The sequence below is a fragment of the Parvibaculum sp. genome, assembly GCF_039973015.1.
Lineage (GTDB): Bacteria > Pseudomonadota > Alphaproteobacteria > Parvibaculales > Parvibaculaceae > Parvibaculum.
This window is the reverse complement of sequence record NZ_JBDWLT010000012.1, coordinates 1-53,882: the sequence shown is the minus strand read 5'-3', so window position 1 is coordinate 53,882 and position 53,882 is coordinate 1. Positions and strand designations below refer to the sequence as shown.

60 protein-coding genes (1 of these 60 running past the window's edge) are annotated in these 53,882 nt (G+C 62.9%); 40 read left to right on the top strand and 20 right to left on the bottom strand.

Annotated features, from left to right (window positions below):
- A protein-coding gene (locus ABJO61_RS14750) for a branched-chain amino acid aminotransferase (protein WP_348326640.1) crosses the window boundary here: on the bottom strand, positions 1 to 478 show its 5' portion. 425 nt of this gene lie to the left of the window's left edge; only the first 478 of its 903 coding nucleotides appear in the window; it begins with the start codon at positions 476 to 478; the stop codon falls past the left edge of the window.
- Positions 479 to 705: 227 nt separating this feature from the next.
- On the opposite strand from ABJO61_RS14750, the gene ABJO61_RS14745 reads away from it, so the two are divergent.
- The 4 genes from ABJO61_RS14745 to ABJO61_RS14730 all read left to right on the top strand — a co-directional run bounded on the left by ABJO61_RS14745 (position 706) and on the right by ABJO61_RS14730 (position 3,841).
- On the top strand, positions 706 to 1,230 hold the full coding sequence (locus ABJO61_RS14745) for a MarR family transcriptional regulator (protein ID WP_348326638.1): 525 nt from the start codon (positions 706 to 708) through the stop codon (positions 1,228 to 1,230).
- 19 nt (positions 1,231 to 1,249) lie between these two features.
- Positions 1,250 to 1,984, top strand: coding sequence for a response regulator (locus ABJO61_RS14740; RefSeq protein ID WP_348326636.1), 735 nt, complete (start codon positions 1,250 to 1,252; stop codon positions 1,982 to 1,984).
- Positions 1,985 to 1,991: 7 nt separating this feature from the next.
- Positions 1,992 to 3,395, top strand: a complete 1,404-nt coding sequence (locus tag ABJO61_RS14735) for an ATP-binding protein (protein WP_348326634.1) — start codon at positions 1,992 to 1,994, stop codon at positions 3,393 to 3,395.
- A gap of 74 nt (positions 3,396 to 3,469) precedes the next feature.
- Positions 3,470 to 3,841 carry a nuclear transport factor 2 family protein gene (locus ABJO61_RS14730; protein WP_348326632.1) on the top strand — a complete coding sequence of 124 codons (372 nt, stop codon included), beginning with the start codon at positions 3,470 to 3,472 and terminating at the stop codon, positions 3,839 to 3,841.
- A 6-nt stretch (positions 3,842 to 3,847) separates the two neighbouring features.
- Here ABJO61_RS14730 and ABJO61_RS14725 read toward each other — a convergent pair whose 3' ends face one another.
- The 4 genes from ABJO61_RS14725 to ABJO61_RS14710 form a co-directional block, all read right to left on the bottom strand.
- Complete coding sequence (locus ABJO61_RS14725) at positions 3,848 to 4,462, bottom strand: helix-turn-helix domain-containing protein (RefSeq protein WP_348326630.1); 615 nt, start codon at positions 4,460 to 4,462, stop codon at positions 3,848 to 3,850.
- A 54-nt stretch (positions 4,463 to 4,516) separates the two neighbouring features.
- On the bottom strand, positions 4,517 to 5,341 hold the full coding sequence (gene proC, locus ABJO61_RS14720; protein WP_348326628.1) for a pyrroline-5-carboxylate reductase: 825 nt from the start codon (positions 5,339 to 5,341) through the stop codon (positions 4,517 to 4,519).
- A 46-nt stretch (positions 5,342 to 5,387) separates the two neighbouring features.
- Positions 5,388 to 5,891, bottom strand: a complete 504-nt coding sequence (locus tag ABJO61_RS14715; protein WP_293333378.1) for a YbjN domain-containing protein — start codon at positions 5,889 to 5,891, stop codon at positions 5,388 to 5,390.
- Between the two features lie 183 nt (positions 5,892 to 6,074).
- Complete coding sequence (locus ABJO61_RS14710; protein WP_348326625.1) at positions 6,075 to 6,422, bottom strand: accessory factor UbiK family protein; 348 nt, start codon at positions 6,420 to 6,422, stop codon at positions 6,075 to 6,077.
- A 168-nt stretch (positions 6,423 to 6,590) separates the two neighbouring features.
- Here ABJO61_RS14710 and lgt point away from each other — a divergent pair, with 168 nt between their 5' ends.
- From lgt to ABJO61_RS14635, 15 genes are all read left to right on the top strand, one after another.
- A complete protein-coding gene (lgt, locus tag ABJO61_RS14705; protein WP_348326623.1) occupies positions 6,591 to 7,421 on the top strand; it encodes a prolipoprotein diacylglyceryl transferase in 831 nt (276 codons plus the stop codon).
- Positions 7,418 to 8,494, top strand: a complete 1,077-nt coding sequence (locus tag ABJO61_RS14700) for a class I SAM-dependent methyltransferase (protein WP_348326621.1) — start codon at positions 7,418 to 7,420, stop codon at positions 8,492 to 8,494. The genes lgt and ABJO61_RS14700 overlap by 4 nt, the downstream gene beginning before the upstream one ends.
- A gap of 11 nt (positions 8,495 to 8,505) precedes the next feature.
- A complete protein-coding gene (pgeF, locus tag ABJO61_RS14695; protein WP_348326619.1) occupies positions 8,506 to 9,273 on the top strand; it encodes a peptidoglycan editing factor PgeF in 768 nt (255 codons plus the stop codon).
- Positions 9,274 to 9,358: 85 nt separating this feature from the next.
- Positions 9,359 to 10,360, top strand: a complete 1,002-nt coding sequence (locus ABJO61_RS14690; protein WP_348326617.1) for a hypothetical protein — start codon at positions 9,359 to 9,361, stop codon at positions 10,358 to 10,360.
- Between the two features lie 183 nt (positions 10,361 to 10,543).
- Complete coding sequence (locus ABJO61_RS14685) at positions 10,544 to 11,479, top strand: ribose-phosphate pyrophosphokinase (protein WP_348326615.1); 936 nt, start codon at positions 10,544 to 10,546, stop codon at positions 11,477 to 11,479.
- A 151-nt stretch (positions 11,480 to 11,630) separates the two neighbouring features.
- On the top strand, positions 11,631 to 12,293 hold the full coding sequence (locus ABJO61_RS14680) for a 50S ribosomal protein L25/general stress protein Ctc (protein ID WP_348326613.1): 663 nt from the start codon (positions 11,631 to 11,633) through the stop codon (positions 12,291 to 12,293).
- Positions 12,294 to 12,319: 26 nt separating this feature from the next.
- Positions 12,320 to 12,922: an aminoacyl-tRNA hydrolase gene (gene pth / locus ABJO61_RS14675; protein WP_348326611.1), complete on the top strand. Its 603-nt coding sequence runs from the start codon at positions 12,320 to 12,322 to the stop codon at positions 12,920 to 12,922.
- A 21-nt stretch (positions 12,923 to 12,943) separates the two neighbouring features.
- Positions 12,944 to 14,053 carry a redox-regulated ATPase YchF gene (ychF, locus tag ABJO61_RS14670; RefSeq protein ID WP_348326609.1) on the top strand — a complete coding sequence of 370 codons (1,110 nt, stop codon included), beginning with the start codon at positions 12,944 to 12,946 and terminating at the stop codon, positions 14,051 to 14,053.
- A gap of 236 nt (positions 14,054 to 14,289) precedes the next feature.
- Positions 14,290 to 14,772 carry a MaoC family dehydratase gene (locus tag ABJO61_RS14665; protein WP_348326607.1) on the top strand — a complete coding sequence of 161 codons (483 nt, stop codon included), beginning with the start codon at positions 14,290 to 14,292 and terminating at the stop codon, positions 14,770 to 14,772.
- A gap of 3 nt (positions 14,773 to 14,775) precedes the next feature.
- Positions 14,776 to 15,261 carry a MaoC family dehydratase gene (locus tag ABJO61_RS14660; protein WP_348326605.1) on the top strand — a complete coding sequence of 162 codons (486 nt, stop codon included), beginning with the start codon at positions 14,776 to 14,778 and terminating at the stop codon, positions 15,259 to 15,261.
- A 20-nt stretch (positions 15,262 to 15,281) separates the two neighbouring features.
- Complete coding sequence (locus ABJO61_RS14655) at positions 15,282 to 15,959, top strand: dienelactone hydrolase family protein (protein ID WP_348326603.1); 678 nt, start codon at positions 15,282 to 15,284, stop codon at positions 15,957 to 15,959.
- Positions 15,960 to 15,974: 15 nt separating this feature from the next.
- A complete protein-coding gene (locus tag ABJO61_RS14650) occupies positions 15,975 to 16,757 on the top strand; it encodes a phytanoyl-CoA dioxygenase family protein (RefSeq protein ID WP_348326601.1) in 783 nt (260 codons plus the stop codon).
- 360 nt (positions 16,758 to 17,117) lie between these two features.
- Entirely contained in the window at positions 17,118 to 17,564 is a 447-nt protein-coding gene (locus ABJO61_RS14645) for a MarR family transcriptional regulator (RefSeq protein ID WP_348326599.1), read from the top strand.
- 196 nt (positions 17,565 to 17,760) lie between these two features.
- Positions 17,761 to 18,183: an organic hydroperoxide resistance protein gene (locus tag ABJO61_RS14640; protein WP_348326597.1), complete on the top strand. Its 423-nt coding sequence runs from the start codon at positions 17,761 to 17,763 to the stop codon at positions 18,181 to 18,183.
- Positions 18,184 to 18,232: 49 nt separating this feature from the next.
- Positions 18,233 to 18,727 carry a glutathione peroxidase gene (locus ABJO61_RS14635; RefSeq protein WP_348326595.1) on the top strand — a complete coding sequence of 165 codons (495 nt, stop codon included), beginning with the start codon at positions 18,233 to 18,235 and terminating at the stop codon, positions 18,725 to 18,727.
- 72 nt (positions 18,728 to 18,799) lie between these two features.
- Here ABJO61_RS14635 and mtnA read toward each other — a convergent pair whose 3' ends face one another.
- The 6 genes from mtnA to petA all read right to left on the bottom strand — a co-directional run bounded on the left by mtnA (position 18,800) and on the right by petA (position 24,102).
- Positions 18,800 to 19,894 (bottom strand): S-methyl-5-thioribose-1-phosphate isomerase, encoded by a 1,095-nt coding sequence (gene mtnA / locus ABJO61_RS14630; RefSeq protein WP_348326593.1) that lies wholly within the window; start codon positions 19,892 to 19,894, stop codon positions 18,800 to 18,802.
- Between the two features lie 24 nt (positions 19,895 to 19,918).
- Positions 19,919 to 20,446, bottom strand: a complete 528-nt coding sequence (locus ABJO61_RS14625) for an adenine phosphoribosyltransferase (RefSeq protein WP_348326592.1) — start codon at positions 20,444 to 20,446, stop codon at positions 19,919 to 19,921.
- Positions 20,447 to 20,459: 13 nt separating this feature from the next.
- Entirely contained in the window at positions 20,460 to 21,353 is an 894-nt protein-coding gene (locus ABJO61_RS14620; RefSeq protein WP_348326590.1) for an S-methyl-5'-thioadenosine phosphorylase, read from the bottom strand.
- Between the two features lie 108 nt (positions 21,354 to 21,461).
- The gene (locus ABJO61_RS14615) at positions 21,462 to 22,244 is read right to left on the bottom strand and encodes a cytochrome c1 (RefSeq protein ID WP_348326589.1); all 783 of its coding nucleotides are present in this window, start codon (positions 22,242 to 22,244) and stop codon (positions 21,462 to 21,464) included.
- A gap of 26 nt (positions 22,245 to 22,270) precedes the next feature.
- Positions 22,271 to 23,548 (bottom strand): cytochrome b/b6, encoded by a 1,278-nt coding sequence (locus ABJO61_RS14610; protein WP_348326587.1) that lies wholly within the window; start codon positions 23,546 to 23,548, stop codon positions 22,271 to 22,273.
- 14 nt (positions 23,549 to 23,562) lie between these two features.
- Positions 23,563 to 24,102, bottom strand: coding sequence for a ubiquinol-cytochrome c reductase iron-sulfur subunit (petA, locus tag ABJO61_RS14605; protein ID WP_348326586.1), 540 nt, complete (start codon positions 24,100 to 24,102; stop codon positions 23,563 to 23,565).
- Positions 24,103 to 24,405: 303 nt separating this feature from the next.
- Here petA and ABJO61_RS14600 point away from each other — a divergent pair, with 303 nt between their 5' ends.
- The 3 genes from ABJO61_RS14600 (at position 24,406) to ABJO61_RS14590 (ending at position 26,534) form a co-directional block, all read left to right on the top strand.
- Positions 24,406 to 24,876 carry a tRNA (cytidine(34)-2'-O)-methyltransferase gene (locus ABJO61_RS14600; protein ID WP_348326584.1) on the top strand — a complete coding sequence of 157 codons (471 nt, stop codon included), beginning with the start codon at positions 24,406 to 24,408 and terminating at the stop codon, positions 24,874 to 24,876.
- 56 nt (positions 24,877 to 24,932) lie between these two features.
- A complete protein-coding gene (hemF, locus tag ABJO61_RS14595; protein WP_348326582.1) occupies positions 24,933 to 25,829 on the top strand; it encodes an oxygen-dependent coproporphyrinogen oxidase in 897 nt (298 codons plus the stop codon).
- A gap of 228 nt (positions 25,830 to 26,057) precedes the next feature.
- Positions 26,058 to 26,534, top strand: a complete 477-nt coding sequence (locus tag ABJO61_RS14590) for a YbaK/EbsC family protein (protein ID WP_348326580.1) — start codon at positions 26,058 to 26,060, stop codon at positions 26,532 to 26,534.
- Positions 26,535 to 26,696: 162 nt separating this feature from the next.
- Here the strand turns inward: ABJO61_RS14590 and hemN are convergent, their stop codons facing one another.
- The 4 genes from hemN to ABJO61_RS14570 all read right to left on the bottom strand — a co-directional run bounded on the left by hemN (position 26,697) and on the right by ABJO61_RS14570 (position 30,945).
- The gene (gene hemN, locus ABJO61_RS14585) at positions 26,697 to 28,046 is read right to left on the bottom strand and encodes an oxygen-independent coproporphyrinogen III oxidase (protein ID WP_348326578.1); all 1,350 of its coding nucleotides are present in this window, start codon (positions 28,044 to 28,046) and stop codon (positions 26,697 to 26,699) included.
- A 228-nt stretch (positions 28,047 to 28,274) separates the two neighbouring features.
- Positions 28,275 to 29,525 carry a CCA tRNA nucleotidyltransferase gene (locus tag ABJO61_RS14580; protein WP_348326576.1) on the bottom strand — a complete coding sequence of 417 codons (1,251 nt, stop codon included), beginning with the start codon at positions 29,523 to 29,525 and terminating at the stop codon, positions 28,275 to 28,277.
- 99 nt (positions 29,526 to 29,624) lie between these two features.
- Positions 29,625 to 30,326, bottom strand: coding sequence for a CoA pyrophosphatase (locus ABJO61_RS14575; protein WP_348326574.1), 702 nt, complete (start codon positions 30,324 to 30,326; stop codon positions 29,625 to 29,627).
- On the bottom strand, positions 30,310 to 30,945 hold the full coding sequence (locus ABJO61_RS14570; protein ID WP_348326572.1) for a DUF1285 domain-containing protein: 636 nt from the start codon (positions 30,943 to 30,945) through the stop codon (positions 30,310 to 30,312). The genes ABJO61_RS14575 and ABJO61_RS14570 overlap by 17 nt, the downstream gene beginning before the upstream one ends.
- A 164-nt stretch (positions 30,946 to 31,109) precedes the next feature.
- Between ABJO61_RS14570 and ABJO61_RS14565 the strand changes: the two genes are divergently transcribed.
- The 8 genes from ABJO61_RS14565 to ABJO61_RS14530 all read left to right on the top strand — a co-directional run bounded on the left by ABJO61_RS14565 (position 31,110) and on the right by ABJO61_RS14530 (position 40,815).
- Positions 31,110 to 32,108: a MoxR family ATPase gene (locus tag ABJO61_RS14565; protein WP_348326570.1), complete on the top strand. Its 999-nt coding sequence runs from the start codon at positions 31,110 to 31,112 to the stop codon at positions 32,106 to 32,108.
- Positions 32,109 to 32,138: 30 nt separating this feature from the next.
- On the top strand, positions 32,139 to 33,080 hold the full coding sequence (locus ABJO61_RS14560) for a DUF58 domain-containing protein (RefSeq protein WP_348326568.1): 942 nt from the start codon (positions 32,139 to 32,141) through the stop codon (positions 33,078 to 33,080).
- A gap of 8 nt (positions 33,081 to 33,088) precedes the next feature.
- Positions 33,089 to 35,902 carry a DUF4159 domain-containing protein gene (locus tag ABJO61_RS14555; RefSeq protein WP_348326566.1) on the top strand — a complete coding sequence of 938 codons (2,814 nt, stop codon included), beginning with the start codon at positions 33,089 to 33,091 and terminating at the stop codon, positions 35,900 to 35,902.
- A gap of 9 nt (positions 35,903 to 35,911) precedes the next feature.
- Positions 35,912 to 37,987 carry a hypothetical protein gene (locus ABJO61_RS14550; protein ID WP_348330744.1) on the top strand — a complete coding sequence of 692 codons (2,076 nt, stop codon included), beginning with the start codon at positions 35,912 to 35,914 and terminating at the stop codon, positions 37,985 to 37,987.
- Positions 37,988 to 38,075: 88 nt separating this feature from the next.
- Positions 38,076 to 38,225 (top strand): hypothetical protein, encoded by a 150-nt coding sequence (locus ABJO61_RS14545; protein WP_348327600.1) that lies wholly within the window; start codon positions 38,076 to 38,078, stop codon positions 38,223 to 38,225.
- Positions 38,222 to 38,938 (top strand): ABC transporter ATP-binding protein, encoded by a 717-nt coding sequence (locus tag ABJO61_RS14540; protein ID WP_348327603.1) that lies wholly within the window; start codon positions 38,222 to 38,224, stop codon positions 38,936 to 38,938. The genes ABJO61_RS14545 and ABJO61_RS14540 overlap by 4 nt, the downstream gene beginning before the upstream one ends.
- Positions 38,935 to 39,804 carry a metal ABC transporter permease gene (locus tag ABJO61_RS14535; protein WP_348327606.1) on the top strand — a complete coding sequence of 290 codons (870 nt, stop codon included), beginning with the start codon at positions 38,935 to 38,937 and terminating at the stop codon, positions 39,802 to 39,804. The genes ABJO61_RS14540 and ABJO61_RS14535 overlap by 4 nt, the downstream gene beginning before the upstream one ends.
- Before the next feature lie 12 nt (positions 39,805 to 39,816).
- The gene (locus ABJO61_RS14530) at positions 39,817 to 40,815 is read left to right on the top strand and encodes a zinc ABC transporter substrate-binding protein (protein ID WP_348327608.1); all 999 of its coding nucleotides are present in this window, start codon (positions 39,817 to 39,819) and stop codon (positions 40,813 to 40,815) included.
- 32 nt (positions 40,816 to 40,847) lie between these two features.
- Here the strand turns inward: ABJO61_RS14530 and ABJO61_RS14525 are convergent, their stop codons facing one another.
- Positions 40,848 to 41,375: an N-acetyltransferase gene (locus ABJO61_RS14525; RefSeq protein ID WP_348327611.1), complete on the bottom strand. Its 528-nt coding sequence runs from the start codon at positions 41,373 to 41,375 to the stop codon at positions 40,848 to 40,850.
- A gap of 352 nt (positions 41,376 to 41,727) precedes the next feature.
- On the opposite strand from ABJO61_RS14525, the gene ABJO61_RS14520 reads away from it, so the two are divergent.
- Entirely contained in the window at positions 41,728 to 42,642 is a 915-nt protein-coding gene (locus ABJO61_RS14520) for an SDR family NAD(P)-dependent oxidoreductase (protein ID WP_348327614.1), read from the top strand.
- A gap of 264 nt (positions 42,643 to 42,906) precedes the next feature.
- On the opposite strand, the gene ABJO61_RS14515 is transcribed toward ABJO61_RS14520, so the two are convergent.
- Entirely contained in the window at positions 42,907 to 43,818 is a 912-nt protein-coding gene (locus tag ABJO61_RS14515) for a LysR family transcriptional regulator (RefSeq protein WP_348327617.1), read from the bottom strand.
- A 123-nt stretch (positions 43,819 to 43,941) separates the two neighbouring features.
- Here ABJO61_RS14515 and wrbA point away from each other — a divergent pair, with 123 nt between their 5' ends.
- The 3 genes from wrbA to ABJO61_RS14500 all read left to right on the top strand — a co-directional run bounded on the left by wrbA (position 43,942) and on the right by ABJO61_RS14500 (position 46,456).
- The gene (wrbA, locus tag ABJO61_RS14510) at positions 43,942 to 44,553 is read left to right on the top strand and encodes an NAD(P)H:quinone oxidoreductase (RefSeq protein ID WP_348327620.1); all 612 of its coding nucleotides are present in this window, start codon (positions 43,942 to 43,944) and stop codon (positions 44,551 to 44,553) included.
- A 165-nt stretch (positions 44,554 to 44,718) separates the two neighbouring features.
- Complete coding sequence (locus ABJO61_RS14505; protein ID WP_348327623.1) at positions 44,719 to 45,429, top strand: pirin family protein; 711 nt, start codon at positions 44,719 to 44,721, stop codon at positions 45,427 to 45,429.
- A gap of 37 nt (positions 45,430 to 45,466) precedes the next feature.
- Positions 45,467 to 46,456, top strand: a complete 990-nt coding sequence (locus tag ABJO61_RS14500; protein ID WP_348327626.1) for a glutathione S-transferase family protein — start codon at positions 45,467 to 45,469, stop codon at positions 46,454 to 46,456.
- A gap of 2 nt (positions 46,457 to 46,458) precedes the next feature.
- Here ABJO61_RS14500 and ABJO61_RS14495 read toward each other — a convergent pair whose 3' ends face one another.
- Positions 46,459 to 46,827 (bottom strand): hypothetical protein, encoded by a 369-nt coding sequence (locus ABJO61_RS14495; RefSeq protein ID WP_348327629.1) that lies wholly within the window; start codon positions 46,825 to 46,827, stop codon positions 46,459 to 46,461.
- Positions 46,828 to 46,909: 82 nt separating this feature from the next.
- A complete protein-coding gene (locus tag ABJO61_RS14490) occupies positions 46,910 to 47,386 on the bottom strand; it encodes an NUDIX domain-containing protein (protein WP_348327633.1) in 477 nt (158 codons plus the stop codon).
- A gap of 113 nt (positions 47,387 to 47,499) precedes the next feature.
- Between ABJO61_RS14490 and ABJO61_RS14485 the strand changes: the two genes are divergently transcribed.
- The 5 genes from ABJO61_RS14485 (at position 47,500) to ABJO61_RS14465 (ending at position 50,992) form a co-directional block, all read left to right on the top strand.
- Entirely contained in the window at positions 47,500 to 48,324 is an 825-nt protein-coding gene (locus ABJO61_RS14485; RefSeq protein WP_348327636.1) for a hypothetical protein, read from the top strand.
- Between the two features lie 52 nt (positions 48,325 to 48,376).
- Positions 48,377 to 49,264 carry a class I SAM-dependent methyltransferase gene (locus ABJO61_RS14480; RefSeq protein ID WP_348327639.1) on the top strand — a complete coding sequence of 296 codons (888 nt, stop codon included), beginning with the start codon at positions 48,377 to 48,379 and terminating at the stop codon, positions 49,262 to 49,264.
- A gap of 170 nt (positions 49,265 to 49,434) precedes the next feature.
- Positions 49,435 to 49,932: a response regulator gene (locus tag ABJO61_RS14475; protein ID WP_348327642.1), complete on the top strand. Its 498-nt coding sequence runs from the start codon at positions 49,435 to 49,437 to the stop codon at positions 49,930 to 49,932.
- Between the two features lie 11 nt (positions 49,933 to 49,943).
- Entirely contained in the window at positions 49,944 to 50,501 is a 558-nt protein-coding gene (locus ABJO61_RS14470) for a hypothetical protein (protein ID WP_348327645.1), read from the top strand.
- Positions 50,498 to 50,992 (top strand): response regulator, encoded by a 495-nt coding sequence (locus ABJO61_RS14465; RefSeq protein WP_348327648.1) that lies wholly within the window; start codon positions 50,498 to 50,500, stop codon positions 50,990 to 50,992. The genes ABJO61_RS14470 and ABJO61_RS14465 overlap by 4 nt, the downstream gene beginning before the upstream one ends.
- A 231-nt stretch (positions 50,993 to 51,223) precedes the next feature.
- Here the strand turns inward: ABJO61_RS14465 and ABJO61_RS14460 are convergent, their stop codons facing one another.
- The gene (locus ABJO61_RS14460) at positions 51,224 to 52,051 is read right to left on the bottom strand and encodes an alpha/beta hydrolase (protein WP_348330741.1); all 828 of its coding nucleotides are present in this window, start codon (positions 52,049 to 52,051) and stop codon (positions 51,224 to 51,226) included.
- A 287-nt stretch (positions 52,052 to 52,338) separates the two neighbouring features.
- On the opposite strand from ABJO61_RS14460, the gene ABJO61_RS14455 reads away from it, so the two are divergent.
- Entirely contained in the window at positions 52,339 to 53,475 is a 1,137-nt protein-coding gene (locus ABJO61_RS14455) for a ferritin-like domain-containing protein (RefSeq protein WP_348325391.1), read from the top strand.
- Positions 53,476 to 53,882: the final 407 nt, after the last annotated feature.

Sequence of the window (53,882 nt, the reverse complement as noted above, 5' to 3'; positions counted from 1 at the left end):
CCTTTGCCATCGATGGCGCGGTTTCAGGCGACGGACGCTTGTACTGCGCGATGTCGAGACGAATACCGGTCTTGCGCTGCTCGGGATCGAAGTAGGAAGGCCATTCCCACGCAGCAACAGCGAAGTTGATCTTGTTCTTCTGCGCACTGACACCCATCATCTCGCTGCCGCGCCACGCCACCGGACGAAGATAACCGTCGGTCAGCTTCTGCGCCCGCACGGCTGCGATGCACGCTTCGTCGATCTCTTCGACGCTATAGGGAATCTTGAAGCCGAGAATGTCGGCTGACTTGATCAGGCGTTCCGAATGCTCGCGCAGCTTGAAAATTTCGCCGCCATACATCCGGCACCCTTCGAATACGCAGCTTGCATAATGCAGCCCGTGCGTGAGCACATGCACCTTGGCATCCGCCCAGGGAAGAAGCTCTCCATTGAACCAGATGAAGCCGTCGCGTTTGTCGAAGGGAATGTCTGCCATGACCCTGATTTCCTGGTGTATTTCCGAAGCTTCCGGACAAGGCCATGCGGCACGCCGGAGTTCACGGGCCCCTTTCACGGGAGAATTTGCCGGAGACAGCTTTCTCGGGCGAACATCCTTATATTGGTTGGCAGATTCGACCTGCCCGTCTTGGACGCCCATTCTGTCTCATGCAGTCTGCAAGAGGTAGCATTTAGCGGAAAATATGTCAACATGGCTGACATAAAATGGTAGCACCTGTGAAACCGCTCGGAAAAGCGGCACTTTCCCGCCCCTTAACAGGGGCGGACCGCCTGACAGAGGCGATAGAATTGTTGTTCTTCGCCTATCGGGACTTCATTAGCGACCCCGACGAAATTCTCGCTCAGTACGATTTTGGCCGCGCTCATCATCGCGTGGTCCATTTCGTGGGACGCAATCCCGGCATCACAGTGGCGGAACTCCTTAACATCTTGAGGATCACAAAGCAGAGCCTCGCCCGCGTATTGAAGCAATTGATTGAGCGTGGCTTTGTCGAGCAGGAAACGGGAAAACAGGACCGGCGGCAACGGCTTCTATATCTCACGGCATCCGGCCGCGAGCTTGAGGAACGCTTGGCGGCACCGCAGCGTGACCGCGTTGCAGCCGCGCTCGCAAAGGCCGGACCCGGCGCAGAAGACGTATGGCGAACGATTATGCTCCAGCTTGTAAACGATGAAGACCGGGCCGAAGTGGAACACCGTATCGCCAGGGCCGCGGCTGGGCAGCGCTGACATGGGCGGCGGAGAACGCATGGCACACGCCGATGACGCGACAGGGATAAACCGCCAGGAGGGCGCGAGGATCGCGCCCGCCGATGACGCGCCACATATCCTGATCGTCGACGATGACAGGCGTATCCGTGAGCTTCTGAAGCGCTATCTCTCCGACAGCGGCTATCGCATAACCACTGCTGAACATGCAGCAGAAGCACGGGCGCGGCTTCAAGGCATGTCTTTCGACCTTCTCGTCCTCGACGTAATGATGCCCGGCGAGAGCGGTCTCGATCTCACGCGCGATCTTCGCCGCACGTCCAATGTTCCCATCCTCATGCTGACAGCGCGCGGCGAAGCGAGCGACCGCATTGACGGCCTGGAACGTGGCGTGGACGACTACCTCGCAAAACCCTTCGAGCCGCGCGAACTTCTGCTTCGGATCGGCACCATCCTTCGCCGCACACAGGCGCCGGGTATGCGCAAACATGACGAACTTTCACTAGGCCCCTGCCGTTTCAACGTCACACGCGGCGAACTCTGGGACGGCGACCGCCAGATCCGGCTAACCACACGCGAAGTGCAGCTGATGCGCATCTTCGCAGCAAACCCCGGAAAGCCTCTTTCACGTCTGGATCTTTGCGATAATGAAGCGGCCGAGCGCTCTATCGACGTCCAGATCAACCGTCTGCGCCGAAAACTGGAAGCAGACCCGAAGAATCCGCTCTATCTGCAAACTGTGCGCGGTGAAGGCTACGCACTCATGCCGGATTGACCCCGCAATGACCGAAGCAAGTACCGGCGAACACGCAGGCGCTCCACCTCCGCGCGAGGAAAGCCATTTGCGCGTACATCCGTTCCTGCTGCTCAAAAGAGCAATGCCGCGCGGACTTTACTGGCGCTCACTGATCATCATCGTCGCACCGATGGTGCTGCTCCAGTTCGTTGTCACCTACGTCTTTCTGGAACGGCACTGGCAACTCGTCACCGAACGGCTTTCCGCAAAAACAGTAGCCGAAATTGCCCTGCTACTGAGCGACTATCAGGAAAACCCCACACCGGAACGTGCAACACGCATTTCAGCCCGAGCCGGGCATGATCTTGGTCTGCCTGTCGCATTCCTCGATGACGAGCAACTTCCTGAAACGCCTTCCTCGACTTCAGGCTTGCTCGCGGATTCGCTGAACGACGAACTGCGCAGACGTGTCACCCGCCCCTACTGGATCAACACTGCGAACTACACCGAATATGTCGACATCCGTATCGCCTATGACGGAGGGGTAATGCGTGTGCTGACCCCCGCGTCGCATGTCTATGCGTCCAACTCGCATATCTTCCTTGTCTGGATGTTCAGCACTTCGGTTGTGCTGCTCATCGTTGCGCTTCTTTTCCTGAGAAACCAGATACGCCCCATCGAAAGACTGGCAGAGGCAGCCGAATCCTTCGGTATGGGCCGCGATGTCGCGAACTACAGGCCTCAAGGCGCATCGGAAGTGAGACGCGCCGCCCAGGCCTTCATGGAAATGCGCGCGCGAATTGAACGCCAGATCGAGCAGCGCACCGCCATGCTGGCAGGTGTCAGCCATGATCTGCGCACCCCGCTGACGCGCTTCAAGCTGCAGCTTGCCATGCTCGGCGACAGCCCGGAACTCATTGAGCTTCGCGAAGACGTCGCCGAGATGGAACGTATGCTCGACGACTATCTCGAATTCGCACGCGGCCATCAGGGCGAAGCATCGGAGGAGACGGATCTCGGCGAATTGATCGAGGAAGTACGCGACGATAGTCATCGCAAGGGGCACGATGTCCGTCTTGAATTCCATGGCGACCTGACCTTGCCGCTCCGCCGTAACGCCTTCAAACGCTGCCTGACGAACATCATCGACAACGCCGGAAAGTATGCAGAACATGTCTGGGTCACAGCCATCCGGGATGCGGAAACGGACGGTGGCGGCGGCAGCATCGATATCCTCGTGGACGACGACGGCGAAGGCATCGCAGAGGAGCAACTCGAGGAGGTTTTCCGGCCTTTCTACCGGCTCGACGCTGCCCGCAACCTCGACAAGGGCGGCACTGGCCTCGGCCTCGCCATTGCGCGCGATATTGCGCGCGGGCATGGCGGCGACATCACCCTTTCTCGGAGTCCTATGGGCGGCCTTAGGGCCATCATCCATCTGCCCGTTTAATTTAGGTCAGCAATATTGACCTTTATGGCTGCGCTGCATTAGGCTCCTCTCCAAATCGGCAGGGAGGAACGGCGATGGATCTACCCTCAATGGTCGCGGCCTGGCAGGCTGCATGGCAGAGCCTCGATCCCGATCGGGTAGCTGTGCTCTATGCCTCCGGCGCAACACATATGAGCGGTGCCGTCGTGAAGCGCATGAACCGCCCTGACGGGATGTTGACTGGCCCGGCGGAAATTCGCGCTTACGCAACAGCGGTTGCAAAACAGATTGGAAGCTTCCGGGCGGACATAACCAACGTCATTGCAAACGAGGAGACCGCGGGCGGATCCGCTGCAGTCGAATACTGGCGCGTCCTAGATGGCAACGAGAGAGAACAAACGCGGGTCGTGGAGATACTCGAATGGCAGGGCGACAAAATCACTGCTTGCCGGGTCTTCCATTTCTGAAAGCAGTCACGCCGCTTCTTTCGGACGAGCTTGACGGCCGCCCGGGCGGAGGCGGGAGAGACGGTCCAGCAACGCCGAACCATCGCGCAACCTCCGGTCGAGTTCGGCCATCGTCTTTGATTGATCCGCGTCATCCTCAAGCCAGACACGGAACGCCGCACCCCATATGAAGGCCAGACCGCGAACACGCATGGCGCCCGCGATGCCCGAAGAATCGATCCCTGCTGCCTCCAGCATCCAGCCCATCGACTGAAGGAGAGGCCGGGCGAGCGGCACGGCCGCCAGAGGGTCGCGCCTGATATCGGCGGAGATACGCTTGAGCGCCTCTCTGTCGTCCGACAAAGCATCGAACCGCATCATCAGCACATCGAAGAGCCGGTCCTGCGCGGTCTCGCCAGAAACGTCTTCCGCCGACACCTCTTGCAGCACCCGTTCATCGATCCGTCGCCCATAGGCGTTGAGAATGCCAGCCTTGGAAGAAAAGCTCTTTGAAAGATCTGACAGGCTCACCTTCGCCGTTTTCGCGATATCGGCGAGCGAAAGTACCGTCCAGCCGCGTGACGCGGCAAGTCTGAGCGCGGCTTTGACGATTTTCTCTTCGGGGTCGAGCTTCTTTGCCATTTTGCGCCTCCTCCCCACACAGCATAGGCAGTCATGCCGTTTCTGGCGAGGCTCCTACTTGCCGAGCTCGCGCGCCCGGTCCCGCGCGGCAAGCGCGGTCCTGCGCATCAGTGGCGAAAGGCCCCCCTCACCCATAAGAACATCGAGCGCAGCCGCCGTTGTCCCCCCCGGAGAGGTGACATTGATCCGGAGTTCGGAAGCAGATTCTTCCATCCGGTGCAGCATCTCTCCCGAACCGCTCACCGTCTCCCGCGCAAGCTTCATGGCAAGATCGGCATCAAGGCCCAACGCCTCGCCCGCAGCAGCCAGACATTCCACCATGTAGAAAACATAGGCCGGGCCGCTACCCGATATGGCTGTGACCGCATCGATCAGCGCCTCGTTTTCAACCCAGCCGACTTCACCCACGGCAGCAAGAAGATTGTCGGCGAGCACCTTCTGTTCCGGCGTCACACGCGTATTGGCGCAGGCGACTGTGATCCCGCGCCCGATGGCCGCGGGCGTATTCGGCATCGAGCGAACGGCATGCACCTCGGCACCCAGCAGTTCCTGAAGGCGGTGCAGCCCCATACCCGCTGCTATTGAAAGAAAAACAGTCTCGGGTGAGACAAGCGGCGCAAGCTCCGGCAGCACAGAAGTCATGGTCTGCGGCTTCACGGCAAGCAGAACCAGTGCCGGGCGCTTCGCGGCGATCTCCGCCATAGGTGGGTTGAGTGACAAGCCTTTTGAAGCGAGCCTCTCGATGTCGGTTGAGGGGACCGGATCGCGTACCGCAACCAACGAAGGCAAAAGACCTTTCGCCAACCAGCCGTCGAGCAGCGCACCGCCCATCTTGCCCGCACCTACCAGAACGAGCGGACGTTCGAATGAAAATGTCATGTCTGAAACCGTCGCTTGCAGAAACCGTGTGGAATAGCGCGCCTGTTCAGGCGCGCCCCTGCGTCTCGAACATGGCGGCGGTAATTGCCTCTTCGGCCGACTTGCCCGCCCACATGACGAATTGCAGCGCGGGATAATACCGCTCGCAAGCCTCCACGGCGAGCCGCAGCAGCGCCTCGCATTGCTCGGGTGTTGCTGCCGCTCCGCCGCAAAGCAACAGGCTGTTGCGATAGAGCACGACGCCATCGTCGGACCAGATATCGAAATGGCCGGACCAGAGCTGTTCGTTGATGAGCGTCAGGAGATGGCGGACCACTGGACGCTTCTCCGGCGGCACCCGCAGATCGAGCGTGCAGGCAACATGAAGCCCGGAAATATCATTCCGCCAGTTGAGTGAAAGCTGGTAGTCGCGCCATTCCCCGACGACACAGATATTCAGTTCGTCCTCATGGCTCCGTTCAAAGAACCAGTCACGAACCTGCGCGACTTGTTCGAGCAGATCGAGGGGATTGCCGTCGAATTCTTCGGCCTCGGCGACAGAGCCTGACATTCGTTACCCCGCTCGGGCTACCCTTCCCGGTGACCAGCCCCGGACACGTCCGCCGGTCTATATATGGTGGGCAGCCCATCCCTGAAACACTAGGCAACGGTGCCCGATGCATTGAGTCGGCGCAACCCTCCCTGATGAAACGGTCGTGGATAACGGCACGGAATCTGTGGAAAGCCTGCGTACTCAGCCGAGTGGCGAGGTATCGCCTTCGGGGCCGGGAGCCGTCGGATCTTCGCCAGAATCGTCAACCTTCTTGGCGTTCTTCCGTGCCTTCGGTGCAGGCTTGGAAACCGCAGCCTCCAACACCTCGATCCGCGCCTTGAGTGTCTCGTTTTCCTCGCGCGCCAGCTGTGCCATGGCACGGACAGCCTCGAACTCTTCGCGCGTCACAAGGTCCATGTCGGCGATAAGCCGCTCCGCCTGACCACGCAGCACCGTCTCTACTTCCTGGCGCACACCCTGAGCTGCGCCGGCAGCATTGGTGAAAAGACGGCCAAGCTCGTCGAAGATACGGTTCTGGGTCTGGGTCATCTGAAACTCCGCTTGCGGCTTCGAGAGAAGAAGATAACGCTTCGCTCGCGAAAAGCGAATCCCGCAACCTGCGGCGGAGCGCCGCTTTCCTTGACATGGATCGCGCGGGAGCGAAACTGGCGCCCATCGGCGGGCAACTGCATGCCCCAAGCTTCAAACTGGAGCCCCATGCCCTTTCCTGACATCGACCCCATACTGATCGAGATTGGTCCCTTTGCGATCCGCTGGTACGCACTCGCCTATATTGCCGGGCTTGTTCTCGGCTGGCGTTACATTATTGCGCTCGCGGAAACCCCGCGACTCTGGAACGGGCCCGCACCTGTCACCCGCACAGATGCCGACGACATGCTGCTCTGGGCGGCGCTCGGCGTTATTGTCGGGGGGCGTATTGGCTATGTGCTGATCTACAATCCCGCCTATTTCGCAGCGCATCCGGTCGAGATATTCTATGTTTGGCAAGGCGGCATGAGCTTCCACGGGGGGGCCTTCGGCGTCCTCGTGGCGATGATGCTCTTCGCACGCGCGCGCGGCATTTCATTTCTGCCGCTTCTCGATCTCGTCAGCGCAGCCGTCCCTATCGGCATCTTCTTCGGCCGCATCGCCAACTTCATCAATTCGGAACTCTGGGGCCGCGTAACGGATGCGCCCTGGGGCATCGTCTTTCCGAATGGCGGGCCGCTGCCCCGCCACCCAAGCCAGCTTTACGAAGCGGCACTCGAAGGCGTTCTTCTCTTTGTAGTATTGCGTCTCACGACGCACCGCTTCGAAGCACTGAAAAGGCCGGGCGTGGTAATGGGCGTCTTCATTTGCGGTTACGGCCTTGCTCGTACCGCGGTTGAGTTCTTCCGAGAGCCCGATCAGCAAATCGGATACCTGTTTGGCGGCTGGTTCACTATGGGCATGTTGTTGTCCATCCCGATGGCGCTTATCGGCGCGTCGCTCGCCTGGCATTTTGTCACGCGGTCGAGCAAGCCTGCCACCGCAGCAAAGCGGAAATGACGGCCACTGCCCTCACACATCATATCGCCCGGCTGATCGAGGAGACGGGGCCGATCCCGCTTTCCCACTACATGGCACTGGCCCTCGGCCATCCCGACCATGGCTACTACATGACGCGCGATCCGCTCGGTGCGAAAGGCGACTTCATCACCGCGCCGGAAATCAGCCAGATGTTCGGTGAACTCATCGGCCTGTGGCTTGCGGAGCAATGGCTGCAGCAAGGAACACCGAAACCTTTTGCGCTTGCCGAACTCGGCCCCGGCCGGGGAACGCTGATGTCCGACCTTTTGCGGGCAATCCGCAGCGTACCGGGCATGACCGATGCGGCAGAGGTTCACTTCGTTGAAACGAGCCCCTCCTTGCGCGACGAACAGAAAGCCCGCGTTCCCCACGCCACTTGGCATGAACGGATCGATACGCTGCCGCAATTACCGCTTTTTCTGGTCGCCAACGAGTTTTTCGATGCCCTTCCCGTGACGCAATACCAGCGCACGGAGCGTGGCTGGTGTGAACGCTATGTCGGCCTTGAGGGAAAACGCTTCATACCCGTGCTCGCGCCTGTACCTCTCGCAAGTGACGCCCTGCTTCCGGCGCCGATGAAAAACGCAGCCGAAGGTGAGATCGCGGAAATCTCGCCTGCAAGCACAGCAATCGCCGAAGAAATCGCATCCCGCATCGCATCGAGGCGAGGCGCGGCTCTCTTCATCGACTACGGCCACCCGCGAAGTGCGCCGGGCGACACCCTCCAGGCAATGAAAAACCACGCATATGCCGATCCCTTCGACGCACCCGGCACTGCCGACATTACAACCCATGTCGATTTTGAGATGCTGTCCCGCGCAGTTGAGACAGGCGGGGCAGAGGCGCATGGCCCGGTTGAACAGGGGGCGTTCCTGACAGCGCTCGGCATCGAGGGGCGAAAGGAAGCCCTCACGCGTAATGCGACCCTTTCGCAAAGAGCGGATATAGCGAAAGCAGCGCAGAGGTTGACCGCACCCGGCGAGATGGGCAGCCTTTTCAAGGTGCTGGGGATCACCCCGCGCGGCAGTATGCTGCCCGCCGGTTTCGCTTGAAGGAAGTTGTCATGTTGAAGGCGAAGCCTTTCGAGGTTCTTTCCCATGTGCGTCATGGCTTTTTCACGCGCGAAGGCGGTGTATCGAAGGGCATCTATACATCGCTGAATTGCGGCTACGGCTCGAACGACGACAAGGAATGTGTACGCGAGAACCGTACGCGCGTGGCGGGCAAGCTGAGCGTCGAACCGGAAAAACTGCTGACGGTTTATCAAGTGCATAGTCCAGAGGTGGTAACGGTTACCCATCCCTGGGAGCCGGAAGAGGCGCCACAAGCCGACGCAATGGTGACGGCAAAGGCAGGCGTCGCGCTCGGCATCCTTACCGCCGACTGCGCACCGGTCCTCTTTGCCGACAACAACGCGCATGTGATCGGCGCCGCGCACGCAGGCTGGAAAGGCGCCATAGGCGGCGTCCTCGAAGCAACCATCGAGGCAATGATCGGTCTCGGCGCCGAACGCAATCGAATCGTTGCAGCCATCGGCCCTTGCATCTCGAAAGATGCCTACGAAGTGGGCGCCGAATTCCGCAACCGCTTTCTCGATGCGGATGACACGAACGCGAGGTGGTTCGCTGCTTCCGAAAACCACGGTCATTTCATGTTCGACCTGCCCGGCTATGCCGAAGCGCGGCTTGAAGCGGCCGATATTGGGACAATTGCCGTGGTTGGCCGTTGCACATATCGGGAACAGAAGCGTTTCTTTTCCTACCGCCGCACAACGCATCGCAAGGAAAAGGATTATGGCCGCCAGATTTCAGCCTTGATGCTCAGGGACTGACAGCGCAGCCGATATTCTCCCGAATCACGTTAAACTCCGCCCGAATGATGCGCCACGGGGCGACGGGAGCGGGACGGACCGGCAAGTGCAGGCGGCAAGCGACGGAGCCAGCGGCAACTGGAAACAGGCGAGCGTACGGCGGCTGCGGGTCGGCGCGGCGATCGCTATTCTCGCAGTTGCGGCCTGCGTCGACGATGCCGCATCGGACAAGGCGACATCCCGCGACACGCCCCCTTCAACGGAAGGGCAGCAGGCGGCAGCGGCAACAGGCCCGAAAGTCGCGATATCGGCATTGAGCGGCGTACCGCCGACGAAAGCCAATCTCTTTTCGGCAATGCTGAAAGAGGAAGCGCTGCGGACGACTCTGCCCGCTAGCGTAAGCGAGGGAGCCTCCGCTTTCGACGCGACCGGCGCCATGGCGGCCGGCGAGCGCGAGGACGGTACATATATCGTCGCGGTTGTGGATATCACCAATACGAAAGGCTTGCGCCTTGAACGCGTGGTCAGCGACACGCTCCTGCCCGAGCGCGGCAAAGCCGGTAACGCATGGGACTCCGTTGGAAACGACGATCTAAGGCGTTTGGCCGCCACAACAGCCGGCAAGATCGCTGCCTGGTATGCAGGCACCTTCGCCGCGGGCCAGACGATGGCGGAAAACCCCGGCACCGATCCCGTCGCGACCGGCAGCATCGCCTTAGCGGCGCCGCTCAAAAAGCCTGAACCTCGTTTTAATGTGGTGGTCGGCCCTGCACCCGGCGACGGCGCCACATCCTTGTCCCACGCGCTTGAGAGAGCGCTCGATCGGCGGATGCAGACCGCGACATGGATCACCGGTGGTCCCTACCGGATCGATGGCAGCATTGTTACCGCCTCACGCAATGACGGACTGACCGATGTCTCGATCCGCTGGATTGTCAAAACCGCCGACGGCGCCCTTCTTGGCGAGGTGGAGCAGCGCAATGCTCTCGATGCTGCAAAGATCGCAAGCCGGTGGGAAGATGTGGCCAAAGCCGCCGCCGACGCCGCGGCCGAAGGCGTGATGGGCGTGCTTCAAGGGCCGCCCTTCCCCGTGGCATCGAACTCATGAACGCCGCGGAGCCCGAAAAACAGGCAATTTCCAAAGCGTGGTTTGCGTGTTTACAGGGGGTGGACCCCTTGTTAAAACCCGCACGCGCCGTCACCGGACCGTCATGTCCGCGCGGCGATTTCAAATAGGGGCATGGGCGCTCGCCCTACGGCGGGTCTCAAGTGTGATGGCAGGGGTCACGGAATGAAACTCGTATCGGGCAATTCCAACAGGGCTCTTGCCGAAGCCATCGCAGCCTATCTGAACCTGCCCCTCACAAAATCAGTCGTGCGCCGCTTCGCCGACATGGAAGTCTTCGTTGAAATTCAGGAAAACGTCCGCGGCGAGGACGTCTTCGTTATCCAGTCGACCTCCTACCCCGCCAATGACCACCTGATGGAGACGCTCATCATCATAGATGCGCTGAGACGCGCTTCCGCGCGGCGCATCACGGCGGTGATCCCCTATTTCGGCTATGCGCGACAGGATCGTAAACCCGGCGCCCGCACCCCTATCTCGGCGAAGCTCGTCGCCAATCTGGTGGTGACGGCCGGGGCGGACCGCGTTCTCACACTTGATCTTCATGCCGGCCAGATCCAGGGCTTCTTCGATATTCCGACCGACAACCTCTTCGCCGCCCCCGTACTGACCCGCGATATCGAGCAGCACTACAAAACAAGCAACGGCGTCATGGTCGTCTCGCCGGACGTCGGCGGCGTGGTGCGCGCCCGCGCCATTGCAAAACGCATCGGCGCCGACCTCGCCATCGTCGACAAGCGCCGCGAACGGGCGGGTGAATCCGAGGTCATGAACATCATCGGCGACGTAAGCGGCCGATCCTGCATCCTAGTCGACGACATCGTCGACAGCGCGGGCACGCTGTGCAACGCCGCAGAAGCACTGCTCAAGGCCGGTGCGACGGAAGTCTCCGCCTATGTGACGCATGGCGTGCTCTCGGGCGGCGCCGTCGCCCGTGTTTCGGCCTCGCAGCTGAAAGAACTCGTCATCACGGATTCGATCCAGGCAACCGAGGCGGTCCGCGTCAGCCACAATATCCGGGTGGTTTCCATCGCCCCGCTGATCGGCGAGGCCATGCGCCGGACCGCCGAGGAGCGCTCGGTTTCGAGCCTGTTCGACTGAGGACACCTCCCTCCTCCACGGCCCTCGCCGGTTGAGTTTTCAAGGACTTGGCGCTATAAGGCGCGCAATCCCGCACTTCCACACCCCTGGAGGAGACTTGCGGGCCATTTGCGCGGGCCTTCAAGGCCCCGTTTTCATTGGAGAATTTGCTATGGCCGAGACACATACGCTCGCAGCCGAGGCACGCGAAAAAGGCAGCAAGGGGGCTGTCCGTTCGCTCCGCCGCGAAGGCCGCGTCCCCGCCGTTATCTATGGCGAGAAGAAGACCCCCGAGCTCATTCATGTGAGCTACAAGGAAATCAACGCGCTGTACCAGACCGGTACCTTCATGAGCCATGTGCTCGATGTCGAGATCGGCGGCAAGAAGGAACGCGTCATTCCTCGTGACGTTCAGTTCGAGCCGGTGCGCGACTTCATCATCCATGTCGATTTCCTGCGTCTCGGCAAGAACGCAACCATCGTGGTGAACGTGCCTGTGCACTTCCACAATCACGAAGCCTCGCCCGGCATCAAGGGCGGCGGCGTGCTCAACATCGTGCGTCACGAAGTCGAACTCTCCTGCCCCGCCGATGCGATCCCCGAACAGATCGACATCGACCTCAAGGGCTACGAGATGGGCGACTCGATCCACATCTCCGCCGTGACGCTGCCCGGCAAGGTGACGCCGACGATCACGGATCGCGACTTCACCATCGCGACCATCGCCGCGCCTGCCGCCGTCGTTTCCGCCGACAATGAAGCCAAGGCGGAAGACAAGGCCGAGGGCGCTTCCGAGGAAGCGAGCGAAGAAGGCTCTTCCGAAAAGGAAGACTGATCTTCGTTGCCTGAAAGGAGGCGGCGATGATCTTGCTCGTCGGTCTTGGAAATCCGGGCGCGAAATACGAACGGAACAGGCACAATGTCGGATTCATGGCGGCGGACGCAATCGTTCGCCGCCATTCCTTTTCGCCGCCACGCGCGCGCTTTCAGGGCATCGTCTCCGAAGGCATGTTCGACGGCGAGAAGGCGATCGTGCTGAAGCCCACGACCTACATGAACGAAAGCGGGCGCGCCGTCGGCGAGGCGATGCGCTTCTACAAGCTGACCCCGGCGGACGTCGTCGTCTTCTATGACGAACTCGACCTCGATCCCGGCAAGATTCGTATAAAGACCGGCGGCGGCGCGGCAGGCCATAACGGCATCCGCTCCATCGCCTCGCATATCGGACCCGACTTCCGCCGTATACGGATCGGGATCGGCCACCCGGGCGCGAAGGATCGCGTGCTCGGTTACGTGCTTGGCGATTTCTCCAAGGCGGACGCTGCATGGGTAGAGCCCATGCTCGACGCAATGGCGGATGCGGCCCCCCTTCTCGCCGAAGGCAAGGATGCGACATTCGCGAACAAGGTGCATCTCGCGCTCAATCCCGAGCCCGCGAAGAAGCCGAAGACAGAAGACAAATAGTAGAACGGAGAGACCGAGGTCATGGGATTCAAATGCGGCATCGTCGGATTGCCCAATGTCGGCAAGTCCACTCTTTTCAATGCGCTGACGCAGACAGCGAGCGCGCAGGCCGCGAACTATCCCTTCTGCACCATCGAGCCGAATGTCGGCGAGGTGGCAGTGCCGGACCCGCGCCTCGACAAGCTTGCGGCGACGGCAGGCAGCAAGGAAATCATTCCGACCCGGCTTACCTTCGTCGATATTGCAGGCCTCGTGAAAGGCGCATCGAAGGGCGAAGGCCTCGGCAACCAGTTCCTCGCGAATATTCGCGAAGTCGACGCGGTTGCCTATGTGCTGCGCTGCTTCGTCGATGACGACATCACCCATGTCGAAAACCGCATCGACCCTCTGGCCGACGCCGAGATCGTCGAGACGGAGCTGATGCTTGCCGATCTCGAAAGCCTTGAGAAGCGCCTCGTCGCACAAGAGAAGAAGGCGAAGGGCGGCGACAAGGAAGCCAAGCAGCAGATCGAACTGATGAACATCGCGCTCGTCTATTTGCGCGAAGGAAAGCCCGCCCGTATTGCAACGGCTGACGGCAAGATTTCCGACGATGACATGAAGGCGTGGGAGGGACTGAACCTCCTCACCTCGAAGCCCGTTCTCTATGTCTGCAACGTGGAAGAAGCCTCCGCCGCGACGGGCAATGAATATTCGAAGGCAGTTGAAACCCGCGCGACAGCCGAAGGCGCGCAATGGGTCGTGATCTCCGCGCGCATCGAGGAAGAGGTAGCGCAGCTCCCTGAAGACGATCGCGCCGAATATCTCGAAACGCTGGGCCTCGAAGAACCCGGCCTGTCGCGTCTGATCCGCGTCGGCTACACGCTGCTCGATCTCATCACCTATTTCACGGTGGGACCGAAGGAGACGCGCGCATGGACCATCACACGCGGCACACGCGCACCTGCCGCCGCAGGCGTCATCCACACGGATTTTGAAAAAGGTTTCATCCGTGCAGAGACGATTGCCTATGACGACTATGTAAATCTTGGCGGCGAACAAGGTGCAAAGGACGCGGGCAAGATGCGTCTCGAGGGCAAGGAATATGTGGTTCATGACGGCGATGTGATGCATTTCCGCTTCGCGAATTGAGAAGACGAAACGGCATCTCGCTACGCCTCTCACGGGGCGGGGACAAGTTTCTCCCGAACCGCGAAGCGGGGATAAACCGGCCCGACTGTCATCAAAACGTCACGATAACGTCACAAATGACGGCGGCGGGAAACTGAGAAGAATTAGTCCCCGGTTTCGAGGGGCGGACCAAATGACCGGCCACGAGTCGCGAAATAAATAATCCCCGGTTTCGGGCCATGCGTACGGGAGGACGAATGGGTACGAGAGAGCCGAAATTCCATTGGGAAGATTTCCCCGTCGGCGAAACCGTCGAATTCGGGGAAAAGCACGTCACCAGGGAAGAAATCCTCGAATTCGCGAGCGAGTTCGACCCGCAGCCCTTCCATCTGGACGAGGAAGCGGCGAAGCAGTCGATCCTCGGCGGGCTCTGCGCGAGCGGCTGGCATTCCTGCGCGATGATGATGCGCATGATGTGCGACGGCTACATCCTCGAAAGCGCATCGCTGGGCGCGCCGGGCGTCGACGAAGTGAGATGGCGCAAGCCGGTCTATGTGAACGATACGCTCCGCCTGCGGAGAACCTGCACGGAGCGCCGCCCCTCGAAGAGCCGCCCGGAGATGGGCCTCACCAGATTCCACATCGAAATGCTGAACCAGAAGGACGAGGTCGTGCTGACCTCGGACGGCTGGGCGATGTATGGCAGGCGCCACCCCGGCGCCCCGGTCGAGGAGGACTGATACATGCCCTGGTTCGAAGACATAGAGATCGGCAGCCGCACGGAACTGGGTAACCACACTTTCGAGGCCGATGAAATCATCGCCTTCGCGAAGAAATACGACCCGCAATATTTCCATGTCGATGCCGAGGCCGCAAAACACGGACCCTTCGGCACACTGACCGCGAGCGGCTGGCACACCTCCGCGACATGGATGAAGCTCATGATCGCGTCGCGGCGAGCGACGCCGGAACCCGCCGACGAAAACGGCCGCACGCCCCCGGCGGGCGGCCCCTCTCCCGGCTTCCTTGAGATGAAATGGCCAAACCCGGTGCGCGCGGGCGACACGATCAGCTATTCTTCGGAAGTAATCGAAAAACTCGATATGCGCTCGCGGCCCGGATGGGGCATCGTAAGGAGCCTCAATATCGGCGTGAACCAGCACGGCGAAACCGTGATGAGCTTCATCGGACAGGGCTTGATCGAAAGGCGCGCTCCAAAAGGCGCGTAACGAAAACAGGGAGGAACGGGATGGCACGCAAGGGCAAGGACATCACGCTGAAGAGCGGCGACGGCGCCGACATCCTCTGCTACCACGCGAAAGCGGAAGGCGAGAGCAAAGGTGGCCTCGTCCTCATCATGGAGATCTTCGGCGTCACCGCACATATCAAGGATCTCTGCGACGACTATGCCGCACGCGGCTATGACGTACTCTCGCCGCAGCTCTATGACCGGCAGGTGAAGGACTTCCAGGCGACCTACTCCCAGGAAGACATTCAGGAATCGCTGAAGCTGCGCGCCGACAATTCCTACGAGAACACGGTGCTCGACGTGCAGATGTGCATCGACAAGCTGCACGCGGACGGCGCGAAGAAGGTCTTCATCACGGGCTATTGCTATGGCGGCTCGGTGAGCTGGGTGGCGGCCTGCCGCGCGAAGGGGCTCGACGCAGCGTCTTGCTATTACGGCGGCGCGATCAAGCAGTTCATCGATGAGAGCCCGAAATGCCCGACCATCTGCCATTTCGGCGAGAAGGATCACAGCATCCCGATGGAGGATGTGCGCGAGATCGAGAAGGCGCATCCGGAAGTGAAGGTCTATGTCTATGACGCGGACCACGGCTTCAATTCCGACCGCCGCAACAATTACGACAAGGCCGCAGCGGAACTGGCGCTGAAGCGGACGCTGGCGCTTTTCGAGGGAGCGTGAGGGCGACGACGCGGAATGGAGAAAAGCGACATCGACAGCTTTGTTCGTGACGGCTATCTGCGTATCGAAGGCGCCTTCCCCTACGAACTCGCCGGAGAGATGCGTGAAATTCTCTGGCGTGAGATGGGACGCGATCCGGAGGACCGGACGACATGGACCCAACCTGTTGTGCGGCTGGGGGGTCATGCTGAACCGCCCTTCGTTGCGGCGTCGAACACGCCCGCGCTGCATGCGGCTTTCGATGCGCTCATCGGACCGGGACGCTGGGCACCGCTCATGGGGCTTGGCACCTTCCCCGTCCGCTTCCCCTCGTCCGCCGATCCGGGCGATGCGGGATGGCATATCGATGTGAGCTTCGCGAGCGACGGCGACGACCCGGGCGACTTTCTCGGCTACCGCGCGAACGTGAACTCGAAGGGCCGCGCGCTGCTCGCCCTCTTCCTGCTCTCCGACGTGGACGAGAAGAACGCACCGACGCGCATCCGCGCGGGCTCTCATCTCGACATCGCGCGGCGCCTCGAACCCGCAGGCGAACGAGGCATTACGCTGCGGGAACTCGCGGCGAACGATTTCGCCGAAAGCCGCGACAGGCCGGTGCACCTCGCGACGGGCGAAGCGGGCACCGTCTATCTCTGTCACCCCTTCCTCGTGCATGCGGCACAGCCGCACCACGGAACGGAACCCCGCTTCATTGCCCAGCCGCCGGTCTACCCGAAGGTGCCACTCTCGCTCGACCGGGCAGATGGCGATTATTCGCCTGTCGAGCGGGCGATCCGGCTGGGATTGGGGAGGGAGTGAGGGGCGGCCCGAACAAATCGGACCATGACAGTTTGGGGAAAGCACAAACTCTCGTCACCCCGGGATGACATTTCTATTTGTGGCAATTCTTCCTGTTCCCGCCCTCGTCGTTCTTCTCTCCACCCTCCCCCTGTGGGAGGGTCAAAATTTGCGTAGCGGATTTTGGGGAGGGGTTGCAGTGACAAATTGGACTGCAGCATTCACGACTGCCTCCCCTACCCCTCCCCAAACAGCCTTCGGCCGTTTGACCCTCCCACAGGGGGAGGGTGGAAAGAGGAAGCAGCACTTCTTCATCGCACAATCCCATTGCGTCATCGGGAATTGCGCCCATATGGTGGACAACCTTGAACGGAAGCCGCCATGACAAAGTCTCTGAAACCCGAAGACCCGCTCGGCCTCGATAACCAGCTCTGCTTCGCGCTCTATTCATCGTCGCTGCTGATGACCAAGCTCTACAAGCCGCTGCTCGGCGAGATCGGCCTCACCTATCCGCAATATCTCGTCATGCTGGCGCTATGGGAGGAAGACGGGGTGACGGTGAGCCGGCTTGGGCAGAGGCTCTATCTCGATTCCGGCACGCTGACGCCATTGCTGAAGCGGCTGGAAAAAGCCGGGCTCGTGAAGCGCGAGCGCAACGAGAAGGACGAGCGGCAGGTGCTGGTGCGCGTTACGCCGGAGGGCAAGGCGCTGAAGCGCCGGGCGGCGGGCATCCCGAAAAAGATCATGACCGCCTCCGGCATGAGCCTCGACGAAATTGTCAACCTGCGGAAAACATTGAAGAAATTGCGCGGCGCGCTGGCGGCCTGAGGGGCCGCAAGCACGGTATTTGCCGCCCCTGGATTGCTTCGTCGCACCTTCGGTTCTCCTCGCAATGACGGTTGGGGATGTCAGTAGATCGACCCCTTCACGAAACCGTGTCCGAATTTATATTGCACACAATCTAATTGCTCCCTATATGATTGTCGCAACGGACATTCCCATCACCCCTCAAGGGAGCAGAGAAATGAACATCCTCTATACGGCACATGCGGCCTCCTCCGGCGGCCGGACGGGCGAAGCGAAATCGGACGATGGCCGCCTCTCGGTGAAACTCGACACGGTGAAGGAATTTGGCGGCGCGGGCGGCGACGGCACCAATCCCGAACAGCTTTTCGCGGCGGGTTATTCCGCCTGCTTCCACTCGGCGCTGAAATTCGTCGCCGGGCAGAAGAAAGTGAAGGTCCCGGCGGAGAGCGCCGTGACCGCCCATGTCGGCATCGGCCAGAACCCGAAGGGCAAGGGCTTCGCGCTCGACGTGGCGCTCGAGGTCTCGCTGCCCGGGCTCGACAAGGCGGAAGCCGAAGCTCTCGTCGCGGAGGCGCATGAAGTGTGCCCCTATTCGAACGCGACGCGGGGTAACGTGAACGTGACCCTCAACATCGTCTGAAGACGGCAAGATCGGCAACAGAACAGCACTGAACGGCAGGAGCGATTCCATGAGCGATGAAAAGAAGACCGCCTACGACTTCACTTTCACCAGCCTCAAGGGAGAGCCCCTGTCGCTCGCCGACTTTGCGGGGCGGCCGCTCCTCATCGTCAATACGGCTTCGAAATGCGGCTTCACGCCTCAATACAAGGAGCTGGAAGCGCTCTGGAAGAAGCACCGGGACGAAGGCCTCGTCGTGCTGGGCGTGCCGTCCAACGACTTTTCCAATCAGGAGCCGGGCAACGCCGCCGAGATCGAGAATTTCTGCGAGATCAATTTCGGCGTCGATTTTCCGCTGACGGAAAAGGTACATGTGAAGGGACGTGAAGCACATCCCCTCTTCCAGTGGCTTGGAAGCCAAGGCGGCATCCTCTCGAAGCCTCGCTGGAACTTCTACAAATATGTGATCGGCCGCGACGGGAAACTCGTCGACTGGTTCGCCAGCACGACAACGCCGGGCTCTGCGAAGGTGGAACGCGCGCTGAAGAAGGCGTTGGGGGAGTAGGCTCCCCAGCTCCCCGGCTTCCAGGTTTCCTGCCGCCCTCCCCTTAAGCGAGGGTGGAAAGAAAGAGGGCGCCTACCCCCGCCTCTCCGGATAAAGCGAGAGCAGCCCTTCGCGGCTTGCCGGACAGACGCCGCGTTCGGTAATGAGGCCGGTGACGTAGCGCGATGGCGTGACGTCGAAACCGTAATTCGCGGCGTCGCTGCCGGGCGCGGAAATCTCGACAGTAACGATGTCGCCCTCCTCCGTGCGGCCTGTCATATGCGTGACTTCGCGGGGGGAGCGCTGCTCAATCTCGATTTCCTTCACGCCGTCTTTCAACGTCCAGTCGATTGTCGTGTGCGGGAGCGCGACATAAAAGGGAACGCCGTTGGCATCCGCGGCGAGCGCCTTCAAATAGGTGCCGATCTTGTTCGCGACATCGCCTGTAGAGGTCGTGCGGTCGGTGCCGACGATGCACATGTCGACGCGGCCATGCTGCATCAGGTGGCCGCCCGCATTGTCCGGCACGATGGTGTGCGGCACGCCATGCCGGCCCAGCTCGAAGGCGGTGAGCGATGCGCCCTGATTGCGCGGCCGCGTCTCGTCCACCCAGACATGGACGGAGAGCCCTGCATCATGCGCCATGTAGATGGGCGCGAGCGCGGTTCCCCAATCGACGCAGGCGAGCCAGCCCGCATTGCAATGGGTGAGGATGTTGACGGTCTCGGCCGGCTTCGCCTCGGCAATGCCCCGGATGATGCGCAAACCGTTCTCGCCGATCTTCCGGCAGGTCTCGACATCCTCGTCGCAGAGCCGCGCGGCTTCAGCATAGGCCGCCTCGACGCGCGCATTGCCGCCCGCCCCGCGAACGGCCTCGCGCATCGCATCGAGCGACCATTTGAGATTGACCGCGGTCGGCCGCGTTGCGAGCAGCATGTCATAGGTGCGGTCGAGATTTTCATCCGACGCATCCTCGCGCAGCGCCATGCAAAGCCCGTAGGCGGCGGTGGCGCCAATGAGCGGCGCACCGCGCACCAGCATGTCCTTGATCGCGCGCGCCGCGTCCTCCGCGCTGCGCAGGGAGGCGATGGCAAATTCATGCGGCAGCTTCGTCTGGTCGATGATTTCGACCGACCAGCCATCATTCGCGACCCAGATGGTGCGGTAATGCGTGCCGTCGATTTTCATGTCGCCTCCTCGACAGGTTGACTGTCAGTGCCCTTCGAAGGAGCAGAGCGAAAGCACCTCGATGTCGAGGTCTTCGAGACGCTGGCGGCCGCCAAGTTCCGGCAGCTCGATGACGAAGCTCGACGCGGTGACATTGCCGCCCGCGCGACCGATGAGCTTCACGGCGGCTTCCGCCGTGCCGCCCGTGGCGATGAGATCGTCGATCAGGAGAATCCGGTCGCCATCCTTCACGGCGTCGCTGTGAATTTCGACCGTGTCGGTGCCGTATTCGAGGTCGTACTCCTGCCCGATCACGTCATAGGGCAGCTTGCCCTTCTTGCGGACGGGGATGAAGCCGAGCCCGAGCTGATGGGCGACGGCACCGCCCAGAATGAAGCCGCGCGCCTCGATGCCGGCGACGGCGCTGAAGGTCGCGCCCGAATGAAGCGCGACCAGCGCATCGACCGCGCCGCGAAAACCTTCCGGGTCGGAAAGCAGGGTCGTGATATCGCGGAAGAGAATGCCGGCCTTCGGATAATCCGGGATGGTACGGATGAAAGTCTTGATGTCCATGTGGTCCTCGGGGTCAGGAAGCGTGAAGCACGCGGCCGGCGACGGCATCGAGCTTTCGCACGAGTTCAGGGGCGCGCTTTGCGGGCGCGGTAATGAGAGCGGTGTCGAGCACACGGTCGAAGCCCTGCGGCGAGGGCTCGCGCTCCGGCCCGAAGCTCTCCGCGACGGAGCGGATGAGCGCGCGCGCATTGCCTGCGTTCTCTTCCAGCACGCGCACGACATCGGCGACCTCCACATGGGCATGGGTAGGGTGCCAGCAATCGTAATCGGTCACCATCGCCACGGTCGCGTAGCAGATCTCCGCCTCGCGGGCGAGCTTCGCCTCGGGCATATTGGTCATGCCGATGACCGAGCAGCCCCAGGAGCGATAGAGATTGCTCTCGGCCAGCGTCGAGAATTGAGGGCCCTCCATGACGAGATAGGTGCCGCCGCGCGCATAATGGATCGTGTTTGCCTTGCAGGCGGCTTCCATATGGTCGCCGAGGCGCGGGCAGACGGGATGCGCCATCGAGACATGGGCGACGAAGCCCTCGCCAAAGAAACTCTTCTCGCGCGAAAACGTGCGGTCGATGAACTGGTCGACAATGACGAAGGAACCGGGCGGCAGCTCCTCCTTGAGGGAACCGACGGCGGAGACCGAGATGATGTCGGTAACGCCGGCCCGCTTCATCGCGTCGATATTGGCGCGGTAGTTGATGGTGGTCGGCGAATGCGGATGGCCGCGGCCGTGGCGCGGCAGGAAGACCATTTCGACGGATTTGCCATCGCCAAGGGGCAGCTCGCCGAAGTGAAGATCGTCGGAGGGTTCGCCCCAGGGGCTTTCCACCCGTTCCCAGCGCTCGTTCCTAAGGCCGGGAAACTCGTAGACGCCGCTGCCGCCGATGACGCCAAGAACCGTTTTGGTCATGCCTTACCCTTCTTGCAGAAATCCGCGCGACATTAACAAACCACGGCGACGGCGCCATGAAAAAAGGGGCCCGCAAGGGCCCCTTTGATCGTCACATTTTCGCGTCAATCAGTGCTGGTCGGCCCAGACCTTGCGCATCGCGAAATAGAGGATGCCGCTCAGGAGCACGAGATAGATAAGCACCTGGAAGCCCATGCGGTGACGCTGTTCGAGCTTCGGCTCGGCGGCCCACATCATGAAGTGGGTGACGTCGCGCGACATCTGCTCGACCGTGTTGGGCGTGCCGTCCTCATAATCGACCTGACCGTCCGACAGCGGCGGCGGCATGGCGATCATGTGGCCGGAGAAGTACTTGTTGTAATAGCCGGTCGTGAGTTCGAAATCCTCCGGCGCTTCCTCATAGCCGACAAGAACGGAATAGAGATAATCCACACCGCCTGCCCGCGACTTGGCGAGGAGCGAAAGGTCCGGCGGCACAGCGCCGAGCGAGGCGGCCGCGGCTTCCGGGTTCGGATAGGGCGAGGGGAACGGATCCTTGCCTTCGCCCGGCCGCTCGAACATGTCGCCAGCGGCATCCGGCCCGTCTTCGACCGTGATCTCCGAGGCAAGCGCCTTCACCTGGCCTTCGGAGAATTCCGGTCCGCCCGGCTCGCCGAGATTGCGGAAATGCACGAACTCCATCGAATGGCAGACCGCACAGACTTCCTTGTAGACCTTGTAGCCACGGCGCAGCGCGTCGCGGTCATAGGTTCCGAAGACGCCTTCGAACGACCATTGCAGGTCGATCGGTGCAACCTCGCCCTCGGCGGCCTTCGCGGGCACACCGGAGAAGAGGGAGAAACCGATCGCGGCAATAGCGGCCAGCGAGACGGCGCGAGAAATGCTTTTCATTGCTGTTTTCATTTTCCCGTTCCCCCTCAGCTCGCGGCCTGATCCTGCGCCTTCGCGGGCAGCACCGAGTCGGCGATGCTGGCGGGAAGCGGCTTCGGTTTCTCCACCAGCCCTAGAACGGGCAGGAGAACGATGAAGTGCGCAAAATAGTAGATGGTCAGGATGCGCGAGAGGTCCGTGATATCGAAACCGCCATCGCCCACATGGATCAGGATCTTGTCCGGCGTCTGGCCACCGCAATAGCCAAGGCCGAGGCAGACCACGACGAAAATCCAGAAGAACTGCTTGTAGAGCGGACGGAACCGGGCCGAGCGAACCTTGGACGTGTCGAGCCATGGCAGCACGAAGAGGATCGCGATGGCACCGAACATCAAGATGACGCCGCCAAGCTTGTCCGGCACCGCACGGAGGATCGCGTAGAAGGGCAAGAGATACCATTCCGGCACGATATGCGCGGGCGTCTTGAGCGGGTTGGCGATCTCGTAATTGTCCGGCTCGCCGAGCCCGTTCGGGTTGTAGAAGACGAAATAGGCGAACAGGACGAGGAACAGCACCATGCCGAAGCCGTCCTTGATCGTCGCATAAGGCGTGAAGGGAACCGTGTCCTTCTTCGGATCCTTGACCTCGATGCCCGCCGGATTGCCCTGCCCCGTCACATGCAGCGCCCAGATGTGAAGAATCACAACGCCGGCGATGAGGAAGGGGAAGAGGTAATGCAGCGAGAAGAAGCGGTTGAGCGTCGGGTCGCCGACGGAGAAACCGCCCCAGAGCCATGTGCGCAGCGCTTCGCCGACAACCGGGATCGCACCGAACAGGTTGGTGATAACGGTGGCACCCCAGAAGCTCATCTGGCCCCAGGGAAGCACGTAGCCGAAGAAGGCCGTCGCCATCATCAGGAGATAGATGAGCACGCCGAGAATCCACAGCACTTCGCGCGGCGCCTTGTAGGAGCCGTAGTAAAGGCCGCGGAACATGTGGATATAGACGGCGATGAAGAACATCGACGCGCCGTTCGCATGAACGTAGCGGATGAGCCAGCCGTAATTCACGTCGCGCATGATGTGCTCGACGCTCGCGAAGGCAAGTTCCGTCGTCGGCACATAATGCATGGCGAGCACGATGCCGGTGACGATCTGCACCGCGAGGCAGAGCGACAGGATGGCGCCGAAGGTCCACCAATAGTTCAGGTTCTTCGGCGTCGGGTAATCGACGAAGCTGTCATTGACGAGCCGCAGGACCGGCAGGCGGGCATCGAGCCAGCGCGAGAAGCCGTTTGCGGGTGTGTAGGTGCTTTCACCGCTCATTGTCTGGCGCCCCCTCAGCCGATCTTGATCTTGGTGTCGGAAACGAACTCGTAGGGCGGCACTTCGAGATTGGTCGGCGCCGGACCTTTACGAATACGGCCGGACGTGTCGTAGACCGAGCCGTGGCACGGGCAGAAGTAGCCGTCATACTCGCCCTTGTAGGAAAGCGGCACGCAACCGAGATGGGTGCAGATGCCGATGACGACGAGCCACTGCTTTTCGAGTTCGCCACCCGGCCCCGTCATGAGGCGCTCGTCGTCGGTCTGCGGATCGGGAAGCGAAGCGACATCAACGCTGTCAGCTTCCGCAATCTCTTCTTCCGAGCGATGACGCACGAAGACCGGCTTGCCGCGCCACTTGAAGGTGGTCTCCTGGCCAACCGGAATGTTGGAAATGTCGACTTCGATCGAAGCGAGCGCCAGGACGGAAGCGTCCGGGTTCATCTGGTCGATCAGCGGCCAAACGGCGGAAGCAACGCCGACAGCGGCGAGCGCGCCCGTTGCCACATACAGGAAATCGCGCCGTGTCGGCTCGTCCGCGTGGATTTCTGCCACGGTTCAGGTCTCCTCGTTGAATAGATCGAACGCCACGTGCCGCTCGGGAAAGCGGCTCCCCTCGACAGGGCTCCCCCAGCGCGGAAGAGCACGGCGTAGCGTCGCACACACCCGGAACATGGTTTTAAAAGCGACGAATCCCCCGCTTTCGCCCCATGCGTTGCGTGGTTTTGTGGCATCCAATCCGCGCATTGTCCAGTCCTGCCACCCCTGTGGCAGGATGACGCATCGCCGCACCTCTCCTCCGTTCGCGAACGGCATGGCAGAGACAGCGCCACCTGTCCCGGATTGAAAGCCCGTTCCATGCGCCTTGCCCTCTATGAACCGGACATTCCGCCCAATGCCGGCACACTGATCCGTCTCGGCGCCTGTCTCGATGTGCCCGTCGATATCATCGAACCCTGCGGTTTTCCGTGGGGCGACCGTGACCTGAAGCGCGCAGCCATGGATTATGGCGGGCTTGGAGAGGTGATACGTCACGCTTCTTGGGAGTCATTCTTAATAAGCAAGCTGCCCGAAACCCGGATCGTTCTGCTCACGACCAAAACACAAACGCGTTTTCTCGATTTCGCCTATCGCCCCTCCGACATTCTGCTGGTCGGGCGGGAAAGCGCGGGCGTGCCCGGCCATGTACATGAGGCGGCGGATGCGCGCGTGACTATCCCCATGATGCCGCCCGCCCGCTCGCTCAATGTGGCGCTGGCCGCCTCGATGGTGCTTTCGGAGGCACTGCGTCAGACAAACACCTTCCCGGCGCCCCCTTCCGGCGGCTAAACAGGGGCGGCGCAGGAACCGGCAGAAAACGAAAAAGAAAACGAAAAGAAGAGAAGATGACCGAGGACAAGACCACCGCAGCCATAACCGAAGAACGCAAAACCCGCGCGCAAGCCTGGTTCCGCGAGCTGCGCGACCTGATCTGCGCCGAGTTCGAGAAGATCGAGGATGAGCTGACCGGCCCCCTGTCGGACAAGCCCGCCGGGCGCTTCGAGCGCACACCCTGGAAGCGCGGCGATGGTTCCAGAGACGAAGGCGGCGGCGAGATGTCGGTCATGCATGGCCGCGTCTTCGAGAAGGTCGGCGTTCACATCTCGACCGTGCATGGCGAATTCTCGGAAGATTTCCGCAAGCAGATGCAGGGCGCGGAGGAAGACCCGCGCTTCTGGGCGGCGGGCATTTCGCTGATCGCCCATATGCAGAACCCGCGCGTTCCCGCCGTGCACATGAATACGCGCCACGTCTACACGACGAAAAGCTGGTTCGGCGGCGGCGGAGACCTTACGCCTGTACTCGACGTGCAGCGGCGCGAGGATCATCCCGATACGGTGGATTTTCACGCGGCCTATAAACGCGCCTGCGACAAGCACGACCCCGCCTACTATCCGAAGTTCAAAAAGTGGTGCGACGAATATTTCTTCCTGCCGCACCGCAACGAACCGCGCGGCACGGGCGGCATCTTCTACGATCACCACAACTCCGGCGACTGGGAAAAGGATTTCGCCTTCACGCAGGATGTCGGCCGCGCCTTTCTCGAAATCTATCCCGAGCTGGTACGCCGTCACATGAACGAGGCGTGGACGGAAGAAGAGCGCGAGGAACAGCTCGTGCGGCGCGGGCGCTATGTCGAATTCAACCTGCTCTATGATCGCGGCACGGTGTTCGGCCTCAAGACCGGCGGCAATGTGAACTCGATCCTGTCCTCCATGCCGCCAACGGTGAAGTGGCCGTGAGGGGCTGAAGCCGGCACAAAGGCAGCCATCTGGACCACCCTCCCCCTGTGGGAGGGTCGAAAAATTGAGCGCAGCGAAGATTTTTCGGGGAGGGGGACGCGCCATCGCCAACTGGATGCGCCGAGTTTTCGCCGCTTACCCCTCCCCAAAATTCCCTTCGTGAATTTTGACCCTCCCACAGGGGGAGGGTGGTCCTTATAGAGAGCACTGAACAAGATCGGGGCACGAATGGCAAAAGGCGAAACCGCGGCTGAGCGCTTCGTGCGGCTGAACAAGATCGCGGGCACGTTCCGCGAGATCGACGTGCCGAAGGACAGGAAGACCTCCGCGCTCGACATGGCGCAAGCGAGCGGCATCGATCCGGCGCGGCTCTTCAAGACACTGATCGTGGAAACGGCGGAAGGAAAACTCGCCTGCGCCATCGTGCCCGCCTCCCGCGACCTCGACCGCAAGACGCTGGCGCGCGAACTCGGCACCAAGCGCGTCGACCTCGCGCCGAAGGACAAGGCGGTGAAGACGAGCGGCTACGAGATGGGCGCTTGCAGCCCGCTCGGCCAGAAGAAGAAGCTCCCCACCTTCATCGACGAAAGCGCGAAGGGATTCGAAACCGTGTTCGTCTCCGGCGGGGCCTATGGGCTGGAACTCGAGATTGCGCTGGAGGAACTTGCGCGCGCGGCGGAGGCTGTGTTCGCGGGGATTTGCTGAGGTGCCACCCACCCTCCCCTCGGGGAGGGTCGAAATTTGTGAAGTGCAACGAACAAATTTCGGGGCGGGGGACGCGGCAAGGCAATTACCCCCGCCCCGAAAAATTCATCGCAAGCTCGAATTTTTCGACCCGCCCCCTAGGGCGGGTGGGAGGCAACGCCTCTACACCGCCTTGGAATGCCTTGCCTGCCCCTGCCCGAGATACTCGTCGAAGACGGCGCAGACAGCGCGGACCAGCGGCCTGCCCTCTTCCGTCACCGTGAGGCGGTGACCGTCGCGCATCACGATGCCGTCCGCTTCGAGCGCGGAGAGACGCGTGAGTTCCTCGTCGAACATATCGGCGGCGACATCATGCATCAGCGCGATCTCGTCGAGGTCGACGCCCATGTCGCACATGAGCCGCTCGATCACGTCGCGGCGCAGCTTGTCCTCGCCGCTGACTGCAATGCCGCGCGTGACGGGAAAGCGGCCTGCGCGCACCGTCTCCTTGTAGCGGTCTATGGCGAGTTCGTTCGCTGCATAGCCTTCCGGCAGCGCGCCGATGGCCGACGCGCCGAGGCCGATCAGCACCGGCGCCTTGTCCGTCGTGTAGCCCTGGAAGTTGCGGTGAAGCGCGCCCTTCTCATGCGCCTTCGCCATCGCGTCATCCGGCAGCGCGAAATGATCGAGCCCGACAGAGACATAGCCGTGAGCCTCCAGCCGCTCCGCCGCCGCCTCATATTGCGCCCAGCGCTCGGCAAGGCCCGGCAGCGACGCCTCGGGAATGAGCTTCTGATGCGGCTTCATCCACGGCACATGCGCATAGCCGAACAGCGCAATGCGCGCCGGGCGAAGCGCGACCGCCTTGTCCACCGTGTCGAGCAGCGTCTCGACCGTCTGGTAGGGCAGCCCGTAGCAGAGATCCATGTTGATCGCGGAAACGCCATGCGCGCGCAACCAGTGAATCACGCGCGCCGTCACATCATGCGGCTGGATACGGTTGATCGCCTTCTGCACACGCGCATCGAAATCCTGCACGCCGATGGAAGCCCGCGTGACGCCCGCCTTCGCCATTGCGGCGACATAGGCCTCGTCCGCCGTGCGCGGATCGAGCTCGACCGCGATGTCGGCGTCGAGCGCGATATTGTAATATTCACGCAGGATCGCGAGCGTCTGCGCAAGGTCCTGCGGCTTCAGAAGCGTCGGGCTGCCGCCGCCGAAATGGACATGATCGACCTTCATGCGGGCGGGCAATGCATGGGCGACGAGCCGCGCTTCCGAAAGCAGCGCATCGAGATAATCCGCGACCGGCGCATATTTCCGCGTCGCCTTGGTATGGCAGCCGCAGAACCAGCACATCTCCGCGCAATAGGGGATGTGAAGATAGAGCGAGAGGCCAAGAGAAGGGTCGAGCCGGGAGAGCCAGCGCGCATAAGTGTCGCCATCGACCGCGGGCGAGAAATGCGGGGCCGTCGGGTAGGAGGTGTATCGCGGCACGCGCAGGTCGTACCGCTCGATGAGATCCTGTCGCATGGGAGAAGGCTAGGCGCGCAGAGAGGCTTCGCCTATTCGCGCAAATGTCGCAGGGAAATTTGTCGCAGGCTCAGGATTCTTCTTCGATGACCGCGCGTAGCGATGCCTTCAACGAGACGCGCGGCGCGAAGTCCCGGTCGCCGCCGTAGAGAATATTGCCGACAAGCCAGCACGGGCGAACGAAACGCGGAACGGATCATGGGCGTCCCTCCCCTATGGGAGGTGGCGTCAGTAGACCGTTGCCTGCACCACCGCCTTCAGGCGTTCGATGATCGAGAATTCGTCATCGATGAAATCGCTGTCGATCCACCACTCCTCGACTTCCTTCCGCACACGGCCGATTTCCGGCCCTTCGGGCACGCCGGCCGTCTTGATCATTTCGCCGGTGAGCGGCAGCTCGGGCTTTTCCCAGCTATCGGCCATGGCGAGCATGGCGCGCCACTGAAAGGCGTTGTGCCCGCGCCGGTCGTCGGCCCAGCCGAGCGAGACGCGATCCTTGAAGAGCTGACGGCCCATCAGATAAAGCGCGCGGCGCACCTCGCGCATGGAGAGGTAGCAGACGATCTTGGTCTTGTCGGTGAGCATGGCCGAGAGCCGGTCGCGATCCTTGTTGGAAAGCCTGAGCCGCCCGGCCAGCGCGGCAACGCCCGCCTCATCGAGATCGAGCATGGTGCCGAGACGGAGGATCGGGTCGGCGGGCGCGAAAAGCTGCGTTGCCTCGATCTCCACATATTTCTCGAAACGGTCGAGACGGCTCGCCTCCGGCAGCACCACAGCGAGAATGCCCGCCGCCGCCATCTGGCGATAGGCGGCGCCCGCCTCGTCGGCGCTCGCAATCTTCAGGAGTTCGTCGCGCACGCGCTCGCCCGAAAGCTGTTTCAGGCCCTCGCGTTCTTCCGCACAGGCGCGCAACCCCGCCGCGTCCGGTTCGCCCTTGCCGTAAAAGGCATGGAAGCGGAAGAAGCGCAGAATGCGCAGATAGTCCTCACGGATGCGTTCATGCGGGTCTCCAATGAAGCGCACGGCGCGCGCCTTCAGATCGTCACGCCCCCCAAGCGGATCGTGGATCGTACCGTCGGCATCGCAATAGAGCGCATTCATGGTGAAGTCGCGGCGCTTTGCATCTTCCAGCCAGTCGCCCGTGAAGGCGACTTCGGCGCGGCGGCCATCGCTCGCCACATCGACGCGGAGCGTGGTGATCTCGAAATGCCGCGTCGGCGTGACGGCGGTAATGGTGCCGTGATCGATGCCGGTGGGCACGACCTTGATGCCCTTCGCTTCGAGCAGCGCCTTGGCGCTTTCCGGCGTTTCGCTCGTCGCGATATCGATATCGGAAACAGGCTCGTTCATGAGCGCATTGCGGACCGAGCCGCCAACGAAGCGCGCAACGCCGCCCTTGCCCGCAAGCGCCTCCATCACGGCTTTCGTGTCGGCCTCGTTGAGCCAGGGCGCATTGGCCAGTTCTTTCTCGGCGCTCATTCGGGCCTCCTCACTCGTTTCTTCTCTGATAATTGTTCTCAAATCTACAGGCGGCGGCGATGCCTGTCTCCGGCGCATTATGGCGCAGGCATGAGGCATTCAGTCGCCATAAAGCCGGTCATACATGTTCTTCAACATGCCGGCCGTCGCGCCCCAGATGTAGTGGCCATTATAGGGCATGGCGTAATATTCGCGCCGTTTTCCGCGCCACATGGCGTGATGACGTTCGTGATTGGCGGGGTCCATGAGAAAGGAAAACGGCACCTCGAAGGCCTCCGCCACCTCGTCGGGCGAGATGGTGAGACTAAAGCCCGGCCTGACGAAGCCGACCACGGGAATGATGCGAAAGCCCGTACCCGTCTCATAGGCGTCGAGATAGCCCGCAACCTCGACATGGGCGGGGTCCAGCCCGACCTCCTCTTCCGCCTCGCGGATGGCGGCCTCGGCCGGTGTCTCGCCCGGGTCCATCTTGCCGCCCGGAAAGGCGACCTGCCCCGAATGCGTGCCCAGATGGTCCGCGCGGCGCGTCAGCAGCACATGGGGGCCATGGGCATGTTCAATGACGCCGACAAGCACGGCGGCGGGCCGCAGCGAGGCACGCTCCTCCGGCTCCACCCAGACATTTCCTTTCGGCTCTGGGCCCTTCGGCTCGGGCGGATTCAGATCATGGTCGCCGCGAAGCCCCGGCAGTCCTTCGCTGGCGAGAAGCGCGGCAAGGGCGGGCGGTTCCCTGTCGGTGCGGGAAAGGATGAGATTACGATAAGGCTTCTGCATGAGCGGACGGCTAGCGCGCCACCTCATCGGCCTTCTGGAACGGGAAGAAGACGCCGCCCGACCAGAGGCCGAACCATCGCTCGCCGTCATGTTCCTCTTCCACGCCCAGCTCCACGAGGTCATAGAAGACGGCGCGGTTGATAAGCGCATCGAGCCGCGCGCGCACATGAACATAGGGCGCGGGCTCGCCCGTCTCCGCATCGATTTCGAAGCGCATCGGATGGTCGGGGCCCGCCACCGTCTCGTCGCCCACATTGGTGGTGAAGGCGAGAAGCTGCTCGCGTCCCTCGCCCTCAACTTTCATGGCGACAGCAAGGAAAGGCGCATCCTCGACCGTGATGCCGACCTTCTCGACCGGCGTCACGAGATAGTATTTCCCGTCCTCGTCATGGCGCAGCACGGTGGAAAAGAGGCGCACAAGGCGTTCGCGCCCGATCGGCGTACCCAGATAATACCAGGTGCCGTCCCGCGCGATCCGCATATCGAGATCGCCGCAGAATTCGGGATTCCACAGATGGACGGGCGGCAGGCCCTTCGCTTTCTTGCCCGCTTCCTCCGCGGCGGCAAGCCCCTTGAGCCCGCCCGGCGCACTTCCCGCCTCGGGCTTTTCCGCCTTTGCGGCTGTCTTTCCGGTCACGGCGGCCATATTTCCTCTCCTCTCGCGGAGTTGAACTGCGATTTAGTGCCTGGGCCCTGAGAATCCGGCCATATTATCGTCAAGAAGGCCCGCGCCAATGGCGGCGCAACACGATAACGGGATGCGGCACGGTAACGGAGCCCAGTGGCACGTCACCACCAATATGTAGGTCAATGCAGACACTCAGTGAAGCCGACGGCTCAGCCGTCCGGGAAATTGAAGAAACCGGCGCGAAAATCGCGGCGGCGCGAGAGGCTATCGGCGAGGTGATTTTCGGCCAGGAGGCCGTGATCGACCAGACGCTGGTGACGGTGCTGGCGGGCGGTCATGCCCTGCTTGTCGGTGTGCCGGGCCTCGCCAAGACGCTACTCGTCCACACCATGGGGCAGGTACTCGGCCTCGACGACAAGCGCGTGCAATTCACGCCGGACCTCATGCCCGCCGACATTCTGGGCTCGGAAGTCCTCGAAGAGGGCGATCAGGGCCACCGCAGCTTCCGCTTCATCAAGGGCCCGGTCTTCTGCCAGCTGCTGATGGCCGACGAAATCAACCGCGCCTCCCCCCGCACCCAGTCGGCCCTGCTCCAGGCCATGCAGGAAAAGCAGGTGACGGTCGCAGGCGTGCGCTATGAACTGCCCGCCCCCTTCCATGTGCTGGCAACGCAGAACCCGCTGGAACAGGAAGGCACCTATCCGCTGCCGGAAGCCCAGCTCGACCGTTTCCTCATGCAGATCGACGTGAACTATCCCGATCTCGAATCCGAACGCCGCATGCTGCTCTCGACCACGGGCGAAACCGTCGTGCAGGCGCGCGGCGCCATGACCGTGCAGGACCTGATGGAAGCGCAGCGCCTCGTCCGCCGCGTTCCCGTCGGCGAAAAGGTCGTGAACGCGATTCTCGAACTCGTCCGCGCCGCGCGTCCGGAAGAAGGCGCCTCCGAAGAAGTCGAGCGCCATGTCGCCTGGGGCCCCGGCCCCCGTGCGAGCCAGGCACTCATGCTGGCGGTCCGCGCCCGCGCCCTGATCGACGGACGTTTCTCACCCTCCATCGAGGATGTGACATCGCTCGCCGCGCCCGTGCTGCGTCACCGCATGGCGCTCAACTTCTCGGCGCGCGCGGAAGGCGTGACGGTGAGCGGGGTTATCGACAGGCTCTGCCGCAACCTCGGCTGAACGCCAATCTGGGCTGAAAGAAAGACGGGAATGAGTCTCACCGGACCACATTCGGCATCTTCCGGCGCTGTCGGCCTGCGCGAGCAGGCGGAAGCGCTCTCCGAAGCCATGCCGCCGCTCGTCACCGAGGCGGAACACGTGGCCTCCACCATCGCGCAGGGCGTGCATGGAAGGCGCCGCACCGGCATGGGCGAAACCTTCTGGCAGTTCCGCCGCTACCGCGAGGGCGACACCGCCGCCTCCGTCGACTGGCGGCATTCGGCGCGCTCCTCGCATCTCTTCGTGCGCGAGACCGAACGCGAGGCCGCCGAAAGCATCTGGATCTGGCGCGACAGCTCGGCATCGATGGATTACGCCTCGGACTTCGCCCCCTGCACCAAGCGGGACCGTGCAACCGTGATCGCGCTCGCGCTGTCCTCGCTCCTCGTGCAGGGCGGCGAGAGCGTCGCGCCGCTCGGACAGGGCTTCGCGGCAATGCCCGGCCGTTCCGCGCTGCGCCGCATGGCCCATGCGCTGATCGACGCACCCGAAAGCGATGCACCCAAAACCGAAAGCCTGCCGCCGCCCGAACATCTGCCGCGCTATTCGCAGGTCGTCCTCATCAGCGATTTCCTTTCGCCCGCCGAGGAGATTGCCGAGCGCATCAAGCGTTATGCCGCCGATGGCATTCGCGGCCACATGATCCAGGTGCTCGACCCGGCCGAGGAAGACCTCCCCTTTTCGGGCCGCACCGAATTCGAGGGCGTGGAAGACGATTTGCGGCTCATGGTCGGCCGCGCGCAGAACCTGCGTGAGGCCTATCACCAGCGCCTCGAAATCCACCGCAACCGCATTATCGAGACGGCGCGCCGCATCGACTTCACCTTCGCAACGCATCGCACGGACCGGAGCCCGCAAACCGCGCTGCTCGCGCTTTACGGCGCGCTTTCGGGTGCCATCGCCGCGCGCAAGCCGCCCCGGCCGGGCATGTAGGCCCGGTCATGCTGACGCTCGGCCCCCTCGCCTTTGCCAATCCCTGGATGCTCGCCGGTCTCGCGGCGCTGCCTGCGATCTGGTGGCTGCTGCGTATCAGCCCGCCCATGCCCAAGCGTGTGCGCTTTCCCGCGATCCGCCTGCTGGTCGGCCTCGTGCGCGAGGAGGAAACGCCCGCGCATACGCCGTTCTGGCTGCTCCTGCTGAGGCTCGCGATCGCCGCCCTCGCCGTCTTTGCGCTCGCCGAACCGGTCTGGAATCCCGCGCCACGCATCGCAGGGAGCGGGCCCCTTCTCATCGTCGCGGATAATGGCTGGGCCTCCGCCTCGCACTGGAACGAACGCCGCGCCGCCATGGACGGGCTCATCGCCGAGGCAGGCCGCGCCGACCGCCCCGTCCTTGTCGTCGGCACGGCGCCGGGCGCGAACGCCCCCGAGCTCAACTTCGAGACGGCGGACGACGCCAATGCGCGCGCCCGTGCACTGGAGCCGCAGCCGATTGAGCCGGACCGCACGGCCCTTGCCGAAAAGCTTGAAGGCGCGGAAACACTCGCGCGCGGCAATGTGAAAACGGTCTGGATCGGCGACGGCCTCGACTATGGCGCCGCCGCCCAGTTCGCAAACCGTCTTTCCGCACTCGCAGGCAGCGCGGGGCTAACGCTGATCGAACCCGCACCCGGAAGCCGCGCACTCGCGCTGCTGCCGCCGGAACAGGGAAGCAATGAATTCGCCGCCACCGTCATTCGCGCACAAGCGGGCGGCCAGTACGCGGGCAGCGTCCGCGCGACGGAAGCCGACGGCGCGGTCCTGAGCGAAACGCCCTTCAACTTCGAGGATGGCGCGAAGAGCGCGAAAGCCGTTTTCGAACTTCCGCTGGAACTCCGCAACAAGGTGGCGCGTCTCGAAATCACCGGCGAGCAATCGGCGGGCGCCGTCGTGCTGGCGGACGAACGCTGGCGCCGCCGCAGCGTCGGCATCGTCTCGGGCGCATCCGCCGAAGAAGCGCAGCCCCTTCTCTCCGATGCCTATTATCTCCGCCGCGCTATCGGCCCTTACGCGGAACTGCGCGACACGCCCGCATCGCGCGATGCACAGGAAGAAATCCGCTCGCTGCTTTCCTCGCCTCTCTCCGTGCTTGTGCTGTCCGATATCGGCAATCTCCCCGATGCCGAGCACGATCTCCTGGACCAATGGGTGAGACAGGGCGGGCTTCTTGTCCGCTTTGCCGGGCCGCGCCTCGCCGAAAAAAGCGACGGCCTCGTGCCCGTGCCGCTGCGCAGCGGCGGCCGCGCGCTGGGCGGCTCTCTCTCATGGAGCACCCCGCAGCAGCTAGCCCCCTTCGAGGAAGGCAGCCCCTTCTTCGGCCTCGCCGTACCCGGCGACGTCACCGTGTCGCGGCAGGTGCTGGCCGAACCCGCGCCCGATCTGTCGAACCGCACATGGGCGCGTCTTTCCGACGGCACGCCGCTCGTCACGGCGGGAAAGCGCGGCGACGGCCTCGTCGTGCTCTTCCACGTGCCTGCAAACCGCGACTGGTCGAACCTGCCGATCTCCGGGCTCTTCGTCGAGATGCTCCGCCGCACCATCGAGCTTTCGCAGGCCGTCGCCGCGCAGGACGGTGAAGACGGCAATGCACCGCTCCGAAAAAGCGATCTGTTGAGCCCTCTTTCGACGCTGGATGGATTCGGCCGTCTCGGTACGCCGCCCGCAACCGCCACGGCAATCTCCGTCGAACAGTTCGAAAGCGCCGAGCGCAGCCCGCGCCATCCCCCCGGCCTTTATGGCACGGCGGGAAATCCCCGCGCGCTGAACCTCGCGACACCCGAGCTCGAACTCACGCCCGCCGGTGCCCTGTCCGGCCTTGCGGAGCGCCGGACCTTCGAAGGCCGTGCCGAAGAGCGGCTGGCGGCCCCCGCCTTCCTTCTCGCACTCATACTGCTGGTGCTCGACACGGTGGCCGCTCTCTGGGTGACGGGACTTTTCGAAACCGAGCGGATCAAGCGCGTACGCTTCGCCTCGCGCTTTACCCCCGTGCTGATCGCCGCCCTCATCGCCCTTCCCGCACCCGACGCGCAAGCGCAAGACGCATCCGGCGATAGCTTCGCCCTCGAGGCCTCGCTCGACACACGCCTCGCCTATGTCCTCACCGGCAATGCCGAGATCGACACGACGAGCGAAGCGGGACTTTCGAGCCTGGGCCGCATTCTCGCGGCGCGCACCGCCTTCGAGCCCGCCGAGCCGATGGGCGTGAACCTTGCCACAGACGAGCTTGCCTTCTTTCCGGTCCTCTACTGGCCGATGGCCGCGGGGCAGGAAGACCTCGCGCCCGAAACGCTCGGCAAGCTCAACACCTATATGAAGAATGGCGGCACGATATTTTTCGACACGCGCGATCAGGATCAGGCCGTTGGCGGCATGGTGACGCCGGGCACGGCAACGCTGCGCCGCCTGCTCGGGCGGCTCGACCTGCCGCCGCTGGCGCCCGTACCCGCCGGTCATGTGCTCACAAAGTCCTTTTATTTGCTGCGCGATTTTCCGGGCCGCTGGAATGGCGGCGAGCTGTGGGTGGAAGCGCCCTCCCCGGATGGCGAGAACCTCTCGAATGACGGCGTCTCGACCATCATCGTCGGCTCCAACGACTATGCCGCTGCCTGGGCGCGCGATGCACAAGGCCGCGCGCTCTATGCCGTATCGCCCGGCGGTGAGCGCCAGCGCGAAATGGCGGAACGCTTCGGCGTGAACCTTGTCATGTATGCGCTCACCGGCAACTACAAGGCCGATCAGGTGCATGTGCCCGCTCTCCTCGAGCGGCTGGGCCAGTAGGAGCGCATGATGGCCTGGAACATCGTATTCGAACCGCTTCTGCCGCTCTGGACCGTCGCCATCGTCGCGCTGCCGGGCATTGCCGCGCTTGTTTATGCCGCTTTCCGCCGCTCGCGAGGCGCGCCCTGGCGCACACTCGCTTTCGCCGTGCTGATCCTTGCAATCCTCAATCCGACCATCCGGCAGGAAGACCGCGAAAGCGTCCCCGATATTGCCGCCATCGTCGTCGACCGAAGCCAGAGCCAGGAGATCGGTCAGCGGCCGGAAGAAACATCCGCCGCGCTGGAAAAAATCGCCGAACGTCTTGCCCGCGAAGACGGCATCGAGACACGCATCGTCACCGCAACGAGCGACCCCGACGGCGAACAGGGAACCACGCTCTTCTCCGCCCTGGAAGAGGCGCTGGCCGACGTGCCTCGCGAACGCATCGCGGGCGCGATCTTCATCACCGATGGTGAGGTACATGATGTGCCTGCAAACGCCGCCGCGCTCGGCTTCGATGCGCCCCTCCATTCGCTCATCATCGGCCGCAAGGGCGAGAAGGACCGCCGTCTCCGCATCACCGAGGCGCCGCGCTTCGGCATTGTCGGCGAGCCGCTGAAACTCGCCTTCCGCGTCGATGAAACCTCCGCCGGCGATACGCCGACAGGCGAGACGGCGCGCGTCACCGTGCATATTGACGGTGTGGAGACCGCCAGCGCCGAAGCCCCCATTGGCAGGACGAGCGAGGTGACCCTGTCGCTCGCGCATGGCGGCCCGAATGTCATCGAGATCGACGTCGAACAGGGCCCCGACGAACTCACCCCGCTCAACAATCGCGCGGTCGTCATCGCCAATGGTGTGCGCGACCGCTTGCGCGTGCTGCTCGTCTCCGGCGAACCGCATCCCGGCGAGCGCACATGGCGCAACCTCCTGAAGTCCGACCCCTCGGTCGATCTCGTCCACTTCACCATTCTGCGCCCGCCGGAAAAGCAGGACGGCACGCCCATCGGCGAGCTGTCGCTCATCACCTTCCCGACGCATGAACTCTTCGACCAGAAGCTCGACGAGTTCGACCTCATCATCTTCGACCGCTACAAGCGGCGCGGTGTGCTGCCGCTCGCCTACTATCTGAACATCGTAGAATATGTGGAACGCGGCGGCGCCTTCCTCGCCGCCGAAGGCCCGGCCTTCGCCTCCCCCTTCTCGATCTACCGCACACCGCTTGCCGCAATCCTGCCCGGCCAGCCAACCGGCGAGATTTCGCTTGGCGGCTATCGCCCCGAAGTGACCGAGACCGGCCACCGCCACCCCGTTACGGCGGAACTGCCCGGCGCATCGGCCTCACCGCCCGAATGGGGCCGCTGGTTCCGCACCATCGACGTCGATACCGATGACGGCGATGTGCTGATGGACACGCCGGACGGCAAACCGCTCATGGTGCTGGCCCATGCAGGCAAGGGCCGCGTCGCGCAACTGCTGTCGGATCAGGTCTGGCTCTGGTCGCGCGGCTATGAAGGCGGCGGCCCGCAGGCGGAACTCCTGCGCCGCCTCGCCCATTGGCTGATGAAGGAGCCGGACCTCGAAGAGGAAAACCTCTCCGCCATCGCGCAAGGCGGCATGCTGACCGTGAAGCGCCGCACGATGGAAAACGAGACGCCGCCCGCGCGCGTGACGCTCCCCTCCGGCGAGACACGCGACGTACCGCTCAGCGAAATCGCGCCCGGCCGCTTCGAAGCCACGATGGAAGCGCAGGAACTTGGCCTCTACCGCATCGCGCAGGGCGACCTCACCGCCGTCGCCGCGGCAGGCCCCCTCAACCCGCGAGAATTTTCGGATGTGCGCGCCACAGCCGATCTCATGCAGCCTGTCGCCGATGCGGCGGGCGGCGGCCTCTGGTGGGCGGGCGAAAATGCGAGCAGCACGCCCGGCATCCGCTCTGTCCGCGCCGGACAGGACGCTGCGGGCGCGAACTGGATGGGTCTGAAGCGCAATGATCAGTATCTCGTCCATGCGGTCCATCAGGCACCGCTGCTCACAGGGCCTGTCGCCCTCATCCTCATCCTCGGCGCGTTGGCGCTCGCCTGGTGGCGCGAAGGGCGCTGATCTTCCTTGAAAGTCGCCCGGCGGTCTTGCCTTCCCGGGTGAAGCGGCCTAGCTTCCGGCGATGTTATAATATAACCGGAGCCGGGTTTTGGCCCCTCGCGATCCCAGACTTTCCAGCGACGAGAACGACGCCCCGCGCGTTTCCGCCTTTGCGGCCGGTCTCGGCCCGCGGCTGGTGGTCGCGCTGGCCGCGACGGCCGCGCTCTGGCTTGGCGTGTTCTGGGCGCTCGCACGATGAAATCCGCCGCTCCTCTTTCCGTCCGCGACCTTACCGTTGCCTATGACCGCGTCCCCGCCGTCCATCATCTGACGGGAAGCTTCGCGCCGGGCAGCCTCACCGCCATTGTCGGCCCGAACGGCGCGGGCAAGTCGACGCTCCTGAAGGCCATCGCGGGCCTCGTGCCCCTCGGCGAAGGCCGCATCGAGGGCGCAAACGGCAACATTGCCTATCTCCCGCAGCTCGCCGAAATCGACCGCAGCTTTCCCATTACCGTCATCGATGCCGTCTCGCTCGGCCTCTGGCGCGAGGTTGGCCTCTTCCGCGCCATCACCGGCGCCCATGTAAGGCGCGCCCGCGCCGCGCTTGCCGCCGTCGGCCTCGAAGGCTTCGAAAACCGTCAGGTCGGCGCGCTCTCTGCCGGTCAGTTGCAGCGCGCGCTCTTCGCCCGCCTCATGCTTCAGGACGCTGGGCTCATCCTGCTCGACGAACCCTTCGCGGCCGTGGATGAACGCACCAGCGCCGATCTCATGCAGCTCGTTGAAGGCTGGCATGGCGAAGGCCGCACCGTGATCGCCGTTCTGCATGACCTTGAGCGCGTGCGCGAGAGTTTCCCCGACACGCTGCTGATGGCGCGCGAACCTGTCGCCTGGGGTGCGACCCCGGATGTACTCGCGCCGGAAAATCTCCGCCGTGCGCGCTACGTCTCCGACGCATGGGGAGACGCCGCATGATCTATGACATGGCAATCGCTCCCTTCGTCGATTACGGCTTCATGCGTCGCGCGCTTGTCGCCTGCTTCGCGCTTGCGCTGGGCGGCGGGCCCATCGGCACCTTCCTCGTGCTGCGCCGCATGAGCCTCATGGGCGATGCCATGAGCCACGCTATTCTGCCCGGCGCCGCCATCGGCTTCCTGATTGCCGGGCTTTCGCTCTGGACCATGAGCATTGGCGGCCTCGTCGCGGGCTTGGCTGTCGCCTTCCTCGCGGGCCTCATCTCCCGCGTGACCGCGCTGCGCGAAGACGCAAGCCTTGCCGGCTTCTATCTCATCAGCCTCGCGCTCGGCGTCCTCATCGTCTCGACGCAGGGCTCGAACATCGACCTGCTGCATGTCCTTTTCGGCACCATCCTTTCGGTGACCGACGATGCGCTGATCCTCGTCGCCTCCATCGCAACCCTCAGCATCGTCACGCTCGCCCTCATCTACCGCCCGCTGGTGATCGAATGTTTCGATCCCGCCTTCCTCCGCGCGACGACGGGCGGCGGTACGGTCTGGCATTTCATCTTTCTTGTGCTGGTGGTGGTGAACCTCGTCGCGGGCTTCCAGGCGCTCGGCACATTGATGGCGCTCGGCCTGATGATGCTGCCCGCCGCCGCTGCCCGCTTCTGGGCCGGTGCGGTCTGGTCGCTCGCCGCCCTTTCAACCGTGCTGGCCTTCCTTTCGGGCTTCGCCGGGCTTCTCCTCTCCTACAATTTCAATCTGCCCTCCGGCCCCTCGATCATCCTCACCGCCGGACTGGTTTATGTAGCGTCGATCCTTCTCGGCACACGCGACAGCGTACGCACGCGCTATTTCCCGCGCGCCCATTTCCACGACTGAGGGAGTTGCCCCATGAAGAAGCTCGCCCTGTCTCGTCTTACCCTGTCTCGTCTTGCTCTGGCCTGCCTCGCACTCGCTCTTTCGTTCGCTCTCGCCCTCCCCGCCAGCGCGGAACCGCTGAAAGTCGTCGCAAGCTTCTCGATCCTGGGCGACATGGTGAGAAACGTCGCGGGCAGCAATGCCGATGTGACCGTGCTTGTCGGCCCGGATGGCGATGCGCATAGCTTCGAGCCGGGCCCGGCCGATGCGAGCGCACTTGCCGACGCCGATCTGCTGGTGATGAACGGCCTCGGCTTCGAGCCCTGGATGGTTCGCCTCGCCGCCGCTTCCGGCACGAAGGCGAAATACGTAACCGCCAGCTTCGGCATTAATCCGCGCCGCCTGTCGGAAGAAGAAAAACATGCCCACGATCACGACGATGAAGACCACGATCATGACCACAAGGGCCATGACGAAGACGGCTACCCGGAAGCCGCGCACGACTTCGACCCCCATGCCTGGCAGAACCTGCGCAACGGCATCGTCTATGTGCAGAACATCGCCGGTGCGCTCGCCGAAAAAGACCCGGACAACGCCCTCGTCTATCAGGCCAATGCCGAGAGCTACATCACCGAACTGAAAAAGCTCGATGGCTGGGTCCGCGGCGAGCTTGCGAAAGTCCCGCAGGAAAAGCGCAAGGTCATCACCACGCATGATGCCTTCGGCTATTTCGGCGACGCCTACCGCATCGAGTTCATTTCCGCCCTCGGCGTCGCCAGCATGGCCGAGCCGAGCGCCGAAGCGCTTGCCCGTCTCGTCGATCGCATCCGCCAGGAGAAGATCCGCGCCCTCTTCCTCGAGAACATGTCGGACCCGCGCATGATGGAAACGATCGCGCGCGAAACCGGCGCGGAAGATGGCGGCACGCTTTATTCCGATGCACTCTCGAAGCCGGACGGAGCCGCGCCGACTTACGTCGCCATATTCAGGCACAATGTGCCTGTCCTCATCGCCGCCATGCAGAAAAATTGAACACCTCCCCCTCGCGGGGAGGTCGGAACGTGTCAGCGTTCCGGGTGGGGGGAAGCCGCATCCTGCGGCTTCGTGATCGCGCCCTTCGCCTGCCCGAACGCGCCGATATCGAGTTCGCGGTAGAGCAGCCGCGACGGGTCCACCGGCCCCGGCATGGTCAGCCGCCCGTAAGGCACCGGGCCGAATCCGACCCGCGCATAATAGGGCGCATCGCCGACAAGGATCACCAGCCGGTAACCGAGCTTCTTCGCGTCCGTGAGCCCCTTTTCCATCAGCGCAATGCCGCAGCCCTTGCCCCGCAATTCGGGGTCGACCGCAAGCGGCCCGAGCATCAGCCCCGGCACCCCGCCAATGACAACCGGCCAGAAGCTCAACGCCCCCACCATCCGCCGCTTCTCGCCCTCGCCCGAAAAGGCGACATAGCAAAGCGCCGGCACCGCCTTGTTGCCTTCGCGCAGCCGCTGCGCCGCCTTGGCATAGCGGCCGGGGCCGAAGGAAAGGTCCAGCAGCGCTTCAATGGCAGGCCCGTGTTCAGGCCGCTCGGCTTCGATTTCAAACATGGGGTTTATCTCGACTGGCAGCGGATGGAGAGAGGTGAGAAACGCTCACCCGTCACTATCGCTTCCGCGCTCAGGCGAAAGAGAGGATCGTGCGGGCGCGCATTTGCGCGAGGCCTCGAAGGCCCCGAGCCGTCTCTCGTCGTCGCTGCGACATGAACCGCGCCATTTCACAAAATCCTCTGGCCGGAGCCTTGCTCCGAAGGAAAAGGCGGATAGCACGGTAATTCCTCCCCGTAAAGCGGCTTTGGCGGGCCCCAATGCCCCCTTCGGGGCTAAAAAGGCTGGAATGGCTGCTTGGCCCCGGCTAGCTTCCCCGCAAACAAGCACACACCGGACCGACAGGGAGAGCGTCATGGGAATTCTGGAAGGCAAGGTCGTACTCGTCACCGGCGCCGCGGGCGGCATCGGCAAGGAATGCGCGATGATCGCGGCGGCGCAGGGCGCAAAGGTCGTCGTGAACGATCTCGGCGGCAGCGTGAAGGGCGGCGATGCGGGCGATGCGAGCGCCGCGCAGAAGACCGTCGATGAAATCAAGAAGGCGGGCGGCGAAGCCGTCGCCAACTCCGACAGCGTCTCGCTGAAGTCCGGCGCGGAAAACATGATCGAACAGGCGCTCGACACCTTCGGCGGCCTCCACTCGATTATCAGCCCCGCAGGCATCCTGCGCGACGGCATGTTCCACAAGATGCCGGACGAAGATTGGGACGCCGTCCTCGAAGTGCATCTCAAGGGCAGCTACAACATCACGCGCGCGGCCATCAATCATTTTCGCGAGCAGGAAGAAGGCAGCTTCGTTCTCTTCACCTCGACCTCCGGCCTCATCGGCAATATCGGTCAGGCGAACTACGCCGCCGCCAAGATGGGCATTGCGGGCTTGTCGCGCATCATCGCCATGGAAGGCGAGAAGAAGAACGTGCGCTCCAACATCATCGCGCCCTTCGCCTGGACGCGCATGATCGCGACCATCCCCGTGAAGGACGAGGCATCGGCCCAGCGCGTCGACCGCATGAAGAATGCGATGCGCGCCGAGCAGGTCGCGAATTTCTCCGTCGCGCTGGCCTCGCCGGAATGCAAGACGAGCGGCCAGATCTTTTCCGTCCGCGGCAACGAGATCGTGCTCTTCTCGCAGCCCCGGCCTGTGAAGTCCGTCGCACGGATCGATGGCTGGACGCCGGAAACGATCCTCTCTCACGGCATCCCGGCCATGGAAGGCGGCTACACGGATCTCGGCGCCACGGCCTCCGTCTTTACGTGGGAGCCGGTCTAGGTTTCACGAGATACCGAAACGAAAAGGCGGGCCAAGTGCCCGCCTTTTCCATGCAATGAACAACCTCTCCATCTGGCCCACCCTCCCCCTGTGGGAGGGTCGAAAGTCGCAAGCGCAGCGAAGCGAATTTCGGGGAGGGGCAAGTGGAGGAAACGGCAGGCGAGTCATCCACCGATGGCGGAGAACCCCTCCCCTAAAAATCCTCACGGATTTTTAGACCCTCCCACAGGGGGAGGGTGCTCGGGATGGCAAGCGCAGCGACGATCACCCCACCCAAGGCGCCTTCCCCGGCCCGAACTTCTCCGCCGCGAAATCGATGAACGCTCGCACCTTCGCCGCCAGATGCCGCGAATGCGGATAGATTGCGTGCAGCGTCAGCGCAGGCACCGTCCAGTCCTGAAGCACGCGCACCAGCGCGCCGCTTTTCAAATACTCATGGGCGATGAAGTCCGGTGAAAAGGTGAGCCCCGTTCCCGCCAGCATCATGTCGAGCATGGCGTCGGCATTGTTGCAGAGGAAGCGGCCCTTCAGCTCCGTCTGCTCGCTTTTCCCCTCGCCATTCGTCAATTCGAGAAGATTGGGCCGTGAAAGCAGCGTGTAGAGAAGGAATGAATGGTCGGCGAGATCGGCCGGGCGCTTCGGTACCCCGTGCTTCTCGAAATAGGAAGGCGCGCCCACGATGTAGCGCTCGACGGGCGCGAGCTGCCGCGCGATCAGGCTCGAATCCTGTAGCGCCGAAATGCGCAAGCTGACGTCGAAGCCTTCCTCGATCAGGTCGACCCGCCGGTCGTTCAGCACAAGATCCACATTGAGTTCGGGGTAACGCGCCAGAAACTCGGGCATCACCGCCCCGAGCTGACGGATACCGAATGTCATCGGCGCGTTGATACGGAGCAGGCCGCGCACCGCCCCTTCGACGCAGGTCGCCTCCTCCGCCGCTTCTTGCGCTTCCGAGACGATGCGTTGCGCCCGCTCGAATACGACCGTTCCCGCCTCGGTGAGGCTGATCCGCCGCGTCGTCCGGTTGAGAAGGCGCACGCCGAGCTGGTCTTCAAGGGTCGAGACATGGCGGCTCACCATGGATTTGGAAAGGCCCAGAACTTCGGCGGCAGCCGTGAAACCGCCCGTTTCCGCCACTTTCGCGAATACCGCGTAGCCGTTGAGGTCCACCGTCATTGTTCACCTATGAGAAACAATTTGTTCCAGTTGGACCTGATTATCTCTCAGAAAAGATCAATTACATAGGTCTTATCGAATTCAGCGATCGCCCATCAGGGGCACCCCAAAAAGGAGGGACAGATGAGCAAGAAGACGAAAATCCTGGTGCTCTACCACAGCGCCTATGGCCACATCGAAACGCTGGCATATGCCGTTGCCAAAGGTGCGGCTTCCGCCGCCAACACGGAAGTAACCGTGAAGCGCGTGCCCGAAACCATGCCTGAAGAGGCGATGAAAAATGCGGGCATGAAGGTGGAACAGGAAGCGCCTGTCGCCACCCCGCAGGAACTCGCCGACTACGACGCGGTGATCTTCGGAACGCCGACCCGCTTCGGCAACATGACAGGCCAGATGCGGACCTTCCTCGACCAGACGGGTGGCCTTTGGCAAAAGGGTGCGCTCGCGGGCAAGGCGGGCTCCGTCTTCACCTCGACAGGCACGGGCGCCGGCAACGAGACGACCATCACCTCGTTCCACTCGACGCTCATTCACCACGGCATGGTGATCGTCGGCCTGCCTTATTCGGTCGGCGAGGAACTGTTCGACATTTCCGAAGTGCGCGGCGGCTCGCCTTATGGCGCCTCGACGCTCGCAGGCGGCGATGGCAGCCGCCAGCCGAGCGAGAAGGAACTCTCGCTTGCCCGCAAGCAGGGCGCGCATGTCGCTTCCATCGCGGCAAAGCTCGCCGCCTGACAGGTGCCCTGACAGGTGCAATGCGAACAACACGAACCTGAGACGATCCGGGTGCATCTGTAAGCGCGTACCGGATCGTCGGGCCCGGCCGGGTCACCCCCCTCCTCCCTCGCCCGGCCGGGCCCTGCCATTCACGGAAAGCCATTCACGGAAAGGAAGAAGACGATGATCGATATCCGCGATTTCGACAGTCTTGGCGGCGCCGAGCATGGCTGGCTCACCGCGAAGCATCACTTCTCCTTCGCGGGCTATCATGATCCGGCCCGCATGGGCTGGGGTAGCTTGCGCGTCTGGAATGACGATCTCATTCAGGCGAAGACGGGCTTCCCGCCCCATCCCCATCGCGACATGGAAATCATCACCTATGTCCGCGAAGGCGCGATCACCCATCGCGATCACATGAACAATGAAGGCCGCACCGTTGCGGGCGATGTTCAGGTCATGTCGGCGGGCCGCGGCATCCAGCATGCGGAATGGAATCTCGAAGACGAGGACGCCCGCATCTTCCAGATCTGGATCGAGCCGAACCGTCAGGGCGTCACGCCCCGCTGGGAAACGGCCGCCTTCCCGAAGGAGGACCGCAAGGGCAGGCTCGTGCCGCTCGCCAGCGGCAAGACCGATGCCCCGGCCGAAGCGCTCTGGATCGCGCAGGATGCGGAAGTTCTCGGCGCGACGCTGGACGCGGGCACGCAAGTGACCCATCTCATCGGCAAGGGCCGCCTCGCCTATCTCGTGCCCGCGAAGGGCCGGGTGGAAGTGAACGGCATCGAGGTCTCCGAGCGCTCCGGCGCCGCGATCCGTGATGTCGAAAAGCTCACCATCCGCGCACTCGACGATGCCGAGATCGTACTTGTCGACCTGCCGCCTGAAGAGTGATCCGCTACAAAAGAGAACAGGAACGGAAGGAAAAACGATGGGACTCCTCGTCGAAGGCAAATGGACCGACAAGTGGTACGACACCAAGTCGACCGGCGGCGCGTTCAAACGGCAGGAGTCCGCCTTCCGCAACTGGGTCACGAAAGACGGCGCGCCCGGTCCTTCAGGCAAGGGCGGCTTCGAGGCGGAAGCCGGGCGCTACCATCTCTATGTCTCGCTCGCCTGCCCCTGGGCGCATCGCACCCTCGTCTTGCGCAAGCTGAAAGGGCTTGAGGACAAGATTTCGCTCTCCATCGTCGATCCTCTGATGCTGGAAGAAGGCTGGACGCTCAACGATGCGGACGAAGACACCATTCCCGATTTCGTGAACCGCAAGACGAAGCTCTACGAGGTCTATCTCGCCGCCGACCCGGACTATACGGGCCGCGTCACCGTGCCTGTGCTCTGGGACAAGAAGAAAAACACCATCGTCACCAATGAATCAGCAGAGATCATCCGTATGCTGAACTCAGCCTTTGACGAGATCGAAGGCGTCAATGCCGAGCTGGACTTCTACCCAGAGGAATTGCGCGCCGAAATCGACGACGTGAACGCCGCCGTCTACGACAAGGTGAACAACGGCGTCTACAAGGCGGGCTTCGCCACCGGACAATCCGTCTATGACAAGGAAGTCGCCGCCCTCTTCGAGGAACTGGACAGGCTGGAGGCCCGCCTCGCCAGGCAGCGTTATCTCGCGGGCTCCCGCCTCACCGAAGCCGACTGGCGCCTCTTCACCACGCTTGTGCGCTTCGACGCCGTCTACTATTCGCACTTCAAGTGCAACCTGCGCCGCATCGCCGACTACCCGAACCTCTCGAACTATCTGCGCGAGCTATATCAGATGCCCGGCATCGCGGAGACGGTCAACTTCACCCACATCAAGCAGCACTATTACGGCAGCCACAAGACGATCAACCCGACGGGCATCGTCCCCGCCGGGCCTGTCCTCGACCTCGATGCGCCGCATGACAGGGCGCGCTTGCGCTAACGTCAGTCGAGCGCGTCCGCGCGCAATTTCTTCACCCGCTCGATGGCAGCGCCCTGATTGCGCGCTTCGTCGTAGCGCATGTGGCGCGGCAGCGCGAAGTGATAGGCCTTGAGCGCCGGTTCCTCGCTTTGCCGCATCACACGGTCCAGATCGAGAAACACGCAAGGCGTGCCCGAATGGTCCGCGCGTCCGAGATCGTCGCAATGGCGTACCGAATTTCGCAGCGCGCGCGTCTGCTGCGTGTCGAGTGCCTGAAGCGCCGCCTTTTCCTGCGGCAGCGCCTGCCAGTTCACCTCGTCCTGCGCAAATGCGGGCGTGCTCCCCAGCGCGAGGGCGATGGCGATAAATCCTGTCACGAGCATTTTTCTCATGGCGTCCTCCGGTCGGAACATCAGCTAGTCCGAAAATTTGGGCGAAAAAGGGACCGCCGCCGCTTTCTCGCGCGCCTGGGCGTTACCAGAGCTCGTCCGGCCGGTGCCCTTCGCACACTTCCGCAATCCGCCGCGCCGTCGAGGGCGTAATGCCCTCCGGCAGCGCATCCGGCGCATAAAAACCGCTCTCCGCGATTTCCAGCGAGCGACGGGGCTCGTGCTCATAGTCGCCATGCGCCACCACATAAAGCGCCACATGGTCGGATTTGAACTCGCGGAAATTCGCATAGAGCCCATGAAGCCGCGCCTCGCCGGTGAGCATGACGCCCGCTTCCTCTTCCAGCTCGCGCCGCAGCGAGGTCAGCATGGTCTCGCCGCGCTCCACGCCACCCCCCGGCAGATACCAGCCCGGAATATAGGTGTGGCGCACCAGCAGCACATGGCCCCGCTCATCGAACACCATGCCCCGCACACCCGCCGTCAGCGGGCGGCTCACCCGCCAGTAGAGGCGCAGGAGAGGTCGGCCGATTTTCCAGATGATCGCGCTGGGGTGAAGCATGGACGAAACCTAACATGAGCCTCCTTTAGACCTCGTCAATATTCTCCGCGCTAGTCTCACCCCGCACGCCGGTTTCCATGCGGAAGCTGGCAAGGCATGGGCTTGGGCAAAAGATGATGGGCATTCTCTCGCGATTGCGGGGCCGGCGCGACATTGCGCCGTCCGCCGAGGAAACGCCTTCGGTGACGCCGGAGGCGGTTCAGCGCGCGCTGCGCATTCGCGGCAACGCGGCAGGCTCGCTGTCGGCCGCCGAACTCGGCCAGCATATCGCCACCGCCCTCTCCACCATCGAAACCGCCGTCCTCGCTATGGACGCCATCGCCGAGCGCCTGCGCGAGGCCGCCGATCTGGTGCGCGACGCCGCTTCAAGCGAGGATCATGGCCGCCGCGCGCTTCTCGCCGGCCGTTATGACGACCTCCGCGCCGAGATCGACGCCATCGCCGGTTCCGCCTCGCATAACCGCGTGAACCTGATCGCGGGCCGGCGCATCGGCGGCACACTCACCACCTTCGATATCCCCCTCGATGGCGATGGCCGCTCCGGCATCGCCATTCAGGTCGCGAACCTCACCACCGGCGAGGCGGGGCTTTCCCTCTCGCCACCCCGCGACGCCTTTGCCAGCGACGCCGAGATCGAGGCAATCGCCGCCGAACTTGTAAAGGCCCGCGAGCGCGCCTTCACCGTCAGCGAGCGTTTCGCCGACCACGCCGCCCTCATCTCCGACCGTCTCGCCCGGCTCCGCGAACTGGCGGGAAGCCACGCCATAGAAACCCGCCTGCCGACCGGCGCCGATGACGATGCGCCCGCCCCGCGCACCGAATATGAACTCGGCATGGACGCCGTCGAGGACAAGCTCCGCGCCCTCGCCGAGCGCCTCGAAAGCCGGTCCCCCAAAAACGAAACCGAAGCCGAAGCCGAAACCAAAAGCCCGGACTGACCTCGCCTGCCGGTTTCGTGCTAAAGAAGGGCTCCCACCGGAGGAGAGCCCCATGACGACACCCGCCACCCCCCTCGCCGCAAGCGGCCCCAACGCCGATCAGATCGACTACTGGAACGGCGATGCGGGAGAACGCTGGGCGCGTTATCAGGACAAGCTGGACGCCATGCTCCAGCCCTTCTCCAGCGCGGTGCTCGAACTTGCCGACATCAAGCCCGGTGAACGCCTCATGGATATCGGCTGCGGTTGCGGCGCGACGACCTTCGAGGCGGCGGAGCATGCGGGCCCCGCGGGCCATGCCCTCGGCGTCGACATTTCCGGCCCCATGATCGCGCGCGCCCGGAAGCGGGCAGAGGAACGCGCCGGGACATCCGGCGGCCATGCGGAATTCATGCTGGCCGATGCCGCCACGCATGATTTCGGCGCAGGCGCCTTCGATCTTCTCGTCTCCCGCTTCGGCATCATGTTCTTCGCCGATCCCGTCGCCGCCTTCTCGCATATGAAGCCCTCGCTCGGAACGTCCGGCCGCATCGCCTTCGTCTGCTGGCGGCCGATGAAGGAAAACGGCTGGGTCTCCGTGCCCTTCTTCGCCGCCCTGCCCCATCTCCCGCCGCAGGAGCCGCCCCTGCCCGGCACGCCCGGTCCCTTCGCCTTCGCCGACCCCGATCGCTTCCGCGGCGTCCTCAAGGATGCGGGCTATCGCGACATCGCCATCGAGGCTTTCGACGCCTCGCTTTCGCTTGGCCGTGGCGATGATCCGGTCGGGGCGGCATTGGAACAGACGCTCGAAATCGGTCCGCTTTCGCGCGCCCTCAAGGAACTGCCGGACGAGACGAAAACCCGCGCGGCGGATGCCGTACGCGAGGCGCTCGCCGGTCATGTCTCCGATGGCGAGGTCCGGCTCGGCGGTGCGGTCTGGCTCGTTTCGGCCCGCGCCTGAGCCCGTTCCTTAACCATCCCTGAACCGCCAAAGCCGCAAACGCGCGGCTTTCCGCCGCTTCCCGGTTCCCTTTTGTTAAGACCTTCCCGTTAAGGTTGAGACACATGGGGGAGCGCGGGGGGCAATCCGCACCCCGTGCTGCACAACGCAGGCAAGCAAGCGGGGGTTCGATGTCTGTAGCTCTTTTTGAAAAGCTGACGATTCTCGTCGTGGATGACAGCGCCTATATGCGCCATCTCCTGATGACGCTGCTCCAGGCGCTTGGCGTCAAGGAAGTGCTTCTCGCCATCGACGGTGACGAAGCTCTCTCCATCGTCCATACGAAAGAACCCGACCTCATCATTACGGATGCCGCGATGATGCCGATGGACGGCTTTTCCTTCGCCAGCAAGCTGCGCAGCATCCGGGGCCACGCCCTTGGCATGGTGCCGATCATCATGGTTTCGGGCCACACCGACATTGCCTCCGTCGAGCGCGCCCGCGATATCGGCATCAGCGAGTTTCTCTCCAAGCCCATTTCCGCCCGCGGTCTCTACGAGCGTCTGATCCAGGTGCTCGACCGGCCTCGCCAGTTCGTCGAGACGCCGACCTATCGCGGGCCGGACCGGCGCCGCCGCGAACGCCCCTTCAAGGGCGACGACCGGCGCAATTCGATCGCCCTGCTCTGAGGTGCACACCCATGATCGAACGCAGACCCCTCTCCAGACTGGCCGGCGATGAAGCGCGCGAGGAAGCGCCGCCTCTCGACGTCCGCTTCATTCGCGTCCCCTCCATCGCGGAACGCAAGCTCGGGTCGGATTATGTTGCACCGATGCGCCTCGACCCGCGCGTCCTCGAACAGATGCAGACGACGATCCGCGAACTCGAAACGAAATATGCCGACTCGCTGAAATCGCAGATCGCCATGCTCCAGATCCTCGTCGAGCCCGCCTGCCGGGGCGACAAGGAAGCGCGCGAGCGTTTCTATATGCTGGCGCATGACATGCGCGGCCTCGCGGGAACCTTCGGCTACGCCATTGTCGGGCAGTTCGCGGATTCGCTTTGCCGCTACGTCGAACACTCGCGCGACGGAGACTGGAATGACGGCACCGTCGTCAATTTCCATGTCGATGCGATCCGCGACGCGCTCGAAAATCCCGGAACCGACCCCGCCATCACCACGGAAACGCTGAATGCGCTCGACCGGCTGATCGGTTCGGATGTCAGCGAACGCGGCAGCCAGAGAAAACGGGGATGAACGAAATCCCGACCAGAGCAGACGAAGACTTCTTCTGTAAGCTGAAGATACTCGTGGTCGAGGACAGCGTTGAAATGCAGCGTCTTCTCGTTGCCCTTCTGGAGTCGATGGGTATCGTTCACATCGCTGTCGCGCGCGACGGCGAAAAGGGTCTTGCCGCCTTTGCCGCCCGGCGTCCCGACATCATCATCACCGACGGCGCGATGGTGCCGATGGACGGCTATGAAATGACGCGCCGTATCCGCGCGGTGGAAGCGGGCGGCAACGCCAATCCCGATGTGCCGATTCTCATGATCTCCGGTCATGCCGGGCGCGAGAATGTCACCCATGCGCGCGATCAGGGCGTGACGGACTATCTCACCAAGCCGCTTTCCGCCGACACGCTGTATGAGGCAATCGTCGCCGCCGTGTCGAAGCCGGTTCATTTCCTGGACAAGCCGGGTTATCGCGGCCCCTCGCCCAAACGCTCCCTCGATGCAAGGCGCAGTTGAACTCCCTATCTTCATTCTGCCCCCGCCCCGAAAAATTCTTCCGAATTTTTCGACCCTCCCCAAGGGGAGGGTAGGAAGAAAAACGTGTTTTCTGTGTTTTACGCGCGTCTCAATCTTGTTTGAAAGATGCCATGCAACATAACAACAGCCGCCCACCCTCCCCTTGGGGAGGGTCGAAATTTGGAAGCGAAGCGCACCGAATTTCGGGGCGGGGGCGGCGCAAACTCTCCCTCAGCTCACCTCGTCGAGAAAACGCTCGAACAGCGGATTGAAAACCTCCGGCGCTTCCCGGAATGGTGAATGGCCGAGCCCGTCGAGCACATGCACCTTCCCGTCCCAGAGATTGCGATAGCCGACACGTTCGAGGAACGCATTGTTCACATAGGGCTCCGCCCCGCCCGTCACGACCGCGAGCGGCTGCGGCGCCGTCTCCGCGATCTTGCGCCCGTCGCCGTCGCGTCCCTCCATCGCCGATTGCAGCATCATCGGGCGAAAGCGTCCATCCGCGCGCAAGGCCGCCGCCAGCATCCAGGGCTCCATTTCGACGCTCTGGCCAAGCCCGCCACGCACTTGCGTGCGCGCATCCTCTTCCGTGAATTCCGCCTTGAAGGTGAGGCCCATCTCCTCTGTCGGCAAAAACCCGTCCGCCATGTCGGCGCCGCCCGCGGGCGGCGTGCCGGTGATCCAGGCAGCGATCGTGCCCGGCCAGCGTTCCAGCATTTCGAGCGCCGCATGTCCGCCGAGCGACCAGCCCATCACCACAGCGCGCTCCACCTTCAGCGCCTCCATCAGCGCCATCGCCGCATCGGCAAAGCCGTGGATCGAATAGGTGAGCGCCGGGTCCGGCGCGTCGCTGCTTTCGCCATGTCCCGGCAGGTCGAAAGCGATGAAGCGGTAGCGCTTCGCCATCGGTGCCTCGAACTGCTTGGCGAACATCTCCTTGCACGAAGAGTTGCCGTGAATGAACAGCACGGCCGGGCCCGCGCTTTCGCCTTCGAGGCCCTCGCTCTCCATATAGGCGAGCGTCCCATGCGCCGTCTCGGCCTTGTCTTTTCTCATTTTCATCCCCTCTCGAAAGCGCCAGATTCCGCCAGTCTTGCATCAGCTTGGCAATAAAAATGACGAAGGCGTCATTATTTTTTGCGTCCCTTAACCCTCACGCCTATATTGATATTCGAGGACAAGGGAGCTGGAGGCCAGAGCAGATGATGACTGGATCGTTTTCATCCGGTCACGAAAATCTGCTCGTCGCTCGATGATCTGGGCCATTTTCCGAACCGGCAGGTATTCCACCTGCCTTGAAAATGGTCTGGAGCCTTTCTGCATCCCGAGAAGCAGGAGGAACCATGACCGGCAAGATCACCACCAACATCACCGTCGACTCGGCCTATGAGGCCGTCGCCCCGGACGACTTCCCCGCAATGATGGAAGTCGACCGTTACGGCAATCGTTCGACCGCATTCGACAAGATCATTTCCGCGACGCACGACCATTTCTGGGATCCGCAAGACAAGAAGTATGTCGATTTCTCCCAGCCCTTCGACATGGAAAACGAGTATCTGATCGATCCCGAGCAGAACACCGACCTGAAGACGGCGGTGAAGGACAAGCTCGACGAGAAGCAGAAGATCAAGCTCGTCAACATGGATGTGCAGTGGGGGCTCTCCTCCATTCTTCATGGCGAAGCGGGTGCCCTCGCGCTGTCGGCGAGCCTCTGCCACATCCTGAAGGATCCGGGCGCGCAGGAATATGCCGCCAACCAGACCCGCGAGGAAGCACGTCACGTCGCGGGCTTCTCGAATTACATCAAGGCGCGCTGGGGCAAGCCCGTGGGCGTTGGTCCTGCACTGGGCGACGTTCTCACCGAACTCGTCAACACGCCGCTCGTCTGGAAGAAGCTCGTCGGCATGCAGATGCTGGTCGAAGGCCTCGCAATGGGCGCCTTCGCCTCCTTCTACAAATATGGCCGCGACCCCCTCATGGTGAAGCTGATGCAGCTCACCATGACGGATGAAGCCTTCCACCATAAGTTCGGGAAGATCTGGGCGGACCGCACCATTCCGAACCTGAAGACGGAAGAGCGCGACGCCATCGAAGACTGGGCCTGGGAAGTCTTCCAGGTACTGCTCTTCAATCTCGGCAGCCCCGAGCAGAAGAAGCACATCTATGTCGCCGTCGGTCTCGACTGGGAATGGGTGCAGGGCGCCTTCATGGAAGCCATGACGGATTCGAATATCCGCGAAGAGATGCAGGAATCGAGCAATATCTTCCGGGTGCTGATCAAGACGCTCCTGAAAGCCGGCATCATCACCGACCGCACGGCCATGAACTACGCCGCCTTCATCGACATGAAGGAACTCTATGGCGAGGGCGACCGCATGATCGGCGACGACATCGCGGAAGAAGGCATCAAGTTCCTGCGCCAGCTGAACGGCCAGGGCGGCGGCGCCTACTCGCTCGACCGCATGTCGGCGGCTGAATAACACCCCGTCACGTCATGGCCCGGGCCTGTCCCGGCGAAAGCCGGGATCACCGGGCCATCCACGCCTTTGCCTATGAAGGGCGGCAACTCCGGTTGCCGCCCTTTTTACTATGAGCTAGCCATCCCACCCTCCCCTTGTGGGGTGAGAGGCGTCTTGCACAGCAAGCGAAAAGGTCCGGTGGACCTTTTCGAGCCTCGAACGCCTGGAGCGCAAGCGCAAGGCCAGTCCGTCGAAGACGGTTTGGGGCGGGGGCTCGCAAAAACAAAAGTGTCATCCCGGCGAAAGCCGGGATGTGGATTCACATTTGAAGTGCAACAGTTTCTCCGAGAAGAGTTCGGCGGGGGTGCGGAAGTCAAGGCATTTGCGGGGCGTGTTGTTGTAGAGGGCGAGGAGGAGGTTGAAGCGGC

What these genes read in the sequence shown, in the direction of transcription:
- wrbA (WP_348327620.1), top strand. Translation starts at nt 43,942, where the DNA reads ATGAGCAAGAAGACGAAAATCCTGGTGCTCTACCACAGCGCCTATGGC.
- ABJO61_RS14525 (WP_348327611.1), bottom strand. Translation starts at nt 41,375, where the DNA reads ATGTTTGAAATCGAAGCCGAGCGGCCTGAACACGGGCCTGCCATTGAA.
- ABJO61_RS14660 (WP_348326605.1), top strand. Translation starts at nt 14,776, where the DNA reads ATGCCCTGGTTCGAAGACATAGAGATCGGCAGCCGCACGGAACTGGGT.
- ABJO61_RS14735 (WP_348326634.1), top strand. Translation starts at nt 1,992, where the DNA reads ATGACCGAAGCAAGTACCGGCGAACACGCAGGCGCTCCACCTCCGCGC.
- ABJO61_RS14655 (WP_348326603.1), top strand. Translation starts at nt 15,282, where the DNA reads ATGGCACGCAAGGGCAAGGACATCACGCTGAAGAGCGGCGACGGCGCC.
- ABJO61_RS14455 (WP_348325391.1), top strand. Translation starts at nt 52,339, where the DNA reads ATGACCGGCAAGATCACCACCAACATCACCGTCGACTCGGCCTATGAG.
- pth (WP_348326611.1), top strand. Translation starts at nt 12,320, where the DNA reads ATGATCTTGCTCGTCGGTCTTGGAAATCCGGGCGCGAAATACGAACGG.
- proC (WP_348326628.1), bottom strand. Translation starts at nt 5,341, where the DNA reads ATGACATTTTCATTCGAACGTCCGCTCGTTCTGGTAGGTGCGGGCAAG.
- ABJO61_RS14725 (WP_348326630.1), bottom strand. Translation starts at nt 4,462, where the DNA reads ATGGCAAAGAAGCTCGACCCCGAAGAGAAAATCGTCAAAGCCGCGCTC.
- ABJO61_RS14645 (WP_348326599.1), top strand. Translation starts at nt 17,118, where the DNA reads ATGACAAAGTCTCTGAAACCCGAAGACCCGCTCGGCCTCGATAACCAG.
- ychF (WP_348326609.1), top strand. Translation starts at nt 12,944, where the DNA reads ATGGGATTCAAATGCGGCATCGTCGGATTGCCCAATGTCGGCAAGTCC.
- ABJO61_RS14540 (WP_348327603.1), top strand. Translation starts at nt 38,222, where the DNA reads ATGAAATCCGCCGCTCCTCTTTCCGTCCGCGACCTTACCGTTGCCTAT.
- ABJO61_RS14610 (WP_348326587.1), bottom strand. Translation starts at nt 23,548, where the DNA reads ATGAGCGGTGAAAGCACCTACACACCCGCAAACGGCTTCTCGCGCTGG.
- ABJO61_RS14550 (WP_348330744.1), top strand. Translation starts at nt 35,912, where the DNA reads ATGGCCTGGAACATCGTATTCGAACCGCTTCTGCCGCTCTGGACCGTC.
- ABJO61_RS14485 (WP_348327636.1), top strand. Translation starts at nt 47,500, where the DNA reads ATGATGGGCATTCTCTCGCGATTGCGGGGCCGGCGCGACATTGCGCCG.
- ABJO61_RS14495 (WP_348327629.1), bottom strand. Translation starts at nt 46,827, where the DNA reads ATGAGAAAAATGCTCGTGACAGGATTTATCGCCATCGCCCTCGCGCTG.
- ABJO61_RS14625 (WP_348326592.1), bottom strand. Translation starts at nt 20,446, where the DNA reads ATGGACATCAAGACTTTCATCCGTACCATCCCGGATTATCCGAAGGCC.
- ABJO61_RS14650 (WP_348326601.1), top strand. Translation starts at nt 15,975, where the DNA reads ATGGAGAAAAGCGACATCGACAGCTTTGTTCGTGACGGCTATCTGCGT.
- ABJO61_RS14560 (WP_348326568.1), top strand. Translation starts at nt 32,139, where the DNA reads ATGAGTCTCACCGGACCACATTCGGCATCTTCCGGCGCTGTCGGCCTG.
- ABJO61_RS14465 (WP_348327648.1), top strand. Translation starts at nt 50,498, where the DNA reads ATGAACGAAATCCCGACCAGAGCAGACGAAGACTTCTTCTGTAAGCTG.
- ABJO61_RS14745 (WP_348326638.1), top strand. Translation starts at nt 706, where the DNA reads ATGGTAGCACCTGTGAAACCGCTCGGAAAAGCGGCACTTTCCCGCCCC.
- ABJO61_RS14505 (WP_348327623.1), top strand. Translation starts at nt 44,719, where the DNA reads ATGATCGATATCCGCGATTTCGACAGTCTTGGCGGCGCCGAGCATGGC.
- ABJO61_RS14575 (WP_348326574.1), bottom strand. Translation starts at nt 30,326, where the DNA reads ATGAGGTGGCGCGCTAGCCGTCCGCTCATGCAGAAGCCTTATCGTAAT.
- ABJO61_RS14555 (WP_348326566.1), top strand. Translation starts at nt 33,089, where the DNA reads ATGCTGACGCTCGGCCCCCTCGCCTTTGCCAATCCCTGGATGCTCGCC.
- ABJO61_RS14515 (WP_348327617.1), bottom strand. Translation starts at nt 43,818, where the DNA reads ATGACGGTGGACCTCAACGGCTACGCGGTATTCGCGAAAGTGGCGGAA.
- ABJO61_RS14640 (WP_348326597.1), top strand. Translation starts at nt 17,761, where the DNA reads ATGAACATCCTCTATACGGCACATGCGGCCTCCTCCGGCGGCCGGACG.
- ABJO61_RS14740 (WP_348326636.1), top strand. Translation starts at nt 1,250, where the DNA reads ATGGCACACGCCGATGACGCGACAGGGATAAACCGCCAGGAGGGCGCG.
- ABJO61_RS14570 (WP_348326572.1), bottom strand. Translation starts at nt 30,945, where the DNA reads ATGGCCGCCGTGACCGGAAAGACAGCCGCAAAGGCGGAAAAGCCCGAG.
- mtnA (WP_348326593.1), bottom strand. Translation starts at nt 19,894, where the DNA reads ATGAAAATCGACGGCACGCATTACCGCACCATCTGGGTCGCGAATGAT.
- ABJO61_RS14600 (WP_348326584.1), top strand. Translation starts at nt 24,406, where the DNA reads ATGCGCCTTGCCCTCTATGAACCGGACATTCCGCCCAATGCCGGCACA.
- ABJO61_RS14475 (WP_348327642.1), top strand. Translation starts at nt 49,435, where the DNA reads ATGTCTGTAGCTCTTTTTGAAAAGCTGACGATTCTCGTCGTGGATGAC.
- ABJO61_RS14530 (WP_348327608.1), top strand. Translation starts at nt 39,817, where the DNA reads ATGAAGAAGCTCGCCCTGTCTCGTCTTACCCTGTCTCGTCTTGCTCTG.
- ABJO61_RS14565 (WP_348326570.1), top strand. Translation starts at nt 31,110, where the DNA reads ATGCAGACACTCAGTGAAGCCGACGGCTCAGCCGTCCGGGAAATTGAA.
- ABJO61_RS14700 (WP_348326621.1), top strand. Translation starts at nt 7,418, where the DNA reads ATGACGGCCACTGCCCTCACACATCATATCGCCCGGCTGATCGAGGAG.
- ABJO61_RS14460 (WP_348330741.1), bottom strand. Translation starts at nt 52,051, where the DNA reads ATGAGAAAAGACAAGGCCGAGACGGCGCATGGGACGCTCGCCTATATG.
- ABJO61_RS14535 (WP_348327606.1), top strand. Translation starts at nt 38,935, where the DNA reads ATGATCTATGACATGGCAATCGCTCCCTTCGTCGATTACGGCTTCATG.
- ABJO61_RS14635 (WP_348326595.1), top strand. Translation starts at nt 18,233, where the DNA reads ATGAGCGATGAAAAGAAGACCGCCTACGACTTCACTTTCACCAGCCTC.
- ABJO61_RS14470 (WP_348327645.1), top strand. Translation starts at nt 49,944, where the DNA reads ATGATCGAACGCAGACCCCTCTCCAGACTGGCCGGCGATGAAGCGCGC.
- ABJO61_RS14490 (WP_348327633.1), bottom strand. Translation starts at nt 47,386, where the DNA reads ATGCTTCACCCCAGCGCGATCATCTGGAAAATCGGCCGACCTCTCCTG.
- ABJO61_RS14615 (WP_348326589.1), bottom strand. Translation starts at nt 22,244, where the DNA reads ATGAAAAGCATTTCTCGCGCCGTCTCGCTGGCCGCTATTGCCGCGATC.
- hemF (WP_348326582.1), top strand. Translation starts at nt 24,933, where the DNA reads ATGACCGAGGACAAGACCACCGCAGCCATAACCGAAGAACGCAAAACC.
- ABJO61_RS14580 (WP_348326576.1), bottom strand. Translation starts at nt 29,525, where the DNA reads ATGAGCGCCGAGAAAGAACTGGCCAATGCGCCCTGGCTCAACGAGGCC.
- pgeF (WP_348326619.1), top strand. Translation starts at nt 8,506, where the DNA reads ATGTTGAAGGCGAAGCCTTTCGAGGTTCTTTCCCATGTGCGTCATGGC.
- ABJO61_RS14520 (WP_348327614.1), top strand. Translation starts at nt 41,728, where the DNA reads ATGGGAATTCTGGAAGGCAAGGTCGTACTCGTCACCGGCGCCGCGGGC.
- ABJO61_RS14665 (WP_348326607.1), top strand. Translation starts at nt 14,290, where the DNA reads ATGGGTACGAGAGAGCCGAAATTCCATTGGGAAGATTTCCCCGTCGGC.
- ABJO61_RS14480 (WP_348327639.1), top strand. Translation starts at nt 48,377, where the DNA reads ATGACGACACCCGCCACCCCCCTCGCCGCAAGCGGCCCCAACGCCGAT.
- ABJO61_RS14620 (WP_348326590.1), bottom strand. Translation starts at nt 21,353, where the DNA reads ATGACCAAAACGGTTCTTGGCGTCATCGGCGGCAGCGGCGTCTACGAG.
- ABJO61_RS14680 (WP_348326613.1), top strand. Translation starts at nt 11,631, where the DNA reads ATGGCCGAGACACATACGCTCGCAGCCGAGGCACGCGAAAAAGGCAGC.
- ABJO61_RS14710 (WP_348326625.1), bottom strand. Translation starts at nt 6,422, where the DNA reads ATGACCCAGACCCAGAACCGTATCTTCGACGAGCTTGGCCGTCTTTTC.
- lgt (WP_348326623.1), top strand. Translation starts at nt 6,591, where the DNA reads ATGCCCTTTCCTGACATCGACCCCATACTGATCGAGATTGGTCCCTTT.
- ABJO61_RS14685 (WP_348326615.1), top strand. Translation starts at nt 10,544, where the DNA reads ATGAAACTCGTATCGGGCAATTCCAACAGGGCTCTTGCCGAAGCCATC.
- ABJO61_RS14715 (WP_293333378.1), bottom strand. Translation starts at nt 5,891, where the DNA reads ATGTCAGGCTCTGTCGCCGAGGCCGAAGAATTCGACGGCAATCCCCTC.
- ABJO61_RS14730 (WP_348326632.1), top strand. Translation starts at nt 3,470, where the DNA reads ATGGATCTACCCTCAATGGTCGCGGCCTGGCAGGCTGCATGGCAGAGC.
- hemN (WP_348326578.1), bottom strand. Translation starts at nt 28,046, where the DNA reads ATGCGACAGGATCTCATCGAGCGGTACGACCTGCGCGTGCCGCGATAC.
- ABJO61_RS14500 (WP_348327626.1), top strand. Translation starts at nt 45,467, where the DNA reads ATGGGACTCCTCGTCGAAGGCAAATGGACCGACAAGTGGTACGACACC.
- ABJO61_RS14590 (WP_348326580.1), top strand. Translation starts at nt 26,058, where the DNA reads ATGGCAAAAGGCGAAACCGCGGCTGAGCGCTTCGTGCGGCTGAACAAG.